Origin of the sequence: Micromonospora sp. NPDC003816 (genome assembly GCF_042874705.1) — a bacterium.
Classification (GTDB): Bacteria; Actinomycetota; Actinomycetes; order Mycobacteriales; family Micromonosporaceae; genus Micromonospora.
Window position 1 is genome coordinate 338,429 of record NZ_JBIANP010000004.1, and the last position, 57,324, is coordinate 395,752.

Below are 57,324 nucleotides of genomic sequence, written 5' to 3' on the forward strand. Positions count from 1 at the left end.
CGCGACCTGGTGTACTTCTGGCCCATCTGGGTGGCCGGGCCGTGGGGCGCGGTGCAGGTGGTGCGTACCGTCACCGGGCTGAGTACCGGCGAGCCGCAGCGCTGGGCGGCGCAGCAGGAACGCCGTCGGCAGCGGAAGGCGGAGAAGAAGGCCCGCAAGCGGGAGCGTGCCGCGCTCGCCGCCGAGCAGCCCGACGCGATCACCGCCACGGCGGCCGACGCGCCGTCGTCGCCGGGGCAGCCCTCGGCGTCGGCTGGCGGGCCCGTCACGCCGGCGGGGGCGGACCGGGCGGAGCGTGACGCGGCGGGCTGAACGCCGGCTTTGTCCACCCCGTCGGCGTACTCGGGCCGGTCGGTTTGGCGACGGCGTGCAGGCGGGCGTACACTTTCTGATCGGCGCACAGCGTCCACTCCGCCATGCCCACCAGCGCTTCGGTGGGACGCGGAGCCGCGGCTGGCGCGGGAAATCTGATCTTGATCAGTCACCCGTGTAAGACGTTGTGGGCCGTCCGGAGTAGTCGACGTCAGGACAGCGGAGGACATGCCGAAAAAAGACGGAGCCATCGAGATCGAAGGTCGGGTCATCGAGCCCCTGCCGAACGCCATGTTCCGGGTGGAGCTCGCCAACGGCCACAAGGTCCTGGCTCACATCAGCGGCAAGATGCGGCAGCACTACATCCGCATCCTGCCGGAGGACCGGGTCGTCGTCGAACTCTCGCCGTACGACCTGACTCGCGGGCGCATCGTCTACCGCTACAAGTAAGCCTGACGGCGGCCCGGAATCGTCCCGTGTCCGTCTTCGACGTCCGGTGTCGCGCCTCGTGGCGCCGGGCCAGATGGGAAGTAAGGCAACCGTGAAGGTCAAGCCGAGCGTCAAGAGGATCTGCAACAAGTGCCGGGTTATCCGCCGGCACGGCCGGGTCATGGTGATCTGCACCGACCCGCGCCACAAGCAGCGCCAGGGCTGAACCCAGCCCACACATCACACATGCTCGTCCCAGCCGCGAGCGGTGCGCAGCGCGTACTTTCTCGTGGTTGACCCCCGGTCGGAGGCCGGGGCCCGCTCGGGCAGCGACCATCCCGGTCGCCGGCGCACGTCGCGCCGGAAGGACGGGACGGCCGCGTAGCGGGGTGGGACGGGACCACACCTCCGGCAGAAGACCACAAGGAGTACGCCCGCAGATGGCACGTCTAGTCGGCGTGGATCTCCCCCGCGAGAAGCGGCTGGAGATTGCGCTCACCTACATCTTCGGCGTGGGTCGTACCCGCGCTCTGGAGACGCTCGCCGCCACCGGCATCTCGCCGGACAAGCGCGCCCGGGACCTCACGGACGAGGAGCTGGTCCAGCTCCGTGACCACATCGAGGCCAACTACAAGGTAGAAGGCGACCTGCGCCGCGAGGTCGCCGCTGACATCCGTCGCAAGGTCGAGATCGGCTGCTACGCGGGTATCCGGCACCGCCGGGGACTGCCCGTCCGTGGCCAGCGGACGCGTACGAACGCGCGTACCCGCAAGGGCCCGAAGCGGACGGTCGCCGGCAAGAAGAAGCCCGGCAAGAAGTAGTAGTTCTTCAACCGGAATTCTGGTCCTTCTCCGCCGAGGTCGGCCGGACTCCCACCGGAGCCGGTGTCTACGGAAGTAGCGGGGCGAGAGACCGGAACCCGATCGAGAACCAAAAACAGGAGCGCACAGACTTATGCCACCGAAGGCTCGTGCCGGAGCCGCTGTCAAGAAGGTCCGGCGCAAGGAACGCAAGAACGTCGCCCACGGGCAGGCGCATATCAAGAGCACCTTCAACAACACCATCGTGTCCATCACGGACCCGACCGGTGCCGTCATCTCGTGGGCCTCCGCCGGCCAGGTCGGCTTCAAGGGCTCGCGCAAGTCGACTCCGTTCGCCGCGCAGCTGGCCGCCGAGGCCGCCGCGCGTCGGGCCATGGAGCACGGCATGCGCAAGGTCGACGTGTTCGTCAAGGGTCCCGGCTCCGGCCGGGAGACCGCCATCCGTTCGCTGCAGGCGGTGGGTCTGGAGGTCGGGCAGATCTCCGACGTCACCCCGCAGCCGCACAACGGGTGCCGTCCGCCGAAGCGTCGTCGGGTCTGAGAGGTTAGAGAGAGATGGCTCGTTACACCGGTGCTGACTGCCGCCGTTGCCGGCGGGAGAAGATGAAGCTGTTCCTCAAGGGCAGCAAGTGCGATGGTCCGAAGTGCCCGTTCGAGTCCCGGCCGTTCCCGCCCGGGCAGCACGGCCGCGGTCGGACCAAGGAGACGGAGTACCTGCTCCAGCTCCGTGAGAAGCAGAAGGCCCGCCGGGTCTACGGCGTGCTGGAGAAGCAGTTCCGCGGTTACTACGAGGAGGCCGTGGCCAAGCAGGCCAAGACCGGTGAGGTCCTCCTGCAGATCCTCGAGTCGCGGCTGGACAACGTGGTCTACCGGGCCGGCTACGCCAAGTCCCGGGACATGGCCCGCCAGCTGGTCAAGCACGGCCACTTCATGGTGAACGGCAAGAAGGTCGACATCCCGTCGTACCGCGTCAAGGAGCACGACATCATCGAGGTTCGGGTGAAGAGCAAGGAGCTCACCCCGTTCATCGTGGCGCAGGCCGAGGCCGGCTCCAAGACGGTTCCGGCGTGGCTTGAGGCCATTCCGAGCCAGATGAAGGTGCTCGTGCACTCGCTCCCGGCCCGCCAGGTGATCGACACCCAGGTCCAGGAGCAGCTGATCGTCGAGCTCTACTCCAAGTAAGGGCTCGTTGCGGTGGCCCGCCCGGCGACGGGCGGGCCACCGGAACACGTTGTGTCGTGGGCGTCATATAGCGGGCGTCCCGGAAGAGAAGAGAAAACATGCTCATCAGCCAGCGACCGTCTCTCTCCGAAGAGTCGATCAACGAGACCCGGTCCCGGTTCACCATCGAGCCGCTGGAGCCGGGCTTCGGCTACACCCTGGGCAACTCGCTGCGGCGTACGCTGCTCTCCTCCATCCCCGGTGCGGCGGTCACCTCGATCAAGATCGACGGTGTCCTGCACGAGTTCACCACGATCCCCGGGGTCAAGGAGGACGTGGTCGAGCTCGTCATGAACATCAAGGAGCTCTGCGTCAGCTCCGAGCACGACGAGCCGGTCAGCATGTACCTGCGCAAGCAGGGCCCGGGCGACGTGACCGCCGGTGACATCCAGCCGCCGGCCGGTGTCTCGGTGCACAACCCGGACCTGAAGCTCGCCACCCTCAACGGCAAGGGCCGGCTCGACATGGAGCTGACCGTCGAGCGGGGTCGGGGCTACGTCACGGCGGCGCAGAACAAGCAGGCGGGTGCGGAGATCGGCCGGATCCCGGTCGACTCGATCTACTCGCCGGTGCTCAAGGTGACGTACCGCGTCGAGGCGACCCGTGTCGAGCAGCGGACCGACTTCGACCGGCTGATCATCGACGTCGAGACCAAGCCGTCGATGGGCCCGCGTACCGCGCTGGCCTCGGCCGGTTCGACGCTGGTGGAGCTCTTCGGGCTGGCCCGGGAGCTGGACGAGACGGCGGAGGGCATCGACATCGGCCCGTCGCCGCAGGACGCGCAGCTGGCGGCGGACCTGGCCCTGCCGATCGAGGAGCTGGACCTGACCGTCCGCTCCTACAACTGCCTCAAGCGCGAGGGCATCAACTCCGTTGGTGAGCTCATCGGGCGTACCGAGGCCGACCTCCTCGACATCCGCAACTTCGGCCAGAAGTCGATCGACGAGGTCAAGATGAAGCTCGCCGGAATGGGTCTGGGGCTGAAGGACTCGGCTCCGAACTTCGACCCGGCGCATGTCGTGGACACCTTCGGCGAGGCCGACTACGACACCGACGACTACCGCGAGACCGAGCAGCTCTAGTCCGCGCTGCCGCCACACCTGAGGAGCACCAAGCATGCCCACGCCCACCAAGGGCCCCCGCCTCGGCGGCAGCCCCGCGCACGAGCGGCTGATGCTGGCCAACCTGGCCACCTCGCTGTTCCAGCACGGCAAGATCAAGACCACCGAGACCAAGGCCCGGCGGCTGCGTCCGCTCGCCGAGCAGCTGATCACCAAGGCCAAGCGGGGCGACCTCGCGTCGCGTCGGCGGGTGCTGACCGTGGTCAAGGACAAGGACGTGGTCTACGCCCTGTTCGACCAGATCGCGCCGCGGTACGCCAACCGCAACGGTGGCTACACCCGGATCGTGAAGACCGGTCCGCGCAAGGGCGACGCCGCGCCGATGGCGATCATCGAGCTGGTCGAGGAGCTTCAGGTCGCCGAGCCGAAGGTGAACCAGAAGACCGCCGCCCGCAAGGCCGCGCAGCAGGACAAGGTCGAGGCGCTGGCCCCGGCCGACGAGGCCCCGGAGAACCGGTCGGCCGACCAGGACGCCGAGCCGCCGGTGTCGGCGTCCGGTGACACCGCCGCTGCCCGCGAGGACAGCGACCTGGCCACCGAGGAAGGCAAGGCCTGATTCAGGCCGTCGTCGGGCCCGGCATCCCCTCGGGGGTGCCGGGCCCGACCCGTCGAGGAGGTACGACGTGGAGGAGCGCACCCGGCTGCGGCTGGAGGTCGCGTACGACGGGACCGGCTTCTCGGGGTGGGCCGCCCAGCCGGAGCGGCGCACGGTCGCCGGTGTGCTGGTCGAGGCATTGGACCTGGTGCTCGGGGCCGGTGTCGCGGCCGGGCTGACGGTTGCCGGGCGCACCGACGCCGGGGTGCACGCCACCGGGCAGGTCTGCCACGTCGACCTGCCCGACGAGGTGTGGCGGGTGCAGGAGAGCCGGCTGCTGCGTCGGCTGGCCCGGCTGCTGCCGGGTGACGTCCGGGTACGGGCGATGAGTGTGGTGCCGGACAGCTTCGACGCCCGCTTCTCGGCGACCTTCCGGCGCTACGAGTACCGGGTCACCGACGCGCCCTGGGGCGCCGAGCCGCTGCGCCGGCACGAGATCCTGGGCTGGCCGCGTGCGCTCGACGTCGACCGGCTCGCCGCCACGGCGGCCGGGCTGGTGGGGGAGCACGACTTCGCCGCGTACTGCCGGCGGAAGGAGAACGCCACCACGCTGCGGGAGGTGACCCGGCTGGACTGGCGGCGCGAGGCCGACGGCGTCCTGGTCGCCACCGTGCAGGCCGACGCGTTCTGCCAGGCGATGGTGCGCAGCCTGGTCGGCGCGATGCTGGTCGCCGGGGACGGGCGCCGGCCGGTCGAGTGGCCGGCCGGCCTGTTGACCCGGCGGGAGCGGTCCAGCGAGGTCACGGTGGCGCCGGCGCACGGACTGACCCTGGTGGCGGTCGGCTATCCCGACGATCCAGCCGAGTACGCCCGCCGGGCCGAGGCCACCCGTCGGCTGCGGGTGCCGGCGGAGACCTGAGACTGACCTGAGCCGTGGCGCTGGCGGTGGCCTGCGCCGCCTGCTCAGTTCCCGGTGTCGGGGTCCTGGTCGCCGGTGTCGTCGGTGGGTGTCGGGTCGGGCTGGGTGGCCGTGCCGCCGGCCGCCCGCCGTTCCAGCACGTCGCGGTTGAGGTGCATCTCCAGCATGTCGAAGAGGATCTCGCGGACCGTGGTGTCGGCGGAACGGACCACCGCCCCGTCCGTGCGGTTCACCACCGCGTAGGCGAGGTAGTGGCCGCGTACCTGCCAGCCGACGCGGGCGGGCGCGGAGGTGACGACGTCGGTCCCGTCGCCGGCCGACATGCCCCGGAACCGGCCCTGCCGCGCGTCGAGCGCCTGCCGGATGCGGTCCCGGGCCCGTTCGGCGCTGTTCCGGTCGGTCAGGTTGAACAGTCCGGTGGTGACCAGGTGCTCGCCGTCGGGCGTGCGCAGCGTGGCCCGGACCACCTGGTTGCAGCCGAGCAGGGTCAGCGACTCGGCGACCTCGCCGGTGGCCGCGACCGCGCAGCTCGCGCTGGACTGGGTCCGCAGCACCTCGTATCCGGCGGTGTTGCCGTCGATCGTCAGGGTGCTGGCCGGGAAGACCTCGCGGGCGGTCAGCGGCGCGGAGTCGGTGTCCCGGGAGTCCAGGTCGCTGGCGGCGTCCTCGGTGTCCTGGGTGTCCTGCGGCTCGGAGGTGGGTGCCGCCTGCTGGCCGATGAGCTGCCCACCGTCCATCAGGGCGCCGGCGGTGAGGCCGCAGAGCCCGAGCAGGACGAGTGCGGCGGCACCGCCGATCAGCACCTGCCAGGTGCGGTTGCCGCCGGTGCGGGGCGACGGCGCACTCACCGGTGTGGACGGTGGGGCGGCGGCCGAGGTCGGCTCGTACCCGGTGAGGGAGGTCTGCGCCGGTGCGGCGGTGCTCGACGCGTACACACCGGAAGGCAGGACCAGGTCGGTCTCCGGCGGGTAGGGCGCCGGTGGGTCGATCGGCTCCGGTGGCGTGACCATCTCGGGCGGGGGCGGCGGATCCGTGGCGGAGCCCGCTGTCGCCGAGGGCAGCAGGATCTGGTTGGGGCGCGTCAGCGACGGTGTGGGAAAGCGCGACGGGGAGGGGCCGCCCGGGCGGCGGTCGTCGCCGGCCGGGACCACCTCCGCGTCGTCGTCGCCGTACTGGAGGTATGCGTCCTCATCAGAGTCGTACCGGTACATGGTGACCAGAGTAAGGATTTTTACCCCATTAGTGGGCATTTTGCCGGATGTGCTGGAGGCACTGCCCACTCCCGTCGGTCCGGCCCGTTCCGGCTCGGTGCGAGAATGGCCGGCGTGACCGGGGACCACTACTTCACCGCCGAACCGAGCACGCCCGGCCAGGCGCGCGAGGTGCAGTTCAGCGTCGCCGGCCGCGACTACGCCCTGGCGTCGGCGGGCGGGGTGTTCTCCGCCACCCGGCTGGACCCCGGCACCGCCGTGCTGCTGCGCAAGGCCCCACTGCCGACCCCGGCGGCCGTCGGACCGCTGCTGGACCTCGGCTCCGGGTTCGGGCCGATCGCCTGCGTCCTGGCCAGCGTCGCACCACAGGCGACCGTCTGGGCGGTGGACGTCAACGAGCGGGCCCGGGAGCTGACCGCCGGGAACGCGCAACGGCTCGGTGTCGCGGATCGGCTGCGGGTGGCCACCCCCGAGGAGGTGCCGGCAGACCTCCACTTCGCGGAGATCTGGTCCAACCCGCCGATCCGGATCGGCAAGGAGGATCTGCACCAGTTGCTCGGCCGTTGGTTGCCGCGACTGGCCCCGGACGGGGTGGCCTGGCTCGTGGTGGCCCGCCACCTCGGCGGCGACTCGCTGCAACGCTGGCTGGTCGAGCAGGGCTGGCGGGTCGAGCGGCACGCCAGTCAGAAGGGCTTTCGGGTGCTTCGCGTCACCCGCTGACCGCCGGGACACGACTAATCGGTTGGCCGCCCGGCCCGGCTCCGGCAGGATGCCGGCGTGGGATACGTCGACGTGGCAGCGGCCGGACACGTACTACCGGACGGTCGTGAACTCTTCACCGACGTGTCGTTCCGGGTCGGTGAGGGTGCCAAGGTGGCGCTGGTCGGGCCGAACGGCGCCGGCAAGACCACTCTGCTGCGGATGGTCGCCGGTGACCTGCCGGTCCGCACCGGCACCATCGCGCGGGCCGGTGGACTGGGAGTGATGCGCCAGTTCATCGGCATGATCGGCGACGACTCGACGCTTGCCGACCTGGCCCTGTCCCTGGCCCCGCCACCCCTGCGCGACGCGGGACACCGGCTGACCGAGACCGAGGCCGCCATGCGCGCGGCCGAGCTGCGCGGCAAGTACAGCACCGCCGCCGGCAAGGCCCAGCTCGCGTACGCGGACGCGCTGGCCGCCTGGGGCGAGACCGGTGGGTACGACGCCGAGGTGCTCTTCGACACCGTCGCCACCATCGTGCTCGACCTGCCCTGGGAGACCGCCCGGCAGCGTCCGGTCCGCACCCTCTCTGGTGGACAGCAGAAGCGTTTCGCGCTCGAACTGCTGCTGCGAGGCCCGGAGGAGGTGCTGCTGCTCGACGAGCCGGACAACTTCCTCGACGTGCCCGGCAAGCGCTGGCTGGAGGCGCGGCTGCGGGAGTCCACCAAGTCGGTGCTCTACGTCTCGCACGACCGCGAACTGTTGGCGCACACCGCCGACCGGGTGGTCGCGGTGGAGGGCGGCAGCGCCTGGGTGCACCCGGGCGGTTTCGCCAGTTGGCACGAGGCCCGGGTGGCCCGTCACGCCCGCCTCGACGAACTGCGCAAACGGTGGGACGAGGAGCACCACAAGCTGCGCGAGCAGATGCTGATGTACAAGCAGAAGGCGGCGTACAACTCGGACATGGCCTCCCGGTACCAGTCGGCGCAGACCCGGTTGCGCAAGTTCGAGGAGGCCGGGCCGCCGCCCGTACCGCCGAAGGACCAGGACATCCGGATGCGGCTGGCCGGTGGCCGGACCGGCAAGCGGGCACTGATCTGCGAACAGCTCGAGATCGACGGCCTGACCTACCCGTTCGACCTGGAGGTCTGGTATGGCGACCGGGTGGCGGTGCTGGGCGCCAACGGCACCGGCAAGTCCCACTTCCTTCGGCTGCTCGCCCGAGGGGGCACCGACCCGGACCCGGCCAACGGCCCGGTCGACGGTGCGGCGGCGCTCGCGCCGGTGGCGCACGACGGGACGGCCCGGCTCGGCGCGCGGGTGCGTCCCGGGCACTTCTCGCAGACCCACGACCGGCCGGAGCTGATGGCGAAGACGCTGGCCGAGATCCTGTGGCGGGGCGACGAGCACCGCGCCGGCATGGACCGGCACGCCGCCATGGCCGCGCTCAGCCGGTACGAGCTCGCCGGGCAGGGCGACCAGCGCTTCGGCACGCTCTCCGGCGGCCAGCAGGCCCGTTTCCTGGTGCTGCTGCTGGAGTTGTCCGGGGCGACCCTGCTGCTGCTCGACGAGCCGACGGACAACCTCGACCTGGCCTCGGCCGAGGCGTTGGAGGCCGGGCTGGCCGCGTTCTCCGGCACGGTGCTGGCGGTCACCCACGACCGCTGGTTCACCCGGACCTTCGACCGCTTCCTGCTCTTCCGTGGTGACGGTGAGGTGGTGGAGACGCCGGAGCCGGTGTGGGAGGTCGGACGATCGACATAGGGTTGATCTCGTGACTGAGATGACCTATCGCCGGTTGGGCGACTCCGGGCTCGTGGTGTCCGTCGTGGGGATCGGCTGCAACAACTTCGGCCGCAAACTCGACCTGGACGGCACCCGCGCGGTGGTCGACGCCGCCCTCGACGTCGGGATCAACTTCTTCGACACCGCCGACATCTACGGCGAGCCGCACGGCGCGTCGGAGGCTCAGCTCGGCGCGGCCCTCAAGGGCCGTCGCGACGACGTGGTGATCGGGACCAAGTTCGGCATGTCGATGGGGGGTGGCAACGGGCGGGACTTCGGCGTGCGCGGCTCGCGGCGGTACGTCATCCGGGCGGTGGAGGCGTCGCTGCGCCGCCTGGACACCGACTACATCGACCTGTACCAGTTCCACGAGCCCGACCCGGGCACCCCGATCGAGGAGACGCTCACCGCCCTGGACGATCTCGTCCGTGCCGGCAAGGTGCGCTACCTGGGCAACTCGAACTTCGCGGGCTGGCAGATCGCGGACGCCGACTGGACGGCGAAGACCCGGGGGACCGCCCGCTTCGTCAGCGCCCAGAACCACTACAGCCTGCTCAACCGGGACGCCGAGATCGAGGTGCTGCCCGCCTGCGAGCGGTTCGGCCTCGGCATGCTGCCGTTCTTCCCGCTGGCCAACGGGCTGCTCACCGGCAAGTACAAGCGTGGTGAGGCCCCGCCGGCCGGTAGCCGCCTCGCCGGTGGCGGCCGGTACGCCCAGCGGCTCGCCGCCGCCGACTGGGACACCATCGAGGGCATCGAGGCGTACGCCGCCGAGCGGGGCGTGTCGATGCTGCACGTGGCGATCGGCGGGCTGGCCGCCCAGCCGGCGGTGACCTCCGTCATCGCCGGAGCCACCACGCCCGACCAGGTACGCGCCAACGCCGAGGCGGGCAACTGGCAGCCGGGTGAGGCGGACCTCACGGCGCTGCGCGCGGTGCTCGACCGGTAGGGGGCAGCGCACGCGAAGGGGCCCCGCCCGGCTGGTCGCCGGACGGGGCCCCGATCACCTGCGGAGAGTGACCGTCAGCAGCACTGGCGGTCGCTCCTACAACCGGCGTCCGGGAGCGAGCCGGGTGGGATCGCCACCCAGTCGTCCCGTGCCGGCGACGGAATCACCGTCGTTGGCGCGTACGCCCGCCTTGCTGGCCGTGCCGCCGAGCCGGACGATCATGGCGTCGGTGTCCCGGACCAGCACGTCCCGGATCTCCGCCTCACCGACCAGGGTGGCGTCGCCGGCCAGCCCCCGGAACGCGGTGAGCTGGTTGATCGCCCGCTGGTCGTTACCGGCGGCCTCCGCCGTGCGGGCGTTGGAGAGCCGGTTCGACAGTTGGGTGTGTGCCCGAGCGGTGAGCCGACCCGTCGCCTTGAACCGGTCCAGCAGGTTCTGCATGTCCCGGAACGAGGTGGTGACGAAGAACCGGACCGTCGTGGTGGTGGCGTTACCCGCCTTGTCGGTCGCGGTCACCGTCAGCTCGTGCAGCCCCAGCGGCAGCTCGTACATCGCCTGGAGGGTGCCGCTGACGTACGGGCGGTCGTCGAGCCGGCCGACCACGGTGGCGATCCCCGAGGTGGGGTCGACCGCCTGCCAGGACACCCGTACGTCCTGGCTGTCGCCGTAGAGCTGGCCGTCGGCGATGCCGGAGACCAACAGCGTCGGCTTGGTGCCGTCGATGCGAACCACCGCCGACTTGAGCGTCTCGGCGTTGCCCGCGTTGTCGGTGGCCCGGTAGAGCAGCTCGTGGGTCCCGTCGCCGCTGATCTCGACCGGCTCGGTGTACGGCGTCCAGTCGCCGCCGTCCAACGACCACTCCAGCGACCCGACCCCGGAACCGGCGTCGGTCGAGGAGAGCACCACCGGGATCGTGCCGTCGTGCCAGCCCGCGTCGTTCGCCGGGGCGAACGCCGCGGTGCTGACCGGCGCGGTGGTGTCGATCCGGACGTCGACCGTCCGGGACTCCTCCACGTTGCCGGCCTCGTCGACCGAGCGGAACCGCAGCTCGTGCTCACCGTCCCCGGAGACCGCCACCGGCGCGGTGTAGGCGGTCCAGGTGTCGGCGTCGTCGAGCTGGTACTCGGTGCGGGCCACCCCGCTGCCGCCCTCGTCGGTGGCGGTCAGCGTCACCGTCGTCGGGCCGGTGTACCAGCCCTCCACCGGCGTACCGGCCACCTCGGCGGTGGTCACCGGCGCGGTGTCGTCCACCGTGCCGGTGCTCAGCCGGAAGTAGTCGAACGACACCTGCTTCGAGGCGGTCTGGTTGCCCCCGAGGGCGAACAGTCCCACCTTCGGGGTCGCCCCGACCGCCGCGTTGGTCAGCTCGGTCAGCGTCGTCCAGGTGGTGCCGTCCGCCGAGTACGACCCGGTGAAGGTGTCACCGGTGCGGGCCAGCCGCAGGTGCCACACCGACTCGGTCAGGCCCTCCGGGCCGGGCTGCGGGTTCTGGATCACCCCGTCGATCTCGCTGCGCAACTCGATCCGTCGCGACACCGGCGAGCCGGCCTGGTTGTCGACGACGAAGTCGAACTTGACGTAGTTGTCGTCGTCGCCGTACACGATCAACCCGCCCTGCTGGTACTGCTCGTCCAGCAGGCTGCCGTCGACCTTCGTCTCCAGCGTCCAGTCGCCGTCCGGCGCGTTCTGCAGGATGAAGTTCGTCGGCCCGGTGTTGTCGGTGCCGTAGATGTCACCGTTGGGTACGTCGATGCTCAACGCCCCGTCGGCCACCAGGTAGGCGGTGGCGTCCTCCCGGAGGATCGCGTTCCACCGGCACTTGTCCAGCGCGGTCCCGCCGAACTCGTCGGACGGGTCGACCGGTCCGGCCGGCTCGTCCGGCGTCACCTGGAACCAGTCGAACGCGGCGTCCACCACCGGCGCGGTCGTGCCGCCGTTGAGGGCGAACAGGCCGATCCGGGGGTTCTCGATGCCCTCCAGCGCTGCCGCCCGACCGACCGGGGTGAAGGTCAGACCGTCGGACGAGAGCGACGCCGTCAGGCTGGTGCCGTCGCTGCTGATCCGCAGGTGGACGGTGTCACCGGCCGGTGCCGCGGTGCTGTCGGCACCCTCGTTGCGAGGCGTACCCGCGGTCTCCCGGATGAACTCCACCCGCCGGCTGCCGTTGTAGAGCAGGTCCACCTTGGCGTAGTTGTCGTCGTCGCCGTAGACCAGCAGGCCGGCCTGCTGGTAGTCGGCCGTCACCGGCAGGGTCACCTTGGTGGTGGCCTGCCAGGCGCCCGACGGTGCCGGTTGGAGCACCAGGTTGGTGGCGTCGTTGCGGCTGCCGTACAGGTCGCCGGCCGAGGTGGGCAGGCGCAGTGTGCCGTCGGAGACGGACAGGAGCTGGTTCTCCCGCACCACACTGGTCCAACGCTCCCGGTCCAGGGTAGTGCCGCCGAAGTCGTCCGAACGCGTGCCGACGCAGGAGGTGTTCGGCGCGTCGACCCGGACCGGCACGGTGGCGTACGAGAAGGCGCCCCGACTGTCGGTCACCGTCAGGGTCGCGGTGAAGTTGCCGGGCCGCTCGTACGTGTGCTCGGCCTGGAGCGTGTCGGCGGTGCCACCGTCACCGAAGTCCCACTCGTACGTCAGCGGGGTGTCGCCCTCCGGGTCGACGGCGGTGCCGCCGAACGCGACGGTGACCGGCGCGGTGCCGGTGCCCGGCGTGGCGGTGGCGGTGACCGTCGGCGGGGCGTTGTCGGTGACGCCCTTGCCGACGAAGTCCGCCCAGTTGACGTTGAACAGCGAACCGGAGCCGCCGCTCGGGTGCCGGGCCACGAAGAACAGAGATCCACTCGCCGGCCCGGTGACCGGGGCGGTGACGTCGGTGTACGTCTGCCAGTCACCGGTGCCCGGGACGGTGGCCGTGGCGACCACCGGTCCGTCGACCGCGCCGGCCCGGACCTCGATCACACCGCCCTCCACGCCGGAGGAGGCGCGGAACCGGATCTCGGAGATCTCGGTCAGGTCGGCCGGGTCCACCGACCACCAGTCACCGTCCTCGATGAAGCCGATGTTCTCACCACCGCCTGCGGTGTCGCCGGTGGCCTCGCGCTGCACGCCGGGCTCACCGCCGCCGGTGCCGTCGGCCGTGCGTCCGGTGTCGCTGAAGTACTCGGCCTGCTTGCGCTTCGGCTGGAGGATCTCGATGATCCGCCCGGTCAGCGGGCTGGCGCCGCCGGAGCCGCCCTTGTCGGTGTAGGTCGCCTCCAGCACGGTGAAGACGTCCGCCTCGGCGCCGTGACCGGCGGCGAGCTGGGTCTGCACCGTGCCGCTGCACCCGGTGTGCTGCTCCAGCGGGTGCGCGTGCTCGTCGTGCCCGAGCAGCACCTGGAGCTGGACGTCGGCGCAGTCGATCTCGCCGTCCTCCGGGTCGGTCACCTTGATCGAGTACTTGACCTGGTCGCCCCAGTTGAAGAAGCCACCGTTGGGCGGGAACTCGATCTCCACCGTCGGTGCGGTGTTGCCCACGGTCACCGGGACGTTCGCCACCGCCGTACGGCCGTTGGGGTTGGTCACGGTGAGCTGGGCGGTGTAGTTGCCGGCCTCGGCGTACGTGTGGGTGGGGTTCGCCTCGGTGGAGGTGCCGCCGTCGCCGAACGCCCAGGAGTACGTCAGCACGCCGCCGTCCGGGTCACGTGACCCGGCGCTGGAGAACTCGACCGTCAGCGGCGCCGGACCGGAGGTCGGCTCGGCGGAGGCCACCGCGATCGGGGCCCGGTCACCGGCGATGTAGTCGATCCGGTAGACGCCGGAGTTGTCGTTGTTGCCGCCGAAGCCGCTGCCCCACTCGATCAGGTACATCGCGCCGTCGGGGCCGAACTCGAAGTCCATCGGACGGATGAAGGTCATCCCGGTGAGCAACTGGTTGATGTCGACCAGTTCCCGCCCGTCGGCGCTGACCTGCATCGTGTACATCTTGGACTGGTTCCACTCGCCGAGCAGCGCCTTGCCGTCGTAGTACGCCGGCCACTTGCGGTCCGAGTCGAGGTCGGCGTCGTACCGGTAGACCGGGCCGCCCATCGGCGCGCCACCGCCACCGATCTCCGGGAACCGGGGGTCACCGCTGTAGCCGTAGTCGACGGTGGCCGCGATGGCCGGTGGCAGGTTGGTCAGGCCGGTGTTGTTGGGCGAGTTGTTCACCACGGCGGCGCAGTCGAACTTCGCTCCGCTCGGGCCGGACGGGAACTGGTAGTCGTTGTACGCCTGGTTCCCGCCGTGGCAGTACGGCCAGCCGTAGTTGCCGGCCTCGGCCACGATGTTCCACTCGACCAGGCCCGCCGGGCCACGGTTCGGGTTCGCCGAGGCGGCGTCCGGACCGTAGTCGGCGACGTAGAGGGTGTCGGTGGCCAGGTCGATGCCGATCCGGAACGGGTTGCGGAAGCCCATGCCGTAGATCTCCGGCCGGGTCTTCTCGGTGCCCGGCGGGAACAGGTTGCCCTCCGGGATGGTGTACGTCCCGTCGTCCTCCGGGTGGATCCGCAGGACCTTGCCGCGTAGGTCGTTGGTGTTGCCGGAGGTGCGCTGCGCGTCGTAGTCGGCACGGCCCGGACGCTCGTCGATCGGGGTGTACGCGTCCGACTGGAACGGGTTGGTGTTGTCGCCCGTGGCCAGGTAGAGGTTGCCGGCCGAGTCGAACGTCATGGTGCCGCCCGCGTGGCAGCAGGTGTTGCGCTGGGTGTCGACCTGGAGGACGACCTTCTCGGAGGCCGCGTCGATCGCGTCACCGCTCACCGTGAACCGGGACAGCACGTTGCGCGCCACCCCGTCGTTCGGCGCGTAGTAGAGGTACACCCAGTTGTTGGTGGCGAAGTCCGGGTCGAGGCGGATGCCGATCAACCCGTCCTCGTTGCCGGTGAAGACGTCGAGGTCGATGGCGGTGACCGTGTTGCCGGTGTCCGGCTTGACGATCTGCACCCGGCCGTCGCGCTCGATGTAGAAGACCCGGCCGTCCGCGGCCACGTCCAGCTCCATCGGGTTGCTGGTGTTGCTGTCCAGCGTCACCTTCTCGAAGCTGGCGGTCAGCGAGGCGCCGCAGTCGGCGTCCTGCACCCCGGCCGCGGTCCGGATGCCGCCGAGCAGATGACCGAGGAACTGCGGCTCGGCGTACGACTCGTTGGTGTGGCCGCCACCGGTGTACCAGGCCCGGCCGCCGTCGTAGTCCTGGCACCAGGCGATCGGGTGGTCGTGACCCATCGCGCCGGAGCCGGGGGAGTAGCTGGTCTCGTCCAGCGTGGCCAGCACGTGCACCTTGCCGCGCGGGTTGGTGCGGTAGTTGTACCACTCGTCGAACCGGGACCAACGGTCCGGCAGATCCGCGGTGGACGGGTGCGCCGGGTCCTCCACCTTGACCGTGGCCTGCTGGTTGGCCGGGTGGCTGTTGAAGTACGCCCCGACCAGGCCGCCGTACCACTCCCAGTCGTACTCGGTGTCGGAGGCGGCGTGGACGCCGGCGTACCCGCCACCGGCCCGGATGTAGCGCTCGAACGCCGCCTGCTGGTCGGCGTTGAGCACGTCACCGGTGGTGGAGAGCCAGATCACCGCCTGGTATCCGGCGAGGTTCTGGTCGGTGAAGGCGGTGCTGTCCTCGGTGGCGTCCACGGTGAACCCGTGTTCCGCGCCGAGCTGCTGGATGGCGGCGATGCCGCTCGGGATCGAACCGTGCCGGAAGCCGGCGGTCTTGGAGAAGACCAGCACCGAGAACGGGTCGGCCTCGGCCTGCGGGGCCGGCGCCTGGGCTACCGGAACGGGGGCGGCCTGGGCGGCGGGTGCGCCGGCGAGCGTGGTCGCGGCCAGTCCGAGGGTGAGAAGGGTGGCGGTCATGGGCACGCGCATACGGCGTGGTCGGAACACTCCGGTCTCCTTGATCCTTGCCGGACAGGGGTCGCGGGGGCCGGCTCGCCGAAGACCGTCCCTGATGGAGCCGCAGCCGGAGTGCCGTGCCAGGGCTTCCGTTGCGGCATTATGTCGAATCGCTGAACAAATTAATTCCGCTGAATCGATCCATGGCAAGGTTTCGATGGGTAACGTTTCGGTATCGGTGGGCTGTAATTACCGTTTTTATGTGTGAAGCACGCATTCCCCCTGTGCAAGGCGGGGTCCCCTGCTAACGCCTGCGGTAGAGGAAGGGACCCCTCCTAACGCCGGCGGCGGAGCAGGCTCCCCTGGCGGGACGCACCTTGGCAGGTCAGCGGATCTGTCGTACGGTGGCCACGCAAGTGACCCACGGGAGCCCGGTCGACCGGGCTGAGAGGGGGGCTGTGAGCCCCCGACCGTCGAACCTGATCCGGGTAATGCCGGCGCAGGGAGGAGAGTTGCCGTGCCGTCCCTGGGACGACTGCATCTGATCACCGACACCCGGCCCGGGCGGGATCCGCTCGCCGTGCTCCGGGCCGTACTGCCGGTGGCCCGTACCGAACTCCTGGTGCAGGTCCGGGTCGAGGACTCCGCGACCGACCGCGAGGCGTACGACCTGACCCGACGGGTCCTCGCCCTCTGCGCGCCGTACGCGGTCGACTGCCTGGTCAACGACCGGCTGCATGTGGCGTTGGCCACCGGCGCGGCCGGTGGTCACGTCGGCGCGGACGACCTGCCGGTCGCGGCGGCGCGGCAGGTGCTCGGCCCGGCCGCCGTGCTGGGGGCCACCGCCCGCGAACCGGCCTCGGCCACCGAGGCGGTCGGTGCCGGCGCGAGCTATCTGGGCGTCGGTCCGTGCCGGGCCACCACCACCAAGGACGGTTTGCCGCCGGCGATCGGCGTCTCCGGTCTGAGGGCGGTGGCCGAGGCGGTCACCGTGCCGGTGTACGCCATCGGCGGGGTGACGGTGGCGGACTTGCCCGCGCTGCGCGCCGCCGGGGCGTACGGGGTGGCGGTGGTCGGTGTGCTCTCGGCCGCCGCCGATCCGGCTCGCGTCGCGGCGGAGCTGATCGGAGCGTTGACGTGTTAGCAGGGGACCCTTCCTCTACCGCAGGCGTTAGCAGGGGGCCCTTCCTTACACCCGACGTAGCTGTCGTGGGTGGGGGGCCGATCGGGCTGGCGATCGCCTGGCGCTGTGCGGCGCGCGGGTTGCGGGTGGTGGTGCACGATCCCGCGCCCGGCTCGGGTGCCTCGCACGCCGCCGCCGGGATGCTCGCGCCGGTGGCTGAGGCGTACTTCGGCGAGCAGGAACTGACCGCCCTGCTCACCGAGTCGGCCGCCCGCTGGCCGGCGTTCGCCGCCGAGCTGACCGAGGCGACCGGCGCCGACATCGGCTACCGCACCGAGGGCACGCTGATGGTCGGGCTCACCGCCGACGACCTCGCCGAGGCGCGTCGCCTCTGGGCGTACCAGCAGGGACTGGGGTTGCCGGTGACGCCGCTGCGCCCCTCGCAGCTGCGCGACCGCGAGCCGGCGCTGGCGGTCCGGGTCCGTGGTGGGGCGCTCGCCGCCACCGACCACCAGGTCGACCCGCGCCGACTGGTGCCGGCACTGCGACTCGCCGCCGAGCGGGCCGGTGCGACGGTGGTCCCGGAGCCGGTGCGGACACCGGCCGACGTCCGCGCCCGGGTGACCGTGATCGCCGCCGGCTGCGGCGCGGCCGCCCTCACCGGGTTGCCGGTCCGCCCGGTGAAGGGCCAGGTGCTGCGGCTGCGCGCGCCCGACGGCGGTCCGCCGGGCTTCCGGCACGTCATCCGGGGGTACGCCGACGGCGAGCACGTCTATCTGGTGCCCCGCGACGACGGTGAGGTGGTCGTCGGGGCGACCGTCGAGGAGCGCTCCGATCTGGCGGTCGGTGCCGGCGCGGTGCTGCGACTGCTGCGTGCCGCGACCGATCTGTTGCCGGAACTGGCCGAGTACGACCTGGTGGAGGCGATCGCCGGGCTGCGCCCCGGCACCCCGGACAACGCCCCGATCCTGGGTCCGTTGCCGGGCCGGCCGGACGTGCTGGTCGCCACCGGTCACCACCGGCACGGCATCGTGCTCACCCCGGTGACCGCCGACCTGATCACCGACCTGGTGACCGGGGCGACCGTCGACACCATCGGCCGCCCGTTCCGCCCCGAGCGCTTCGCCGCCGACGTCGGACCGGGTGACCGGTTCGGCGCGTTCGTCGCCGACGCCGGACCGGGCGAGGGCTTCGGCACGTCCGCTGCCCACGTCGGACCGGGGGACGGCCTCGGCGCGTCCGGCGACGCCACCCGACCTGCGCAGTGAACGGAGGATGCATGATGGAGTTGACGGTGAACGGTGTCGGACGCCATGTGTCGGACGAGGTCACGGTCGCCGAACTGGTCCGCGACGTGACCCCGCAACCGCGCGGCGTCGCGGTGGCGGTCAACGGCGAGGTGGTGCCGCGGACCGACTGGCCGGCGACGGTGCTGCGGGGCGGCGACCGGGTCGAGGTGCTCAGCGCCGCCCAGGGCGGGTGAGCAGGATGGACCGCACACCGTCGACGGACGGGCCCGAGGTGGACGCCGGCACGAAGGGCTTCGAGCTGGGCGGGGCCCGGTTCGGCTCCCGGCTGGTCCTGGGCACCGGCGGGGCCGCCAACCTGCACGTGCTGGAGCAGGCGATCCGCGCCTCCGGCACCGAGCTGGTCACGCTGGCCCTGCGCCGGGTGGACACCGTCGCGGTCGGCTCGGGCGGCCTGCTCGACCTGCTGGACCGCTGTGGCGTACGTCTGCTGCCGAACACGGCCGGCTGCTACACCGCAGGTGAGGCGGTGAAGGTGGCCCGGCTGGCGCGGGACGCGTTCGACACCGACTGGGTCAAACTTGAGGTGATCGGCGACGAGCGCACGCTGCTGCCCGACGGGGTGGAGCTGCTGCGCGCCGCCGAGGAACTGGTCGACGACGGGTTCACCGTGCTGCCGTACACGTCGGACGATCCGGTGCTGGCCCGGCGGCTGGCCGACGTGGGTTGCGCTGCGGTGATGCCGGCCGGCGCGCCGATCGGCTCCGGGCTGGGCGTCAACAACCCGCACCACATCCGGCTGATCCGTCAGGACGTGACGGTCCCGGTGATCCTCGACGCGGGCATCGGCACTGCCTCGGACGCGGCCCTGGCCATGGAGCTGGGCTGTGACGCGGTCCTGCTGGCCAGCGCCGTCACCCGGGCCGAGGACCCGGTCGCGATGGCCACCGCGATGCGGTACGCGATCGAGGCGGGCCGCCTCGCGTACGGCGCGGGACGTATACCGCGTCGCTTCCACGCGCTCGCCTCCACGCCCGACGACGGTCGACCAGACCTGTGACCCGCCACGTCGCCGATCCTGGTGTTGACCCGCCCCTCCAGGAGACTCTTCGTACCAAGCTCCAGCTGGTCTCGGGTGTGGTGCTGTTGACGGATCGCCGGGCGGCGCGGGGGGACCTGCGCGATGTGGTGGCGCAGGCGGTCGCCGGGGGAGTGCGGTGCGTGGTGCTGCGCGAGAAGGACCTGCCGCGTGTCGAGCGCCTGGTGCTCGCCGCCGAGCTGCGACCGATCCTGGCCGAGGCGGGCGGCACCCTGATCGTCGCCGGCCCCGACCCGCTCCTGCCCGAGACCGAGCCCGCCCCGCGGATCCCCAGCACCTTCGGCGGGGCATTCGTCGCGCTCCACCTGCCGGCCGCCGGCCCGTACCCGCCACCCGTCGCCGACCTGGTCGGCCGCTCCTGCCACGACGAGGCGGAGCTGGACCGACTCACCACCGAGGACTACGTGACCCTGTCACCGGTCTTTCCCACCCGCAGCAAGCCCGGTTACGGCCCACCGCTGGGCCCCGACGGCCTGGCCGCCCTGGTGGGTCGCAGCCCCGTGCCCGTTCTCGCTCTGGGCGGCATCGAGACTCCCGCACAGGTCCGGGCCTGCGTGGAGGCCGGCGCCATCGGTGTGGCCGTGCAAGGCGCCATCATGCGCGCCCGAGACCCCCACCAGGTCGCCACCACCCTCACCACCGCCCACCACGAGCTTCTCCAGACGACTTCGCCCCGGACCCCCCACCGCAGCGACCGCGCCCCCACCACCCCGGCCCAGCGATGACCCCCACCCCGCCAGCCTCTCCCAAGGCAGGACACCCGAAGCGGCCACCTATCCGTCCCGACGGGCGACGCCCACCACGGGGCTGCGGCCGACCGTGCCCACGCAGGGATCAAGCCTGACCGCCCGGAGTGGGCACGGTCGGCCGCAGCCCTGAACCGCAACCCAGAACAAGCAAGAACAAGCAAAGAACCAAGCCAAGAGGAGACACGTGACAACCCCGACCACCGTGCTCACCGTCGCCGGCTCGGACTCCGGTGCCGGTGCCGGCATCCAGGCCGACCTCAAGGTCTTCGCCGCGCTCGGTGCGTACGGCACGAGTGTGCTCACCGCAGTGACCGCGCAGAACACCCGGGGGGTGGACGCGGTCCTGCCGTTGCCGCCGCAGATGGTCAGCGACCAGTTGGACAGTGTGTTGTCCGACTTCGAGGTGCGCGCGGTCAAGACCGGGATGCTCGGTACGCCGGCGGTGGCGCAGGCGATCGCCGAGGCGGCGGCGGCCGGTCGGCTGCCGCAACTCGTGGTCGACCCGGTGCTGGTCGCCACCAGTGGACATCGTCTCGGCGTGGTGGAGGCGGTGGAGCGGCTGTTGCCGTACGCCCGGGTGGCGACGCCGAACAGCGCGGAGGCCGCCGCCCTCACCGGGGCGCCGGTGACCGGCGTGGCGGAGATGACGGCGGCGGCGCGGGCGCTGGCGGCGGGCGGAGCCGAGTGGGTGATCGTGACCGGCGGTGACGTGGACACCGGCGATGAGGCGGTGGACGTGCTGCACGGTCCGGACGGCACGACGGTGCTGCGGGCCCCACGGGTGCCGACCCGGCACACGCACGGCACCGGTTGTTCGTTCTCGGCGGCGACCGCCGTGCGGCTGGCACTGGGCGACCCGGTGCCGGCGGCGGTCGCCGCCGCCAAGGAGTACGTCACCCGCGCGCTGGCCGGTGCGCGGGACTGGGAGTTGGGCGCGGGACGCGGCCCGATGGACCACTTCGGCTGGTCCGCTTAGGCGAGGGAGGCTGTCATGCAGGCACGTCGCAAGGTCTATGTCGAGGGTTCGCGACCGGACGTCCGGGTGCCGTTCGCGGAGGTCGAGCTGACCGGGGACAACCCGCCGGTCCGGCTCTACGACACCGCCGGGCCGGGCTCGGACCCGGAGGTCGGTCTGCCGCCGTTGCGGGGATCGTGGATCGCCGAGCGGGGGGACGTCGCCCCGGTACGCGGTGCCGGAACCCCGTTGGGCGGGGCGGACGGCAACCGTCCCACGCAGCTCGCGTACGCGCGGGCCGGGGTCGTCACGCCCGAGATGGAGTTCGTGGCGATCCGGGAGGGGATGGCACCGGAGTTCGTCCGGGACGAGATCGCTGCCGGTCGGGCGGTGCTGCCGCTGAACATCAACCACCCGGAGTGCGAGCCGGCGATCATCGGCAAGGCGTTCCTGGTCAAGGTCAACGCCAACATCGGCACCTCGGCGGTGACCTCCTCGGTGGCCGAGGAGGTCGAGAAGTTGACCTGGGCCACCCGGTGGGGCGCGGACACCGTGATGGACCTGTCCACCGGCAAGCGCATCCACGAGACCCGCGAGTCGATCGTGCGCAACTCGCCGGTGCCGATCGGTACGGTGCCGATCTATCAGGCGCTGGAGAAGGTCGGCGGCGACCCGGTGAAGCTGACCTGGGAGGTGTTCCGGGAGACCGTGATCGAGCAGGCCGAGCAGGGCGTGGACTACATGACGGTGCACGCCGGGGTGCTGCTGCCGTACGTGCCGCTGGCGGTCAACCGGGTGACCGGCATCGTGTCGCGGGGCGGATCGATCATGGCGGCCTGGTGCCTGGCGCACCACGAGGAGAACTTCCTCTACACGAACTTCCGGGAGCTGTGCGAGATCCTGGCGCGCTACGACGTGACGTTCTCGCTCGGCGACGGGTTGCGGCCGGGCTCGATCGCGGACGCCAACGACGAGGCCCAGTTCGCCGAGCTGCGGACGCTGGGCGAGCTGACCCGGATCGCCTGGGAGTACGACGTGCAGGTGATGATCGAGGGGCCGGGCCACGTGCCGATGCACAAGATCAAGGAGAACGTGGACCTCCAGCAGGAGTGGTGCCACGAGGCGCCGTTCTACACGCTCGGTCCACTGACCACCGACGTCGCGCCCGCGTACGACCACATCACCTCGGCCATCGGCGCGGCGATGATCGGCATGTTCGGCACCGCGATGCTCTGCTACGTCACGCCCAAGGAGCACCTGGGGCTGCCGGATCGTGACGACGTCAAGGCGGGGGTCATCGCGTACAAGATCGCGGCGCACGCGGCGGACCTGGCCAAGGGGCACCCGGGCGCGCAGGCCTGGGACGACGCGCTCTCCAAGGCGCGGTTCGAGTTCCGGTGGGAGGACCAGTTCAACCTCTCGCTCGACCCGGAGACGGCACGGTCGTACCACGACGCCACGCTGCCCGCCGAGCCGGCGAAGACCGCGCACTTCTGCTCGATGTGCGGGCCGAAGTTCTGCTCCATGAAGATCAGTCAGGACCTCAAGGAGTACGCCGCCCGGGGCATGCAGGACAAGTCCGAGGAGTTCCTCGCCTCCGGCGGGCGGGTGTACCTGCCGCTGGCCTGACGATCGTCCCGGCTACTCCCGGTGGTGCCGGCCGGTCGGCCGCAGTCGGCGGCGGGTCTCCTTCGGCAGCGGCTCGTCCTCGATCGACGGGCGACCGAGTCCGGCCACCCAGTCGACGTACTCCTCGTCCTGCGCGGCGAGCGGTTCCTCCTGCTCCGCGGGCTCGGTCTCCGCGGGGCGGGGCCGGCTGCGCCGGAACAGTCCCCGGCGGCCCTTCTCCCGCTCGTGCTCCGGCGCGGCAGGCTCGGCACGGGGGACGGGCGGTTTGGTGAACGCGGCCGTCAGGTCGCGGGCGGCTGCCGCCGGGTCGGTGGAGACCGCCGGAGCGGCACTGGCGAAGGCCGCCGAGACGTCCCGGGCGGCTGCCGCCGGGTCGGGCCCGGTGGTGGAGTCGACCCGGTCGGCGGCGTCGTCCGACGGTCCGTCGGTGCCCGATCCGGTCGGCGGCGCGGTCTCGTCGGCCGGGTCGGGGCGGCGGGCCGGTGCGAAGGCGTTCCAGGACTCCGTCGTGTTCAGGTCGGGCAACGGGAGGCGGTGTCGGGGCCAGGGTGCGGTCTCCGGCCCTTCCGCCGGACGGGCCGCCGGTGTCACCGCCGTGTCCGGCAGACCGCCGTCGGTCGGTACCCCGTCGTCGTGCGCCGACGCGGGATCGGCGCCCGGCGGCACGGGCACGGTGTCGGCGGAATCCGTACCGCCGCTCTGGTTCGGCCCGGCCCAGGGCGGCGGCGTGTACGCGCTCGGGCTCGGATCGTCGAACGGGCTCGACGACCGGGCCTGGTCGCCGGACCGGGTTGCCGGCACGGCCCGGTTCGGCGGTTCGGCGAGGGGACGTGGCGTGCGGGTACGCCCGGGTGCCCGGCCCGCCGTCGGGGTGAGGTCACCGCCGTCGCCGACCGGGTCGGGCCCACCTGACGACGGCCCGTTGATCGCGCCGGTCATCGGCTGGTCCGGACGTTCGGGACCGTTCGGCAGCGGGTCCGTCGCCTGGACGGCGAGGGCCGGTGTGCCGAGAGTGTCCAGGTCGACGGCGGTGGGCCGGGTGGCGCCGGGGCCGGCGTCGGTGACCGCGCCGTGGTCGGAGGTCGTGGTCGCGTCGCGGTCGGCCGTGGTCGCGTCGTGGTCGGTCTCGGGCGTCTCGTGGTCGGCACCGATGGCGGAATCGGGGGCCGCGTCGGAGACGTCGCCGCGAGCGGCGCCGACGGAGAGGGGACCAGCAGCGGTGGAGCCGGTGTCCGCGTCCGACTCGTCCGGTCGTCCGCTGCCCGACGGGGTGCCGCTGGTCGACGGGGTGCCGGTGGTCGACGGGGTGCCGGTGGTCGAGTCCGCCACTGCGGCGGAGGAAGTCCCGTCGGCGGCCGATGCGAGGTCGCCGTCGATGGTCGGGCCGGCGGCGATCGGGACGCCGGGCCTCGGCGAGGTGCCGGTCGGCGGTCCGTCCGGCGTGGCGGGTACCGGGGGAGCGGGCTCGCCGGGCCAGTGCCAGTGCGGTGGCGACACGTCGCCCGTGGCCGACAGGCCGGGGCTGGTGTGCGTACCGCCGGGTGGGTCGGCCACCACGACGGCCCCGGCGGCGGCCCCGGTGCCGGCCGGACGGTCGGCGGGACGCGCGGCCGACGTCGGCAGGGTGGGGGCGGCCGGCAGAGGTTGCAGGATCGCGGTCGGTTCGATGGCGGTCCCGGCGCTGTCGGCGGTGTCGCGGTCGAGGACGGCGAGGGGGAGCAGCGCGGCGGCGGCCGACCCGAGGGCACCGACCGCGACCGTGATCAGGGCGCCGTAGTAGGGCGCGAGCTGGTATCGATCGCTCGCGTCGCCAGGACCGGCGGCCAGGTAGGCGAACGCCACCAGGATCGGCCCGGCCACCCCGCTCGGGCCGCTGATCAGCGGCGGCTGCCCGCGCCACCGCGCCAGGGCGCCGGTCGCGGCACCGGCCAGCAGTCCGATCAGCGGCAGGAGCAGCAGGGCCAACCGCTGCGCCGCGTCGGCGGAGAGCCAACTCGGTTCCAGCACGCCGAGGCGTACCGGGGTCAGTGGCCCGGTCGCGGCCAGCGACGGTGCGACGGACAGCAGCGCCAGCAGCCACACCGCGCCGGCGATGCCGGCCATGTTCCAGGCGAAGGCCGGCCGGAGCAGGGCGGCCAGCGCGGCGCCCGCGCCGACCACCGCACCGAGGACGGCGCAGATGGCGACGGCCCAGACCGGGTCGACCGAGACGAGTTCGACGGCGCGGGCCGGTCGCATGCACAGCGGCGCCACCACGACGGCTCCCAGCGCGGCGCTGCACGCCACGGCCAGTTGACGATGCGTACCGGTGAGCCCACCGTGGCGCTCGGCGAGACGTTCGGTGAGTACGGCGCCGACGACGGCGGCGTTCGCCGCGAACCACCCGGCCCAGACGAGTTGGGCCGGCCACTGGTTGACTGTGGTGCCGGTGAAGGCGCCGGTGAGGCGGAGAATGCCGAAGCCGAAGGCGACGCCCAGCTGACCGGCGGCGGCCAGCAGGCTGACGCCGAACGCCGTGAGCAGTAGCCGGCTCAAGGTCCGATGGGCCATGGTCGGCACGTTACGGTCCGTGGCGGCCGATCGCCACCGGCGCGCCGTGGGACGGCTGCTACCTGCGTCCGGCGGGTCTACTTGAGCTCGACCAGGCGAGCCAGGTATGTCGTGTCCCCGACGTTGGTCAGCATGTGCACCGCGCCCGGGTCGCGGTAGACCACGCCGCCGGTCGGCTCGTCCGCGTCGATCGTGGTGCCGTCGATGGTCTGCACCACGTTCTTCGCACCCTGCACCGCCACCACCAGATAGGGGTGGTCGTGCCGGTGCAGCGGCTGCCGCTCGCCCGGCTCCAGCCGGATGTGCCAGACCCGGACCCGGTCGTTCTCGAAGACGACCTCCTGGCCCACCGGGCCGAGCGTGGGCAGGTCGAGGGGGGTCTCGGTCATCGGGTTCCCTCCAGTCGGGGCAGCACCTCGGCCGCGATCAGCTCCAGGTGGTCCAGGTCGTCGAGGTCGACCAACCGCAGGTGTACGCGGGCGGTGCCGACGGCCGCGAACTCGCCGATCCGGTCGACCAGTTGTTCCGGAGAGCCGACCACCGCCTCCTCGGGTGGGAGGGCGCTGGTCACGTGCAGTGGTGCCGCCCGTCGTCGGGCCTGGGCGTCGGTGCGTCCGATCGCCACCACGATGCCGGCGGAGAGCACCAGCGGTGCCCGGCCGGTGCCGGCGCGGTCGACCCGGTCGCACGCCTCGCGTACCCGCTCGTAGGACTCCGCGGTCCGGGCGACGTCGGTGAAGGGCACGTTGAACTCGTCGGCGAAGCGGGCCGCCAGGTCCGGGGTGCGCTTGGGACCGCGTCCGCCGATGATGATCGGCGGCCCCGGGGTCTGCACCGGCTTGGGCAGCGCCGGGGCGTCCACCAACTGGTAGTGGTCGCCGCTGTAGCTGTACGTGCTGCCCGACGGGGTCCGCCACAGTCCGGTGAGTACGTCGAGCTGCTCGGTGAGCCGGTCGAAGCGTTCGCTGGTGCCGGGGAACGGGATGCCGTACGAGGTGTGCTCGCGGGCGTACCATCCGGCGCCGATGCCCAGCTCGACCCGGCCGCCGCTCATCTGGTCCACCTGGGCCACCATCACCGCGAGCGGACCGGGCAGCCGGAAGGTCGCGGAGGTGACCAGGGTGCCGAGCCGGATCCGGCTGGTCTCCCGGGCGAGCGCGGCGAGCGTCAGCCAGGCGTCGGTCGGGCCGGGCAGCGCCGGCGCGTCACTCATCGACTGGTAGTGGTCGGCGCGGAGGAATGCCTCGAAACCGCCGTCCTCGGCGAGTCGGGCGAAGCGGAGCTGGTCGTCGTAGCTGGCACCCCGGTGCGGTTCGGTGAAGACGGTGACCCGCATGGTCACCGCCGCGTACCGGCGGTCGCGGGGTGGTCCCGCTCCATGAGCAGCTCGTGCAGGTCGGCGCTGACCTGGGCGACCTCCGCCAGGTGCGCGTGGCGGCCGAGGGTGCGGGGGCGGGGGATGGCCACGTCGACGATCTTGCGGACCCGGCCGGGGCGCGGACTGAGCACGATCACCCGGTCGGCCAGGAGTACCGCCTCGTCGATGGAGTGGGTGACGAAGACGACCGTGGCCCGGCTGCGCATGTGCACCCGCTGCAACTCCCCGGACAGTTCCTCCCGGGTGAGCGCGTCCAGCGCGGAGAAGGGCTCGTCCATCAGCATCACGCGGGGGTCGCCGATCAGGGACCGGCAGAGCGACACCCGCTGCTGCATGCCGCCGGACAGCTCGTGCGGCAGCCGCTTCTCGAAACCGGCCAGCCCGGCCACGTCGAGTAGTTGCCGGGCACGGTCCCGGTAGTCGGCGCGCTTCCAGCCGAAGATCTCCACCGGCAGCAGGACGTTGTCCAGCACGGTGCGCCACGGCAGCAGAGCCGGCCGCTGGAACAGCATGGCGATGTCGCGGCGCGGCTTGGTGACCGTCTCGCCACCCACGGTGATCTCGCCGGAGGTGACCGGGATCAGACCGGCGATCAGCCGGAGCAGGGTCGACTTGCCGCAGCCGGAGCGACCGAGGATGGCGACGAACTCGCCGTCGGCCACGTCGAGGTTGATGCCGCGCAGCGCCTCCACGCGGCCACTACGGCCGTCGAAGGTGCGCGAAACCTCGGACAGGCGGATCATCCGACGGCCTCCCTGAGTGAGTAGTCAGGATTCCGCCCAAAGGTTAGCGGTCTCCACCGTTATCTCACCGTCCGGGGTGGAGATGAGTTGTTTCCGTTCCGCAACCCGGTATGCCTGGCGTCGCAAAGGTGAGGTTCTCGTACGCTGTGCCCGCGAAGAGTCCCCTCGATACGCGGTGTCGGCTTCCGTCCCGGCTGCCGGTACCGCCCCAACATCCCCTCCCGGAGGCCCGCGACGCCTCCGGTGGGAAAGGACAAGGTGTACTGATGAGAAGGCTGACCCGTACGGTCGCCGCGGCCACGATGGCCACCGCGCTCGCCCTGGTCTCCGCGTGCGGCAGCGGCTCGGACGACGCTGACGACAACGTCGGCTCCTCGATGGAGCAGGTGACCTACCTCACCTCGTTCGGCAACTTCGGGCGTGACGCCTACGCCTGGGTGGCGAAGGAGAAGGGCTTCTTCAAGGACGCCGGCTTCGACGTGGACATCAAGCCCGGCCAGGGCACCAACGCCGTGATCCAGACGATCGTCGGCGGTCAGGCGCAGTTCGGCCCGATCGACCTGACCGGTGGTCTGCTCCAGCTCGGCAACGGCCAGGCCAAGGACTTCGTCGCGGTGGCGGCGATCCAGCAGCGCACGATGGCCGCCATCGCGACCGTCGAGGGCACCGGCATCAGCACGCCGAAGGACCTGGAGGGCAAGAAGCTCGCCGACACCCCCGGCTCGGTCGTCCGGAACCTCTTCCCGACGTACGCGCGGATGGCCGGCATCGACTACGACAAGGTGACCTGGGTCAACGGTGACGCCCAGACCCTGATGGGCACGCTGGCCTCCGGCTCGGTGGACGGCATCGGCCAGTTCGTCGTCGGTCAGCCCACCATCGAGGCGGTGACCAAGAAGAAGGCCGTCCTGCTGCCGTACAGCAACGTGATGCAGGACCTCTACGGCAACGTGCTGATCACTTCGAAGCAGGTCGCCACCGAGAAGCCGGAGATGGTCAAGCGGTTCACCGCGGCCCTGCTCAAGGGCCTGGAGTACGCCCTGGAGAACCCGCAGGAGGCCGCCGAGATCCTGGCCAAGAACGTCGAGGCCGTGGTGCCCGCCGCTGCCGCCGCCGAGCTGCAGCTGATGGCCGGGTACGTCCGGTCGAGCAACTCCGGTACCGCTCTGGGCACGCTGGACAGTGGCCGGGTGGCCAAGAGCATCGCGATCCTGCGCGGTGCCGGTGCGCTGAAGTCCGACCTCAGCCCGGACCAGATCATCGACTTCAACCTGGCCCCCAAGGCCTGAGGTCGACCAGTCCGTTCCAGTTCCACCGCGGGGTACGCCGTGCCGGACAGCCGGTACGGCGTACCCCGATCCCGCGTCTGACCACCCGAACCGCAGGAGGATCCGATGACCGACGTCCGCTCACGGCAGCCGGAGGCGACGCCCGCCCCGGAGCCGGCCCCGGCCGCACCGCGTGGCCGGCGGTGGCGGCCGGGAGACCTGCGGGACGGCGCGACGTCCGCGCTGCTGCCAGCCGCCGGCCTGCTGATCGCCTTCAGTGTGTGGTGGCTGGTCGCCCGGCTGGAGCTGGTCCACCCGGCGGCCCTGCCGCCTCCCGGCGACGTGCTGACCGCGTTCCGCATGGGGCAGGACCGACTGCTCGAACACACCGTCACCACCACCGGCGAGATCCTGCTCGGCTTCCTGCTCTCGGCGGTGGCGGGTGTGCTGATCGGACTGTCGTTGGCCGCCTCGCGGACGGTCGAGCGGATGTTCACCCCGCTGCTGGTCGCCGTCAACGCGGTCCCGAAGATCACCCTGGGCCCGCTGCTGGTGGTGGCGCTCGGTTGGGGTCAGAAGCCCATCCTGACGATGGTCTTCCTGCTCTGCTTCTTCCCGATCGTGCTCTCCACCGCGACCGGCCTGACCACCACCTCGGCCGAGCTGGCCGAGCTGGTCCGGTCCTGGAACGCCTCCCGCTGGCAGGCGTTCCGCAAGGTCCGCTTCCCGGCCGCGCTGCCGCAGATCTTCGTCGGGCTCAAGGTCGCCATGCCGCTGGCCGCGATCGGCGCGGTGATCGGCGAGTTCCAGGCCGGTGAGGGTGGTCTCGGCTTCGTCATCCAGCAGTACGCGGGCATCGGTGACACCGCTACGGCGTGGGCGGCGATCATCCTCGTCGCCCTGGTCAGCATCCTGCTGTACACCGTGCTGGTGCTCGTCGAGCGTCGCAGCCTGCCCTGGGTGCGCGAGACCACCTCCAGCCGCTGACCCGGCTCAGCCGGCCAGACGCCACCGGCCGTTCCGGGCGACCAGCGTGGTGAGCGCCTGCGGCATCAGCCCGGAGTGGTTGTCCGGCGTCATCCGGATCGGTCCGGACAGGCCGTCCAACTGGGACGTCTCCAGCACGTCGCGGAGGCCGTCACGGTCGACCTGTCCGGCCGGGCCGCCGGAGCGCAGCTCGGCGTCGGCGATGAGCTGGACGGCGTCCGCCGCGAAGGAGGACGAGCCGTGGTAGCCGCCGAAGCGGGCGGTGTAGTCCTGGAACCACTGGCGGCGGGCGGCCTTCGCCGGGGTGGTCGCGATGACGTCGTCGATCACCATGGTCTGGGTGAACACCAGGGTCGCCCGCTCCACCGCCCGCGAGGCCGACCCGAGGAAGAGGTCACCGGCCGCGGCGGCGTCGAGATAGAGCGCCCCGGAGAAGTTGGCCCGCTTCACTGCTGCGGCGGCGAGCATGGCCTGCTCCGGCGAGGTCCAGATGATGATCCCCTCCGGGTTGGCGGCGGCCAGCGTGCTGGCCTGCCCGTCCACCTCGGTGTCCGTGGCCCGGACCGAGGCCTGGGCCACCACCTGGATGCCGGCGTTGTCGAACTCGCGCTGCAGCGCGGTGACACCCTCCCGGCCGTACGTGTCCTCGGTGTGCAGAATGCCGATCGTGTCGATGCTGCGGCGGCGCAGTTCGACGGTGAGCGCGTCGGCACTGTCGGCTGCGTTCGGTGCCAATTTGAACACGTACCGTCGTTCTGCGACCGGACTCGTGATGGCGCCCGCCGCGGCGAGCGCGATGGTCGGGATCTGCTTTTCGTTGATGGTGCGCACCGCGCCGACCGCGCATTCGTTGCAGCCGCCCATGATGATGGCGCTGACCGCCGAATCGTTGCTGAAGTCCGCGATGTTTCGCAGCGACTCACTGGCGTCGGAACGATTGTCCTTCACCCGCAGATCGATCGACCGGCCGTTCAGCGCACCCGAGGCGTTCAACTGTTCGACCTTGAGTTCCAGTGCCTGCCGGTACGCCTTGCCGACCCCGGCCGCTGCTCCGGAGAGCTCCAGGTCGGCGGCGATGACGATCGGGCTCGTGTCCCTCGCCTCTCCGCCGAACTGGCAGCCGGCGAGCATGGAGGCCAGCAGGGTGGATGCGAGCGCCGTGGCGGTCGCGGAGCGGAAGGGGGTCAACTCAGTCCTCCTGGTGTGGCGCGGGCGGGGCCCGGTCACTGGTGTCGGCGACCGTCCACTGTGGATAATTGGGAAGGGTCTGCCGTACCGTGTGCGCGAAGCCTGCAAAACCTTGCCAATGCCGGGCGCTGCGGTCAAGCGGGACCACTGGAGGCGTTTCGGGACGCCGATCCCACATGTTGGGGTAACCAGATGTTTTCCGTTGCTCACTGTGGCGACATGCTTCGCCACTCTGGAGTTACATGCCCTGATCAGGGCGCTGTGGAAATGTAGGTATTAGTTGACCGGATCACGGGATGCGCGACGTCCGACCGATTCCTGCCCGCCTGCGGCTTCCCAAACACGATCTCGTCTGATGAAATCGCGGCCGTGCCGCGCGTGGCGCTGGCCGTCGCTCCATGCACGGATCGACGGGCCAGGCGTGGAGAAAACGACGGAGGCGATGTCGTGAGCACCGGACCGACGACCCTGCCCGCCAGCGGTGACGCCGTGCCGAAGGCGCCTCGCCGCCTGTTCCGGCTGCGTGACGCCCGGATCCGGTCCAAGCTGGCGCTGATTCTGGTCGTGCCGGTCGCCGCGGTCATCGCGCTGGCCACCGTCCGTCTCGTCTCTGTCGGCGAGGGCGCCTACGACGCCACCCAGGCCCGATCGCTGACCGCACTGTCCATCAACATCTCCGCGCTCACCAACGACCTGCACGCCGAACGGATGGCGGCAGCGGCCTACCTGGCCCAGCCGCAGCCGCAGGCCGACGCGTACAACCTGCGGGTCCGGCAGACCCAGCAGCGGATCGAGGCGTACCGCGCGGAGCGGTCCAAGGTCGGTGAGGTGCCCAGCGCGGTCGGCGACCGCCTACGGACCATCGACACGCACCTGGACACGCTGGACGGCACCCGGCAGGAGGTGCTCGACCGTTCGCAGATGGAGGTCGCCGAGGCGGCCCTGCGGTACGGCGTGGTCCTGTCCGACCTGGTCGCCTACGGCGACGGCCTGGCCCAGTTGCCGGGTGAGGAGCGGTTGGCCGACACCCGCCGCGCGGTGGCCGCCTTCGCCCGCGCGAAGGCCGCCGTCGCCGAGGAGGAGTCGATCGCCTTCACGGCGCTGACCCGTGGCCGGCTGGACAACGAACAGTTCTCCGCGTTCGTGGCCACCCTGACCGGCCAGCAGGAGGCGCTGCTGGCCTTCTCGCTGGCCGCCGACCCGGCCCAGCGGGCCCTGGTCGAGAGCACCGTCTCCGGTGACGCGGTGGTGCTGGCCGACCGGATCGCCACCGACATCAGCCGCTCGGTGGGCAACCGTTCGCCGGTCAGCGCGCAGGACGCCACCGCGGCGATCGGCGCGGTCAACGAGCTGATGCGCTGGGCCGAGATCGAGCTTCAGAACCAGTTGCTCGCCCAGGCCGAGCAGGCACGGACGGACGTCATCCGGCAGGCCATCGTCGAGTCGACGCTGGTGCTGCTCACCCTGATCATCGCGGTGACGCTGGCCGTGGTGCTGGCCCGTTCGCTGAACCACTCGCTGCGCCGGCTGCGTGAGGGTGCGCTCTCGGTGGCCAACCACGACCTGCCCGAGGCGGTGCGCCGCCTCCAGGGCATGGGCAACGTCAGCGACGGCAGCGTCGACGAGATCGTCCGCGAGGTACGCGACCCGATCCAGCTCAACAACCGCGACGAGGTGGGACAGGTCGCCCTGGCCTTCAACGTCGTACACCGTGAGGCGGTCCGGGTCGCGGCCGAACAGGCGGCCCTGCGGACCAGCGTCTCGGCGATGTTCCTCAACCTGGCCCGGCGCAGTCAGACCCTGGTCGACCGGATGATCGGTGAACTCGACGCGATCGAACGTGGCGAGGAGGACCCGAAGCGGCTCGCCCAGCTCTTCGAGCTCGACCACCTCGCCACCCGGATGCGCCGCAACGACGAGAACCTGCTGGTGCTGGCCGGCGCGGACTCGGCCGTGCCGCGTCGCGACGACGCGTTGCTGGTGGACGTGCTGCGCGCCGCGCAGTCCGAGGTGGAGCTCTACAACCGGATCGAGTTCGGCACCGTCGACACCGACGTCTCGGTGGCCGCGCACGCGGTCAACGACGTCGTGCGGCTGGTGGCCGAGCTGCTCGACAACGCCACCCGCTTCTCGCCGCCGAACACCACCGTGGTCGCCGACGGCCGCCGCATCCGCGACTACGTGCTCATCCAGATCGAGGACCGGGGCCTCGGGCTGAGCGACGAGCAGCTCGACTCGCTCAACCGCCGGCTCGCCGCGCCGTCCACCGTCGACGTGGCCGCCTTCCGGCTGATGGGTCTCGCGGTGGTCAGCCGCCTCGCGGCCCGCTACAGCATCCGGGTCGAGCTGCGCCGCAACGTCGAGGGCGGCACCGTGGCGCAGATCACCCTGCCGGCCTCGACGGTGATCCTGCCGAGCCTGCGGGGCCGCGACCAGATCACCCGGCCGCGTCAGCCGCTCGCCGTCGAGCAGACCCCGACGCCGCCGGCCCCCAGTGAGCCGCTCACCGGCACCGGTCGTACCAACCTCGCCACGTTGACCGAGCGGTGGCGCGACACCACCCCCTCGTCGGCGCCGTGGCCGACCGCGAACCCGGCCCCGACCCCGGAGCCGCCGGCCCCGCCGGCCCGTACCGCACCGCCCGCCTTCGCGGGGGGGTTCAACGCCGGCACGCCGACGGTCGCCCAGCCGTCACTCGATCCGCTGCCGCAGCGGAGCGCACCGCCCGCCGCCCGGCCCGACCCGGCGCTGCCGGCCGGTCCGGTCGCCGGGGCACCGATGAGCGCACCGACCGCGTTCGGTGTGGGTGCGACCCCGCAGACCGACACCCCCTTCCGTGGCTTGGGCGCCAGCCTGGCCGCCACGGCACCACAGGCCACCGCGCCGATCACCGCCCCGCCGGAACCCCAGGCCGAGGCGCCGATCTTCCGCGAGATGGAAGCGGTCTGGTTCCGTTCGCACGGCAACGACGCCACCGCCATCTTCAGCCGACCGCAGTTCGACGAGCCGCCGCAGCCGGCTGCCGGCCCACCCGCGCCGGCCGTCGAGCCGACTCGGGGACGGAGCCCGTTGCCCACACGTACACCCGGGGCGGCTGCCGCCGCGCAGCCCGCGCCGCCACCCGCGTACCAGTCGTCACCGGCCGCGTCGACCGCGACGACCGCCGCGACCACGCCACTGCCCACGGTGACTCCGCCCGCCGCGCCACCGCCGGCGGCACCGCCACCGGCCACCTCGGCCACGCCGCCCCCGGCGCCGTCGCCGGCGGCCCCGCAGGCCTCGGAGTCCGACGCCTGGCGGACCGCGGCCGACGACGGCTGGACGCGGGCCAGCAAGGCGGCCGAGCCGACCCCGGCCGGCACCACCCGGTCCGGACTGCCCAAGCGGGTGCCGCAGCAGCAGCTCGTCCCCGGTGGGATCGAGCCCCGCAGCGGACGTGAGCGCAGCCGCCGTACGCCGGACGAAGTACGCGGTCTGCTCTCGGCCTACCACCGTGGCGTGCAGCGCGGACGGACGGCCGGAGCGAGCCAGGACAGCACCTCGACCAAGGAGACGAGCCGATGAACAGGCCAGCGGCCATGCAGGACATGGGTTGGCTGCTCACCAACTTCGCCGACAGCGTGGCGGGTATCGCCCACGTGGTGGCGGTGTCCGCCGACGGACTGCTACTCGCTTCCTCCCGTGACCTGCCGGGGGACCGGGCGGACCAGCTCGCCGCGATCACCTCCGGCGTGGTGAGCCTGACCGAGGGCGCCGCGCGGATGTTCAGTGCCGGCGGGGTGCTGCAGACGGTCATCGAGATGGACAGCGGCTACCTGTTCCTGATGTCGATCAGCGACGGGTCGTCGATGGCCGTGCTCGCGGCGCGAAGCTGCGACGTCGGGCAGGTGGGCTACGAGATGGCACTGCTGGTCGAGCGGGTCGGCGCGGCGCTGGTGCCGCTGCCCCGGGACGCGGTGCGGTCATAACAGGGACAGGACCGGCGCAACCCCGCGCCGGTACGGAGGAGATCCGGTGGCGACATGCCGGCGGAGGGGAGAGGAGGTGATCGCGGATGGAGCAACACCGACGTGACCCGCGTGGTGCACTGGTGCGGCCGTACGCGGTCACCCGGGGACGGACCGAGCCGCGGCAGGACATCGCCTTGGAAGCGGTGCTGGTCGCCAGCCCCACCCAGATCGCCGAGTCGCGGTTTGCCGGGCATGACAAGCATCGCATCGCCATGGTCTGCGAGAGCCGGCCCGAATCGCTGGCGGAAATCGCCGCGTACACCCGGCTACCGCTGGGTGTCGCCCGGGTGTTGGTCGCCGACATGGTGGCCGAGGGCCTGTTGACGCTACAGACGGCCGCTCCCGCCACAGGTTTCGAGGAGCGGATGGAAATGCTGGGAAGGGTGCTGAGTGGACTTCGCGAGCTATGACCCCGCCGGGGCCCGCCAGAGCCGGGGAATCATCTCCGCGAAGATCGTCGTCGCGGGTGGCTTCGGTGTCGGCAAGACCACGTTGGTCGGGGCGATCTCGGAGATCACACCGCTGACCACCGAGGCGGTGATGACCGCGGCGGGCGTCGGTATCGACGACCCGTCCAAGGTGCCGGGCAAGGAGACCACCACGGTCGCCATGGACTTCGGCCGTATCACCATGGCACAGGACCTGATCCTGTACCTCTTCGGCACACCTGGGCAGACCCGGTTCTGGTTCATGTGGGACGAGATCATTCGGGGCGCGGTGGGTGCCACGGTGCTGGTGGACACCCGCCGGATCACCGACGCGTTCGCTCCGCTCGACTACTTCGAGAGCCGCAAGCTGCCGTACGTGGTCGCGCTGAACCGGTTCGACGGCGCGCAGCAGTACGAACTGGAGGAGGTCCGCGAGGCGCTGGCCATCTCGCCGGACGTACCGCTGGTGCTGACCGACGCCCGGCAGCGGGACTCGGTCAAGCGGGTGCTGATGACCGTCGTCGAGCACGCCATGGCGCGGTTGCAGGCCGAACACGACCGGGGCTTTCCGACCCCGGTGGGCTGAGTGTCGGCGGGAGCCCGTCGGTGGACCTCCACCGGCGGGCTCCCGCGTACGGTCAGTCGACCCGGAGTCGGTACCCGCGTTTGACGACCGTCTGCACCACCCGGGGGGCCTTCAGCCCGGCCCGGAGCCGGGCCACCGCCATCTCCACCGCGTGCTCGTCGGCGCCACGCGGCAGGGTCCGCAGCAGGGCGGTACGCGACAGCACCCGACCCGGTGTCTGGGCCAGTGCCCGCAGCACCGCCATCGGTGCCGGGGCCAGCGGTCTCAGGTCACCGTCCATCACCGCCGCGTGGCCCCGCAACGTGAGCAGGTGTCCGGCGGCCTTGATGGTGACCGTCCGGCGGGGCAACTCGTCGACGATGGTGCGGACCAGCGCACCCAACCTCGCCCGGCTCGGCGCGCTCACCGGCACGCCCCGGCGTACCAGCGGCTCGGCGGTGACCGGGCCGACGCAACTGGCCAGCACGTCACCGCGCAGGGCCTCCAGCACCGTCTCCGTCCGGTCACCGGCGGCCCGCAGCAACGCCTCCGCGGCCGGTGCCGAGGTGAACGTGACCGCGTCCACCAACCGGCTGGCCACCAGGTCGACCAGCCGGTGCAGCGGGGCCGGGTCGGTCGGCGGGGCCCACCGGTAGACCGGGATCTCGATGACCGTGGCACCGGCGTCCTCCAGAGCGCGGGTGCACTCCGGTTGCCGCTCGCCGTGCAACTGCATGGCGATCACCTGCCCGGCGACTCCCCGCCGACGCAGGTGGTCCACCACCTCGTCGCAGCTCTCCGACTCCGGGGACCACTGGTCGTGCAGCCCGGCGGCGCGGATCGCCCCCCGGGCCTTCGGCCCCCGGGCCACCACGTACGCGCCGCCGAGCACGGAGCGCAGCGGCTCGGCCAGGCCCCAGCCCTCGGCCGCCTCCAGCCACCCGCGCATGCCGATCCCGGTGTTGGCCATCAACACGTCCGGTGGCCGGTCGAGGCAGGTACGGGTCGCCTCGCGCAACTCGGTGTCGTCGGCGAGCGGCACGATCCGCAGGGCGGGAGCGAGCACCACCCGGGCACCGCGCCGTTGCAGTAGCGCGGCGAGTTCGTCCCGCCGTCGGTCGGCGGTCACCCCGATGGTGAAGCCGGCCAGTTCCTCGCCCATTCACCCCTCCTGTCGCAGCCGCACCTCGACCATGCCGTTCCGGCAACGGATCTCGTGCCGGGCCACGGCGACGCCGGGCAGGTCGAGACAAACCCCCGTGCGCAGGTCGTACACCTGCTTGTGCAGCGGCGAGGCGACCGTCGGCACGCCCTGCCGGCTGCCCACGATGCCCCGGGACAGCACGTACGCCTCGGCGACCGGGTCGCGGTTGTCGATCGCGTACAACCCGTCTCCGGTGCGGAAGACCGCCACCTGCACCCCGTCGACGAGGGCGGCGACGCCCCGGTCCGGGTCCAGCCGGTCCAGCGGGCAGACCACGTGCCAGCGCAGCGTCGTCGCGATGCTCATCGCCGTACCTCCGGCAGGCCGAGGGTGACCGGCTGGCGGCCGTCGGGTGCGGGTGGTCGGCCGCCGACCGGGACGGGTTGTCCGCGTTCGGTGGCGAAGGTGATCGACGGATCGGGTACGTCCGGCGCGTTCACGAAGGAGGTGAAGCGGCGCAGCCGGTCCGGGTCGTCGAGCACGTCCCGCCACTCGTCGGAGTAGGACGTGACGTGTCGGGCCATCGCGGCGTCCAGGTCCGCGCAGAGGCCGAGCGAGTCGTCGACGATCACCGAGCGGAGGTGGTCGAGCCCGCCCTCCATCGCCTCGATCCAGACGGCGGTGCGTTGCAGCCGGTCGGCGGTGCGGACGTAGTACATCAGGAACCTGTCGATCGTCCTGATCAGCGCCTCGGTGGAGAGGTCGGTGGCGAACAGGTCGGCGTGCCGGGGCCGGAAGCCTCCGTTGCCGCCGACGTAGAGGTTCCAGCCGGTCTCGGTGGCGATGATGCCGAAGTCCTTGCTGCGGGCCTCGGCGCATTCCCGGGCGCAGCCGGAGACCGCCGACTTGAGCTTGTGTGGCGCGCGGAGTCCCCGGTACCGCAGCTCCAGGGCGACGGCCAGTCCGACGGCGTCCTGCACCCCGTACCGGCACCAGGTGGAGCCGACGCAGGACTTCACCGTCCGCAGCGCCTTGCCGTACGCGTGCCCGGACTCGAAACCGGCGTCGACCAGCCGACGCCAGATCTGCGGCAACTGGTCGACCCGGGCGCCGAACAGGTCGATCCGCTGCCCGCCGGTGATCTTGGTGTAGAGCCGGAAGTCGCGGGCCACCTCACCGATCACGATCAGCTTCTCCGGGGTGATCTCCCCGCCCGGGATCCGCGGCACCACCGAGTAGCTGCCGTCCCGTTGCAGGTTCGCCAGGAAGTGGTCGTTGGTGTCCTGCAACGACGCCTGCTCGCCGTCGAGGATGTGCCCGTTGCCGAGCGAGGCGAGGATCGAGGCGACGACCGGCTTGCAGATGTCGCAGCCCCGCCCCCGGCCGTGCTCGGCGATCAGCCGGGAGAACGTCCGGATGCCGCGTACCCGGACGATGTCGAACAGCTCCTGCCGGCTGACGTCGAAGTGCTCGCACAACGCCCGGGACTGGACCACACCGGCCGCGTCGAGCAACTGTTTGAGCATCGGGACGCACGAACCGCAACTGGTGCCGGCCCGGGTGCACGCCTTCAGCGCCGGCACGTCCGGGCAGCCGCCCGCGATCGCCGCGTCGACGTCGCCCCGGGTGACCGCGTTGCAGGAACAGACCTGGGCGGACGCCGGCAGCGCGCCCGCCGTCGCGCCCGCCGCCTGCTCCGGGGCGAGCAACGCCAGCGGCGCGGCCGGCAACGGCCCGCCGACGCTGGCCCGCAACGTCGGGTACGCCGACGCGTCACCCACCAGCACGCCGCCGAGAAGCGTCGTCGCGTCGTCGGAGAGCACCAGTTTGGCGTAGACCCGGGTGGCCGGATCGGTCCAGGTCACGTCCAGGCAACCCGGCGTGGTGCCGTGCGCGTCACCGAAGGAGGCCACGTCGACGCCGAGCAGCTTCAGCTTGGTGGCGGTGTCCGCGCCCGGGAAGGTGGCCTCCCCGCCGACCAGCCGATCCGCCACCACCTTGGCCATCGCGTACCCGGGGGCGACCAGGCCGTAGCAGGTGCCCTGCACCGCCGCGCACTCGCCGACCGCGTAGATCCGCTCGTCGGAGGTGCGGCAGGCGTCGTCGACCAGCACCCCACCGCGCGGGCCGACCTCCAGTCCGGCCGCACGGGCCACCTCGTCGCGGGGACGGATGCCGGCGGCCACCACCACCACGTCGGCGTCGAGCAGCGTGCCGTCGGCCAGCTCCAGGCCGCCGACCGCACCGTCCGGGCCGGGTCGCAACGCGGTGGTCGCCACCCCCAGGTGACAGGCCACCCCCAACTCCTCGACGTAGCGGCGCAGCATCGCGCCACCGGCGGTGTCGACCTGCACCGGCATCAGCCGGGGCGCGAACTCCACCACGCGGGTGGCCAGACCGAGCAGGCGCAGCGCGTTCGCCGCCTCCAGGCCGAGCAGACCGCCGCCGATCACCGCGCCGGTGCGTCGGCCCCGGGCGTGCTCGCGGATCGCCGCGAGGTCGTCCAGCGTCCGGTAGACGAACACCCCCGGCAGGTCCGTACCCGCCACCGGCGGCACGAACGCCGACGACCCGGTGGCCAGGACCAGCACGTCGTACGGGTGCTCGCCGGTCGCCGTGGACACCACCCGACGGGCCCGGTCCACCCCGGTGGCCGCCTCGCCGAGGCGCAACTCGACGCCGTCGTGCGGGGTGTGCAGGTTCAACTCGTCCGCGTCGGCCCCGTCGAAGAACGCGGAGAGCCGCACCCGGTCGTACGCGGGTCGGGTCTCCTCGGCGAGGACGGTGACCCGCCACCGTCCCCCCGGGTCGCGTGACCGCACCGCGTCGACGAACCGTTGCCCGACCATGCCGTTGCCGATCACGACCACGTTGCCACCGGTCATCGTCCCACCTCCACCGGATCCGATCTGGACAACCAGTCGACGATGCCGGCGACCGCGTCGCGGCAACCGCCGCAGCCGGTCCCGGCCCTGGTCCGGGCGACGACCTCGTCGACGGTCCGGGCTCCGCCGCGCCAGCAGGCCACCAGCGCGCCCTTGCTGACCGTGTTGCACTGACACACCGTGGCCGCGTCCGGCATCAACGCCGGGGAGGCGGCCGGAGCCGCGACCGCACCACCGAGCGACCGGCCCAGCAGCAGCGCCCGTCGGTCGGCGGGGACCGGTTGACCCCGGTCGAACAACTGGACGACGGTGCCCACCGACGGGTTGTCGCCGAGCAGGATCGCGCCGGCCAGCCGCTCGTCGTGGATCCGCAACCGGGCGTACGTGCCACGGGCCGGGTCGGCGAAGGTCAGCTCCTCGCCCGGGCCGCCGGTCGGGTCGCCCATCGAGGCCAGGTCGATGCCGGCCGCCTTGAGCCGGGTCACCACCGGCCGGGGCCGGTACCGGGCCGACGGATCCTCGCCGGTCAGCAGGTGTGCGACCACCCGGGCCTGCGCCCAGGCCGGTGCCACCAGCCCCGTCGGCGCGGAGCCGTGCTGCGCGCAGTCGCCGATCGCCGAGACCCGTGGATCGCCGGTCCGCAGTCGGTCGTCGACCCGCACACCCCGGTCCACCGCCAGTCCGGCCGCCTCGGCCAGGGCGGTCTCCGGGCGTACCCCGCAGGCGAGCACCAGCAGGTCGGCGTCGAGGCACCGGCCGTCGGACAGCTCCAGGCGTACCCCGGAGGCGTCGGCCGCGAGCGCCGTCGGCGTGACGGCCAGATGGGTGGTCACCCCCAGGTCGGCGAGCGTACCGGCCAGCATCGTGGCGGCCACGGCGTCGAGCTGCCGCTCCATCAGGTACGGCACCCGGTGCACCACCGCGACGCCGAGCCCCCGGGCGGCGAGCCCCCGGGCCGCCTCCAGGCCGAGTAGCCCGCCCCCGAGCACCAGCGCCCGCCGGGCACCCCGGGCCGTCGCGATGATGCGCCGGCAGTCGTCCAGCGTGCGGAACGCGACCACCCGGTCCGGCAGGTGGGCCGCATCGAGACCGGGCAACGGCGGCACGACCGCCCGCGCACCCGTGGCGAGCACCAGATGGTCGTAACGGATCCGGTCGCCGTCGTCGGTGCGTACCTCCCGGGCGGCCCGGTCGACGGCCCGGACGGTGACCCCGGTGCGGACGTCGACCCCCCGCCCGGCCGCCTCCGCCAACTCCACGTCCAGCTCGCTGATCTTGCCGGTGAGCAGCGTGGACAACATGATCCGGTTGTACGCCCGATGCGGCTCCGCGCCGAGCACGGTGACCTTGAGGTCCCCGCCCCGCCCGCGCAGCTCGCTCGCCAACCGGGCACCGGCCATCCCGTTGCCGACCACGACCACCCGATCGCCGCTCATGGCAACACTCCGCTGCGCTCCGTGTCGCCATGAGGCTTGTCCGCGCTGTGCTGCTGATTCGCTCGCTGGTGCTCGCTCATGCCGTCACTCCGCTGCGCTGCGTGTCGCCATGAGGCTTGTCCGCGCTGTGCTGCTGATTCGCTCGCTGGTGCTCGCTCATGCCGTCACTCCGCTGCGCTGCGTGTCGCCTGGGGCGACCTTCTCCAGGCGGACGGCGCAGATCTTGAACTCGGGCATGCCGGAGATCGGGTCGACCGCGTCGTTGGTGACGGAGTTGGCCCGTGCCGCGCCGGCCCAGTGGAACGGCGCGAAGACGGTGTCCGGCCGGATCGCCGGACTCAGCCGGGCAGGCGCCCGGAACTCGCCTCGCCGGGAGACCACCCGGATCGGTTCGCCGTCGGCCACCCCGAGCCGATCGGCCAGATCCGGGTGCAGCTCCACGAACGCGTCGGGGGCGGCCCGGCGCAGCGCCGCCACCCGCCGGGTCTGTGTGCCGGACTGGTATTGGGCGAGTACCCGGCCGGTGGTGAAGTGCAGCGGGTACTCCGGACAGACCTCCTCGGCCGCCGGCCGGTGCTCCACCGGGTGGAACCGGGCCAGCCCGTCCGGGGTGGCGAAGCGGTCCGCGAAGAGTCGGGGCGAGTCCGGCCCGTCGCTGCGTGGGCAGGGCCAGAACACCCCGTCCGCCTCGTCGATGCGGTCCCAACTGATGCCGGCGTAGTCGGCGAGCCCGCCCGCCGAGGCCCGCCGCAGTTCCTCGAACACCGCCTGCGGATCGGCCTCCGGCGCACCCGCTCCCGCGTCGTCGCTCGCGTCCGCGCCGGGTGTTAGGAGGGGACCCTTGCTATGCACGAGGCGATAGGAAGGGGCCCTTCCTTTCAGAAGGTCCTCGATGGCGGCGAGGATGGCGAGGTCGGTGCGGACACCGGTCGGCGGGGGGCGGAGCGCGCGTCGGCGCAGCACCCGTCCCTCCAGGTTGGTCATGGTGCCGTCCTCCTCGGCCCACTGCGCCGTGGGCAGCACCACGTCGGCCAGCGCGGCGGTCTCGGAGAGCAGGAAGTCGGCGACGACGAGCAGGTCCAGGTCGCGCAGCCGGCTCTCGATCCGGGCCGCGCGCGGTGCGGAGACCACCGGGTTGGAGCCGAAGACCAGCAACGCCCGGGGTCCGTCCGCGGTGCCCAGTGAGTCCAGCAACCGGTACGCCGGCACGCCCGGACCGGGCAGCTCGTCCGCGGGTACGCCCCAGACCTCCGCGACGTGTGCCCGGGCCGCCGGATCGTCGATCCTGCGGTACCCGGGTAGCTGGTCGGCCTTCTGCCCGTGTTCCCGGCCGCCCTGGCCGTTGCCCTGCCCGGTCAGGCAGCCGTACCCGGAGCCGGGCCGGCCGGGCAGGCCGAGGGCGAGCGCCAGGTTGACGAAGGCGGTGACCGTGTCGACGCCCTTGGCGTGCTGTTCGGCGCCTCGGGCGGTGAGGATGATCGCCCGTTCGGCGGTGCCGAGGGCGCGGGCGGTCGCCTCCAGGTCGGCCACGGGTACGCCGGATAGCGCCTCGGCCCGAGCCGGCCACCAGCCCGCCACGGTACGGCGTACGTCGGTGAAACCGTTGGTGCGGGTGGCGACGTACGACCCGTCGACGTAGCCCTCGGTCAGCACGGTGTGCAGCAGTGCGTTGGCCACCGCCAGGTCGGTGCCGGGCAGGGGTTGCAGGTGCAGGTCGGCCTGCCGGGCGGTGGCGGTGGCGCGCGGGTCGATCACGATCAGCGTGCCGCCGCGTTCCCGCTGTTCGGTGAGCCAGCGCACCAGCGGTGGCATCGTCTCGGCCGGGTTCGCGCCGACCAGCAGCAGGGTGTCCGCCCGGCCCAGGTCGGCGAGCGGGAACGGCAGTCCCCGGTCGACGCCGAAGGCCCGCATCCCGGCTGCGGCGGCCGAGGACATGCAGAACCGTCCGTTGTAGTCGATGTGTCGGGTACGCAGCGCCACGCGGGCGAACCTGCCCAGTGCGTACGCCTTCTCGTTGGTGAGCCCGCCGCCGCCGAAGACGGCGACGGCGTCGCGGCCGTGCCGCTGCTGCACCTCGCCGAGCCCGGTGACGATGCGGTCCAGCGCCGCCTCCCAGCTCGCCGGTACGAGTCGACCGGTGGCCGGGTCGCGCAGCAGCGGGGTGGTCAGCCGGTCGGGGTGGTCGAGCAGCTCGGCGGAGGTCCAGCCCTTCTGGCAGAGGCCGCCCCGGTTGGTCGGGAAGTCCCGGGGGTGTACGGAGATCCGGTCCTCGTCCTGGCGCAGGGTCATGCCGCACTGGAGGGCGCAGTACGGGCAGTGCGTCGCCACCTCCCGGGGTGTTTCCCCCGATCGAGTCGCCGACCGTGCACCGTCTGTCATGTCGGCAAAGCGTGCCGTTGGGCGGTTTCCGGTCGGCGTCCCGTTTGTTTCGGCCCTGTCAAGAGCACCTCACACCGCACGTCGGCTGCGCGCGGGGTCGAGAGGTCTACAATATGGAACGAAAATCCTGTCATGTGGGAAGTGTGCGCGACGGCGACGGATCGGGGGATCGACATGGATGTGGCTCAGGCGTTCGACGCGGTGGCCGGCAGCTACGACGCCGCGCGGCGGCGACTGGTGCCCTGTTTCGACGGGTTCTACGGCACGGCCGTCGAGGTCGTCGAGCCGGCGTTGCGTGCCGCCCGCGCCGCCGGGCGTACCCCCGAGGTGTTGGATCTGGGCGCCGGCACCGGTCTGCTGTCGTCGCTGGTCGCCGCCGCCGTGCCCGGAGTCCGACTGACCCTCGTCGACGCCGCGCCGAAGATGCTGGCCGTCGCCGCCGACCAGCTCACCAGCCGTGGCGTGCCGCACCGGGTGGTGGTGGCCGACCTGACCGACCCGCTGCCCGACGGGCGCTACGACGCGGTGGTCAGCGCGCTCGCCGTCCACCACCTCGACGACGCCGGAAAGCGGGACCTCTACCGGCGGGCCGCCGAGGCGCTGGTGCCCGGAGGCGTCTTCGTCAACGCCGAACAGGTCGCCGGCCCCACCGCCGAGCTGGACCGGCGTTACCACGAGGTCTGGCTGGCCCAGATCACCGCGCGCGGCTCCGACGCCGACGAGATCGCCGCCGCCGCGCAGCGGATGGCGTACGACCGGCCGGCGTCCGTGGGGGAGCAGTGTCGTTGGCTGTCCGACGCGGGGCTGACCGACGTGGACTGCTTCTTCAAGGCGTGGCGGTTCGCGGTCTTCGGCGGCCGTGCCCCGGGTGCCAACGGCCCGTCCGGCGACAGCTCGCGGTACTCGACGGATGACTGATGGTCATACCAGCGGGTAGTCTGACCGGCATGACAGCCAAGGTGACTCTGTCGTTCTCCGACGAGACGATCGCGGAGGCCAGGCGGTTCGCCAAGCGCGAAGGGCTCTCCCTGTCGGCCTGGATGGATCAGGCTGCCCGGGAGAAGGCCCTGCGTGAGGTCTTCGCGGCGCACGCCGCGGCAGTCGGGCGGGCCGGACTGGACCTGGAGTCGGCCTCGCTGGCCGACGCGCAGGAGGTGGGCATGGTCGACGACCTGCTCTTCGGTGGTCGCCCGCGTGCTGCGTAGGGGCGAGGTCTGGCGGATCGCCGGGGCTCGCGAGCGGCTCGGGCTCGTGATCAGCTCGGATGTCTACAACTCCACCGCGGTGCCCATCGTGATCGTCGCCGAGGTGGTCGAGGCGGCGCTGCTGCGCGACTCGCCCCTGGCGGTGCCGATGGGCGGCTGGGTGGTCATGCCGGACCGGATCTCGTCTCCGATGAAGAAGTGGTTCGCCGAGTGCGTGGACGTCGCCGACATCGAGACCATGCGCCGGATCGACCGGGCGCTGCGCATCCTCCAGCAGCTCTGACCGTTCCTCACCACCGGCGCGCGGCGCCGGTGCGTTCCCCGTTGCGCCGTCGACCCCGAGGGCGAACGCCACGGTAACGCTCGATTCCTAGCTTCGGCGCCATGACCACCACGAGCACGCGCCCCGAGGTTATCGAGGCCACGCAGGACCTGGACCGCAGGCCCGGTCGCTGGATCGGGCACTGGACGCCGGAGGATCCGGGATTCTGGCGTACCACCGGCAGTCGGATCGCCCGACGCAACCTCATCTGGTCGATCTTCGCGGAACACATCGGTTTCTCGGTGTGGCTGCTGTGGAGCATCGTCGTCGTCCGGCTCGGCGACGCCGGGTGGCAGTTGACCACCAGCCAGGCGCTCTGGCTGACCGCCGTACCGAGCGGGGTGGGGGCGCTGCTGCGGTTGCCGTACACCTTCGCCGTGCCGGTCTTCGGCGGACGGAACTGGACGGTCGTCTCCGCGCTGCTGCTGATCGTGCCCTGCGCCGGCCTGGCCTGGGCGGTCGAGCATCCGGAGATCGGGTTCCTGCCGTTGCTGCTGATCGCCGCCAGCGCCGGTCTCGGCGGCGGCAACTTCGCCTCCAGCATGGCGAACATATCCTTCTTCTACCCCGAACGTGAGAAGGGCTGGGCGCTGGGCCTCAACGCGGCCGGTGGCAACATCGGGGTCGCGGTGGTGCAGTTCGTGGTGCCGCAGGTGATCGTGCTCGGCGGCGGGCTCGTGCTGGCCCGCGCCGGACTGATGTACGTCCCGCTCGCGGTGATCGCCGCCGTCTGCGCGTACCTCTTCATGGACAACCTGGTCGAGGCCAAGGCCGACGTGGGGCCGGTCTGGTCGTCGCTGCGGCACCGGGACACCTGGATCATGTCCCTGCTCTACATCGGCACCTTCGGCTCGTTCATCGGCTACTCGGCGGCCTTCCCGACGCTGCTCACCTCGGTGTTCGGCCGGCCGGACACCGCGCTGGCCTGGGCGTTCCTCGGCGCTGCGGTCGGCTCGTTCTGCCGGCCCTTCGGCGGTCGCCTGGCCGACGTCGTCGGCGGTGCCCGGGTCACGGTGGTCAGCTTCGTGCTGATGGCCGCCGGTGCGCTGGCCGCCCTCTGGTCGGTGGAGCGGCGCAGCATGGGTGTCTTCTTCGCGGCCTTCCTGCTGCTCTTCGTCGCCACCGGGGTGGGCAACGGCTCGACCTACCGGATGATCAGCAAGATCTTCCGGGTCAAGGGCGAGGACCTGGGCGGTACGCCGGAGGTGATGCTGGCGATGCGTCGGCAGGCCGCCGGTGCGCTGGGCATCATCTCCGCGGTCGGCGCCTTCGGCGGTTTCCTGGTGCCGATCTGTTACGCCTGGGCCCGGTCGACCTACGGCGGGATCCAGCCGGCCCTGCGCTTCTATGTCGGTTTCTTCCTGGTGTTGCTGGCGGTCACCTGGGTGGCGTACCTCCGGCCGGGGTCCCGGATGGCGCGGGCACGGGTCTGAGGGGGTATTGTCCCTCCATCCGGCGCGCCCGCCGGACCCCCGTTTTGACCGGCCGACGGGGCTACGGGTATCGTTGCCTGCTGTTGTACGACATCTGTGGGCGTGCCGCCTGAGGTACGCTTGGTCGTTCGTGCGCGCTGATCCGACCGGGAAGCCCTGGTCACCTCGGCGCGCTACCCCAGACCGACGACGAGACAAGGTAGACCTGTGCGTACGTACAGCCCGAAGCCGGGTGAGATCGAGCGTCAGTGGCACGTCATCGACGCCTCTGATGTCGTGCTGGGCCGCTTGGCCACCCACGCCGCCACGCTGCTGCGGGGCAAGCACAAGCCGACTTTCGCGCCGCACGTCGACACGGGCGACTTCGTCGTCATCGTGAACGCGGGCAAGGTCGCGCTGACCGGCAACAAGCGGCAGCAGAAGATCGCCTACCGCCACTCCGGCTACCCGGGCGGCCTGAAGCAGGTCGGTTACGAGGAGCTGCTCGCCAAGCGCCCCGACCGGGCCATCGAGCTGGCTGTCAAGGGGATGCTCCCGCACAACAAGCTGGGCCGTCAGCTGATCAAGAAGCTGAAGGTCTACGCCGGTGCCGAGCACCCGCACGGCGCGCAGCAGCCGGCGCCGTTCGAGATCAAGCAGATCGCGCAGTGAGCGCGGGCGAAGGAAGCAGCATGACCGACATCACCGCCACCGAGGTCGCCCCCGAGGCCACCGAGGCGCCGGCGCCCGTCGCCCGCGCGCCTCGTGGTGACCGCCCGATCCAGACCGTGGGTCGGCGCAAGGAGGCCATCGTCCGAGTCCGGATCGTGCCGGGCACCGGCAAGATCACGTGCAACGGACGCGACCTGGAAGCCTACTTCCCGAGCAAGGTGCACCAGCAGCTGATCAAGGACCCGCTGGTCACCGCCGAGAAGCCCGAGGCCTTCGACGTGATCGCCAACCTGCGGGGCGGCGGCACCACCGGCCAGGCCGGCGCGCTGCGGCTGGCCATCGCGCGGGCGCTGATCGTCAACGAGCCCGACGACCGCCCGGCCCTCAAGAAGGCCGGCTTCCTGACCCGTGACGCGCGGGTCAAGGAGAGCAAGAAGTACGGCCTCAAGAAGGCCCGTAAGGCTCCCCAGTACTCGAAGCGCTGATCTCCAGCCGCACCTTGTACTTCTGACGGACGGCCGGTCCGCCTCCCCTCGACCCGGGGAGGTGGACCGGCCGTCCGCTTTTCACCTGTAACGGCAGTTTCATCGGAGGTTGGTGGGTATGGGCCGGTTGTTCGGCACGGACGGCGTACGCGGGCGGGCGAACGTCGACCTCACCCCGGAGTTGGCGCTCTCGGTGGCCGTCGCGGCCGCCCACACCCTCGCCGAGTCGGATCGCAGTCACGCTCCGATCGCCGTGGTCGGCCGGGACACCCGCGCCAGCGGCGAGATGCTGGAGGCGGCCGTGGTGGCCGGACTGACCAGCGCCGGAGCGACCGTGGTCCGGGTCGGCGTGCTGCCCACCCCGGCGGTGGCGTTCCTCACCGCCGAGGCCAAGGCGGATCTCGGGGTGATGCTCTCCGCCTCGCACAACCCGATGCCGGACAACGGGATCAAGCTCTTCGCGGCTGGTGGGCACAAGCTGCCCGACGAGATCGAGATGCGGATCGAGGCGGCCATCGAGGCCAACGCCACCACCGCCTGGACGCGGCCGGTCGGTGCGGGAGTGGGCCGCGTACACGACCTGCTCGACGGCGCCGACCACTACGTGCAGCACCTGGCGGGCACCGTGCCGCACCGGCTCGACGGGATCAAGGTCGTGGTGGACTGCGCCAACGGCGCCGCCGCCGAGGTCGCCCCGGCCGTGTACCGCGAGGCGGGCGCAGAGGTCGTCGCGATCTACGCCGAGCCGGACGGGCTCAACATCAACGACGGGTGCGGCTCGAACCACATCGCCGCCCTGCAACAGGCCGTGGTCGAGCACGGCGCACACCTCGGTATCGCGCACGACGGCGACGCCGACCGCTGCGTGGCGGTCACCGCCGACGGCGACGAGGTCGACGGCGACCAGGTGATGGCGATCCTGGCGCTGGCCATGCGGGAGGCCGGCACGCTGACCGGGGACACCCTGGTCGCCACCGTGATGAGCAACCTCGGCCTGCGCCTGGCCATGTCCGCCGAGGGCATCCGGCTGATCGAGACCAAGGTGGGCGACCGGTACGTGCTGGAGGAACTGCGCGCCTCCGGGCTGGCGCTCGGCGGTGAGCAGAGTGGACACATCGTCATGCCCGCGTACGCCACCACCGGCGACGGGGTGCTGACCGGGCTGCACCTGATGGCCCGGATGGCCGCCACCGGCCGGACCCTGGCGGACCTCGCGGCGGTGGTGACCAAGCTGCCGCAGGTGCTGATCAACGTGCCGGTGGGTGACCGCACCGTCGGTGCCGCCGCGCCCGCCGTCCGCGCCGAGGTGGAACGCGCCGAGGCCGAGCTGGGCGAGACGGGACGGGTGCTGCTGCGCCCCTCGGGCACCGAGCCGCTGGTGCGGGTGATGGTCGAGGCGGCCACCGAGGCGACCGCACGGAAGGTCGCCGAGCGGATCGCCGAACAGGTCCGCACGGCCAGCCCGGCCTGACCGACGCGACGGCCGGTACACACGGCAGGGCGGCCGTGGTGCCCCCTGCTCACCTGGTCGGCGGCGCGCCGTCGGGCCCGGACGCGGTGACCGCCGGGTCAGGCGTGCGCGCCTGCCCGGCGTAGCCGGGCCACCGCCTCGGTCAGCACCTCCGGGCGTTTGCAGAACGCGAACCGCACCAGCCGCCGGCCGGCCTCCGGGTCGTCGTAGAAGACCTGGGTGGGTACGGCCACCACGCCGCAGCGCTCCGGCAGCGTCCGGCAGAAGTCGACGCCGTCGGTGCCGCCGAGGGCGGTGATGTCGGCGGTGACGAAGTACGTCCCCTCCGGCGTGAGCACGTCGAAGCCGGCGTCGCCGAGCCCGCTGATCAACTGGTCGCGGCGGGCCTGCATGCCGTCTCGGAAGTCGGTGAAGTAGGCGTCGGGCAGGGCGAGGGCCACCGCGACCGCAGGTTGCAGTGGCGCCGCGTTGACGAAGGTGAGGAACTGCTTGACCCGCAGCACCGCCGAGACGAGTGCCGCCGGACCGCTGACCCAGCCCACCTTCCAGCCGGTGCAGGAGAACGTCTTGCCGGCCGACGAGACGCGGAGCGTGCGCTCGCGCATGCCGGGCAGCGTGGCCAGCGGGACGTGCCCGGTCGACGCGTCGGTGAAGACCAGGTGCTCGTACACCTCGTCGGTGACCGCGTACGCGCCGTGCTCCTGGCACAGCTCGGCGATCAGCGACAACTCGGCCGGGGTGAAGACCTTGCCGGTCGGGTTGTGCGGGGAGTTCAGCAGCACCAGTCGGGTCCGCGGCCCGAACGCGGCCCGCAGGTCCGCCGGGTCGAAGGCGTACCGCCCGTCGTCGCCGGGCCGCAGCGTGACCGGTCGCCGGACGGCTCCGGCCAGCGTGACCGAGGCGGCGTACGAGTCGTAGTAGGGCTCGAAGCAGACCACCTCGTCGCCCGGCTCGCAGAGACCGAGGATCGCGGCGGCGATCGCCTCGGTGGCGCCCGCCGTGATCACGATCTCGCCGTCCGGGTCGTACTCCAGGCCCCAGAACCGGCGCTGGTGTGCCGCCACGGCGGCGCGCAGCTCCGGTACGCCGGGGCCGGGTGGGTACTGGTTGCGGCCGGCCCGCAGCGCCTCGGCGGCGGCGGCGAGCATCTCGGGCGGGCCGTCGGTGTCCGGGAAACCCTGTCCGAGGTTGACCGCGCCGGTACGCACGGCCAGAGCGGACATCTCGGCGAAAACCGTCGTCCCGAACGGGCGCATCCGGCTCACCAGGGGGTCGACATCGGTGCTCGTCACACGGTCAGGGTACGGCTGGGCCCGGTCGTCCTGCCCGCCCCCGCTTGCGTGCGAGGTGACACCGATCACCGTGTAGCGCTAATCGCTCAAATTCAGTGATTGTTTACCCGGCTTTCGCGCAGACATCGTGAGCGGATCTGGTTAGGCTGCCTCCCATGTGTGGAATCGTGGGGTACGCCGGCAGTCGGCCGGCGCTCGGTATCGTGCTCGACGGACTGCGGCGGCTGGAGTACCGCGGCTACGACTCGGCGGGTGTCGCCGTGGTCTGCGACGGGCAGCTGCTGACCGAGAAGAAGGCCGGCAAGCTGGCCAACCTGGAGAAGGTGCTCTCCGAGCGTGCCGCCGAGGACCCGGCCGGCTGCGGAGCCAGCCCGATCGGCATCGGCGACGGCACCACCGGCATCGGGCACACCCGGTGGGCCACCCACGGCGGCCCCACGGACCGCAACGCGCACCCGCACCTGTCACCCGACGGCGGGGTCGCGGTGATCCACAACGGCATCATCGAGAACTTCGCCAAGCTCCGCACCGAGCTGGAGGACGACGGCGTCCAGTTCGTCAGTGACACCGACACCGAGTGCGCCGCGCACCTGCTCGCCAAGGCCCTGGCCGAGCTGCGGGCCGCCGGCCACCCGGACGGGCCGCAGTTGCTCGCCGCCGCCATGCGGGTGGTCTGCCAGCGGCTGGAGGGTGCCTTCACGCTGCTCGCGGTGGACGCCGGGGTGCCCGGAGCCGTCGTCGGCGCGCGTCGCAACTCGCCCCTGGTGGTGGGGCGCGGCAACGGGGAGAACTACCTCGCCAGCGACGTCGCCGCGTTCATCGAGTACACCCGCGAGGCGGTCGAGCTGGGCCAGGACCAGATCGTCCTGATCACCGCCGACACCATCGAGATCACCGACTTCGCCGGTCAGCCCGCCAGCGGCAAGGACTTCCACATCGACTGGGACTCCTCGGCCGCCGAGAAGGGCGGCTACGACTGGTTCATGCTCAAGGAGATCGAGGAGCAGCCCCAGGCCGTCGCCGACACGCTGCTGGGCCGGCTGACCGAGAGCGGCGAGATCATGCTCGACGAGGTCCGCCTCAGCGACCAGGACCTGCGCGACGTCGACAAGATCTTCATCGTCGCCTGCGGCACCGCGTACCACTCCGGCATGGTCGCCAAGTACGCCATCGAGCACTGGACCCGGATCCCCTGCGAGGTGGAACTGGCCAGCGAGTTCCGGTACCGCGACCCGGTGCTGGACCGCTCCACCCTGATCGTGGTGATCTCGCAGTCCGGCGAGACCATGGACACCCTGATGGCGCTGCGGCACGCCAAGGAGCAGAAGGCCCGGGTGCTGGCCATCTGCAACACCAACGGCTCCACCATCCCCCGGGAGTCCGACGCGGTGCTCTACACCCACGGCGGTCCGGAGATCGCCGTCGCCTCGACCAAGGCGTTCCTCACCCAGTTGGTCGCCTGCTATCTGATCGGGCTGCACCTGGCCCAGGTGCGGGGGATCAAGTTCGCCGACGAGGTGGCGGCCGTGGTCGATCAGCTCCACCAGGTGCCGGACAAGCTGCGGGAACTGCTCGGCCGGATCGAGCCGGTCCGGGAGCTGGCCCGGGAGCTGAAGTCCGCGCCGACGGTGCTGTTCATCGGCCGGCACGTCGGCTACCCGGTGGCGCTGGAGGGTGCGCTCAAGCTCAAGGAGCTGGCGTACATGCACGCCGAGGGCTTCGCGGCGGGTGAACTCAAGCACGGCCCGATCGCGCTGATCGACCAGGGCACCCCGGTGATCTGCGTGGTGCCGTCCCCGGTCGGTCGCGGACTGCTGCACGACAAGATCGTCTCCAACATCCAGGAGGTACGCGCCCGGGGCGCCCGCACCATCGTGATCGCCGAGGAGGGCGACGAGGCGGTCGTCCGCTACGCCGACCATCTGATCTACGTGCCGCGTACCCCGACGCTGCTCGCCCCACTGGTGACCACCGTGCCGTTGCAGGTGCTCGCGGCCGAGATCGCCGCCGCCCGGGGGCACGACGTCGACCAGCCGCGCAACCTGGCCAAGTCCGTCACCGTGGAGTAGCACGGGGCGCTCACCGGCCGAGCACCACTCGCGCCATACCGTCCAACGCGGGGTTGGCCGGATCCCAGTAGCCGGTGTGACCGTACCGGCCACTGGGGAACGTCCGACCTCCGAAACCCGGCTCGGCCGGGTCGCGCCCGAACCAGCGTTCGTCGTCCGACCCGGCCAGCCAGTCCAGGACCGTGCCGACCGGCGAGGCGCCGAGTACCGCCTGCCGGGCCAGCTCGTCCGGTGGGCGGGTCAGCCGGATCACGTCGTCCGGCGCGGTGCTGGCCCACACCTGCTCGGGCGGGACGCCCAGCTCGGAGGCGTGTCCCACACCGACGCCGGGCGAGCCGACGAAGACCAGCGCGTCCGCGGCGAGCCCATGGTCCCGGGCAGCGGTCCCGACCACCAGCGACCCGTAGCTGTGCCCGAGCACCGTCTGCCGGGCCGGTGGCCCGTCGTGGGTGGCCCGCAGTCCCTCCTGGAACCGGTGCAGCGCCTCGCCCGCGTCCCGGGCCTGCCCGTCCCGGGCCGCCTCGTGCAGGAAGTCCGGGGCGTCGTAGTCCAGCCAGAGCACCGCCGAGGTCTCCTGGCCCGGTGCCAGGTCGGCGCAGCGGGACAGCACCCGGGCCGCCCGGCCCAGCTCGCCGGTGGCGTCGTCCAGCCCGGCGGTCATCCCCGGCACGTACGTCACCACGCCGGTGGCGCGGTCCGGGTCGCCCAGCGCCACCACCGTGCGTCCTTCGCCGCCCACGTCCAACCCGAGCAGGTACGCCCGGGGTGACCCCGTCGCGTCGAGCCGGGTGGCGAGCGCGTCCAGCCCGGTCAGTGCGGCGTCCACCGCGCGCAGCCCGGCCACCTCCGCCGGACCGCGCGGCACCCGGGCCAGCAGCCGTTCCCACCGTGCCCGGAGTTCCTCCCGCCGGATGCCCAGCAGCGAGCGGTTGGCCTGGTCCCGGTCGGCGGCCGGCACCCCGTCGAGGCGACCGACCAGCTCCGGCTCGTGCAGCACCAACCAGCGACGCTGTGCCGTGCTGAGCCCGGTCCACCACTGGCGTACCCGGGCGGGGTCGGTGTGCGGGGCGGGTCGGCCCGGCGGAGGCGGGACCACCCAACCGGCGGCGGCGTCCCGCGACAACTGCCCGAGGCGTCCGGCGGCCTCTCGGTCGGCCGCCCCGGCCAGGTCGAGTGCGTCCCGCAGGCCGGTGGCCACCGGGGTCACCGTGGCGGCGGCCCGCTCCGGCGGCACCCGCGCCGGGTCGGGGCGCACCCGACCCGACCGGTCGATCAGCACACCGGTGGCGGCGGCCAGCGCCACGGCCGAGGAGAGCCGGGCGCGGGCCGCCGCGAGGCGGGCGGAGAACCCGGCGAGCACCTGGTCGACCTCGACGGCGGCCGGGACGAGCGCGGTCAGCTCGGTCCGCAGCCCGGTCAGGCGGGCCCCGGCCGAGCCGGCGGCCCGCCCGGACCAGCCGGTGCGCAGTGCCGCCGCACCGTCGGCGAGTTCGTCGGCCCGCCGACCGGCGAGCCCGGCCAGGCCGGCCCACGCGGTGCCGGTGCTCCGCCAGCCGGCCGGGTCGGCCGTGGAGAGCTGGACGTACCCGACGGCGCTCGGCCGGGTCGGCGTCGCGCCGGTCACCGGGTCACCGCGGAGAAGCGGGTGGCGGCCCGACCGTCCACCGACTCGTACGCCCCGGCGGCGGCGCGGACCGCGTCCCCGGTCTCCGCCACCTCCGCGCCGAGCCGCCCGCACCAGGTGCGTACCGACGTCTCCAGTGCGGCCAGCGCTCCCGCCGCCGACCACTGGCGGTCCGGTGCCGCCAACCCCGGCACGCCCGCCGGCCCGAGGGCCAGCCGGTAGGCGGTGTCGCCCAGCGTCCGCCCCACCCGGTGCAGCGTCTCCGGCCGCACGGTCAACTCCTCCTGCGCCATCGGCCCCTCCCGTCCTCGACTCCCGCCCGGCGCAGACGCTAGGCGGGGCCGGGCCCCGGAGGCGGCCCCTGTGGACGACGGCCGGGTACGCCCGCCGCCGTCGTCCACAGGGGCCGTCGGGTATGTGGACAAGGGCTATCCTGCGGCCCGCCCGCCGGTAGGGTGGCCGCGTGATCGTCGGCACCGATCGCGTGCGGGACGCGGGAGACGGGGTGTGACATGCGGCCGGTCTGGCGGGTGGCGGAGGTCCGGGCGGCCGAGAGCGCACTGATGGCCGAGCTGCCTCCCGGCACGCTGATGCAGCGCGCCGCCGCCGGGCTGGCCCGCCGCTGCGCGTTGCTGCTCGCCGACCGGGGCGGGGTGTACGCGGCACCGGTGCTGCTGCTCGTCGGCTCCGGCGACAACGGCGGCGACGCCCTGTACGCGGGCGCCCGGCTGGCCCGGCGGGGTGCGGCCGTGTCGGCGCTGCTGCTCGCCCCGGACCGGGTGCACGCGGCGGGGCTGGCGGCGTTGCGGGCCGCCGGTGGTCGGGTCGTGGCGCGCCCGCCGGCAACGGTCGACCTGGTGCTCGACGGGATCGTGGGCATCGGCGGGCGCGGCGGGCTGCGGGAGACCGCCGAGCAGTTGGCGGCGAGCCTGTCGCGGCAGCACGGGCGCGACGGTGGTCGCGCGACGGTGGTGGCGGTGGACGTGCCCAGCGGTGTCGAGGTGGACACCGGCGCGGTGCCGTTGACCTCGTCCGGTCGCCCCGAGGCGGTGCGGGCCGACGTGACGGTGACCTTCGGCGCCTGGAAGCCGGCTCTGGCGGTCGGCCCCGCCGCCGCGCTCGCCGGGCAGGTGGAGCTGGTCGACATCGGGCTGGGGCCGTGGTTGCGGGGCAGCCCGGCGCTGCACGTCGTGGAGGAGCCCGACGTGGTCGACTGGTGGCCCCGGCTCGGCGCGGCCTCGGAGAAGTACACCCGGGGCGTGGTCGGGGTGGCCACCGGGTCGGCGACGTACCCGGGTGCGGGGGTGCTCTCGGTCGGCGGCGCGCTCGCCGGGCCGACCGGCCTGGTCCGCTACGCGGGGGGTGCCCGCGAGGAGGTGGTGCGCCGCTACCCGTCGGTGATCGCCACCGATCGGGTCGTCGACGCGGGTCGGGTGCAGGCGTGGGTGTGCGGATCGGGCCTGGGCACGGACGACCGGGCCGCCGCCGAGCTGCGGACGGTGCTCGCCGCGCCGGTGCCGGTGGTGCTGGACGCCGACGCGCTGACGCTGCTGGTCGACGGTCGGCTCGCCGACCGGCTCCGGCAGCGCGACGCGCCCATCGTGATCACTCCGCACGATCGGGAGTTCACCCGGCTCTGCGGCGAGGAGCCCGGCGCGGACCGGGTCGCCGCGACGCTGCGGCTGGCCGCCTGGACGAACGCCGTGGTGCTGCTCAAGGGGAACCGCACGGTGATCGGCACGCCGGACGGCCGGGCGTACGTCAATCCGACCGGCACCCCGGCCCTGGCCACCGGCGGCACCGGGGACGTCCTGGCCGGGCTGCTCGGTGCGCTGCTCGCGTCCGGCCTGCCGGCGGAGCGGGCCGCCGCGGCGGCGGCGTACCTGCACGGGCTGGCCGGTCGGGAGGCGGCGCGGGGCGGTCCGGTGGCCGCCGCCGACGTGGCCGACGCGCTGCGGCCGGTGCTGGCCCGGATCACCTGACCCGTCGTCGCGGGACTCGCCCGACACCCCGTCCTCGGCCGGGGGCGACCCCGGGTGATCAGCGCGGAAGTAGGGTGGGGGGCATGTGGCAGGCCGAGGTACGCGTCGACCTCGACGCGATCCGGGAGAACGTGGACCGGTTGCGCACCGGCACCGGCGCCGAGTTGATGGCGGTGGTGAAGGGTGACGGCTACGGCCACGGCATGGTCCCGGCCGCCCGCGCCGCGTTGGAGGCGGGCGCGGACTGGCTCGGGGTCTGCACCCTGGACGAGGCGTTGGCCCTGCGGGCGGCGGGCATCGACGCCCCCGTGCTGGCCTGGCTGCTGGCGCCCGGGCTGCCGCTGCACACCGGCGTCGCGGCCGGCGTCGACCTGGGGGTGGCGAGCCTTCCGCAGCTCGACGAGATGGTCGGGGCGAGCCGACGCGCGGAACGTCCGGCCCGGCTGCACCTCAAGATCGACACTGGGTTGGCCCGGGGCGGCGCGACCGTCGCCGACTGGCCGGCGCTGCTCGACGCCGCCGCCAAGGCCCAGGCCGACGGGCTGGTCGAGGTGGTCGGGGTGTGGAGCCACTTCGTCTACGCCGACCTGCCCGGACACCCCACCACGGACCGGCAGTTGGCGGTCTTCCACGAGGGGCTGGCCATGGTCGAGCGGGCCGGACTGCGCCCGCGCTACCGGCACCTGGCCAACTCGGCGGCCACGCTGACCCGGCCCGACACCCACTTCGACCTGGTCCGCCCCGGGCTGGCCGTGTACGGCCTCTCACCGGTGGCCGGACAGACGTACGGGCTGCGGCCGGCGATGACCGCGCGGGCCCGGGTGATGCTGACCAAACGGGTACCGGCCGGCGCCGGTGTCTCCTACGGGCACACCTATCTCACCGAGCGCGACGCGACGCTGGCCGTGGTGCCCCTGGGCTACGCCGACGGGGTGCCCCGGCACGCCTCCGGCACCGGCCCGGTGCAACTCGGCGGCCGGCGGCGGACCGTCGCCGGTCGGGTCTGCATGGACCAGTTCGTGCTGGACTGCGGCGACGATCCGGTGGTCGCCGGTGACGTGGTCACCCTCTTCGGCGACGGCGCGGACGGTGCGCCCACCGCCGACGACTGGGCCGAGGCGGTCGGCACCATCAACTACGAGATCGTCACCCGGTTCGGCAGCACCCGGGTGCCCCGT

48 protein-coding genes, 3 pseudogenes and 1 riboswitch (2 of these 52 only partly in view) are annotated in these 57,324 nt (G+C 72.3%); of the genes and pseudogenes, 35 read left to right on the forward strand and 16 right to left on the reverse strand.

Going from position 1 to position 57,324, the window contains the following annotated elements:
* The 9 genes and pseudogenes from ACFYTT_RS17295 to truA form a co-directional block, all read left to right on the forward strand.
* Positions 1-237: pseudogene (locus ACFYTT_RS17295) on the forward strand (DUF1707 domain-containing protein); its annotated part reaches 330 nt to the left of the window's first position; the annotation flags it as partial.
* 303 nt (positions 238-540) lie between these two features.
* Positions 541-762 carry a translation initiation factor IF-1 gene (gene infA / locus ACFYTT_RS17300; protein ID WP_007073013.1) on the forward strand — a complete coding sequence of 74 codons (222 nt, stop codon included), beginning with the start codon at positions 541-543 and terminating at the stop codon, positions 760-762.
* Between the two features lie 91 nt (positions 763-853).
* Positions 854-967, forward strand: a complete 114-nt coding sequence (rpmJ, locus tag ACFYTT_RS17305; protein ID WP_012184307.1) for a 50S ribosomal protein L36 — start codon at positions 854-856, stop codon at positions 965-967.
* A 214-nt stretch (positions 968-1,181) separates the two neighbouring features.
* The gene (gene rpsM / locus ACFYTT_RS17310) at positions 1,182-1,562 is read left to right on the forward strand and encodes a 30S ribosomal protein S13 (protein ID WP_117226239.1); all 381 of its coding nucleotides are present in this window, start codon (positions 1,182-1,184) and stop codon (positions 1,560-1,562) included.
* Between the two features lie 133 nt (positions 1,563-1,695).
* Positions 1,696-2,103 (forward strand): 30S ribosomal protein S11, encoded by a 408-nt coding sequence (gene rpsK, locus ACFYTT_RS17315; protein ID WP_007073011.1) that lies wholly within the window; start codon positions 1,696-1,698, stop codon positions 2,101-2,103.
* A 14-nt stretch (positions 2,104-2,117) separates the two neighbouring features.
* The gene (gene rpsD / locus ACFYTT_RS17320) at positions 2,118-2,744 is read left to right on the forward strand and encodes a 30S ribosomal protein S4 (RefSeq protein ID WP_131053088.1); all 627 of its coding nucleotides are present in this window, start codon (positions 2,118-2,120) and stop codon (positions 2,742-2,744) included.
* 98 nt (positions 2,745-2,842) lie between these two features.
* A complete protein-coding gene (locus ACFYTT_RS17325) occupies positions 2,843-3,865 on the forward strand; it encodes a DNA-directed RNA polymerase subunit alpha (RefSeq protein ID WP_074472529.1) in 1,023 nt (340 codons plus the stop codon).
* A 34-nt stretch (positions 3,866-3,899) separates the two neighbouring features.
* The gene (gene rplQ / locus ACFYTT_RS17330; RefSeq protein WP_131053089.1) at positions 3,900-4,460 is read left to right on the forward strand and encodes a 50S ribosomal protein L17; all 561 of its coding nucleotides are present in this window, start codon (positions 3,900-3,902) and stop codon (positions 4,458-4,460) included.
* A gap of 67 nt (positions 4,461-4,527) precedes the next feature.
* Complete coding sequence (gene truA, locus ACFYTT_RS17335) at positions 4,528-5,358, forward strand: tRNA pseudouridine(38-40) synthase TruA (RefSeq protein ID WP_131053090.1); 831 nt, start codon at positions 4,528-4,530, stop codon at positions 5,356-5,358.
* A 44-nt stretch (positions 5,359-5,402) separates the two neighbouring features.
* On the opposite strand, the gene ACFYTT_RS17340 is transcribed toward truA, so the two are convergent.
* Entirely contained in the window at positions 5,403-6,569 is a 1,167-nt protein-coding gene (locus ACFYTT_RS17340) for a hypothetical protein (protein ID WP_387260276.1), read from the reverse strand.
* Between the two features lie 114 nt (positions 6,570-6,683).
* Between ACFYTT_RS17340 and ACFYTT_RS17345 the strand changes: the two genes are divergently transcribed.
* The 3 genes from ACFYTT_RS17345 to ACFYTT_RS17355 are packed head-to-tail and all read left to right on the forward strand — an operon-like array spanning position 6,684 to position 10,005.
* On the forward strand, positions 6,684-7,289 hold the full coding sequence (locus tag ACFYTT_RS17345; protein ID WP_387260279.1) for a class I SAM-dependent methyltransferase: 606 nt from the start codon (positions 6,684-6,686) through the stop codon (positions 7,287-7,289).
* Between the two features lie 57 nt (positions 7,290-7,346).
* Entirely contained in the window at positions 7,347-9,035 is a 1,689-nt protein-coding gene (locus ACFYTT_RS17350; RefSeq protein WP_387260282.1) for an ABC-F family ATP-binding cassette domain-containing protein, read from the forward strand.
* 19 nt (positions 9,036-9,054) lie between these two features.
* Entirely contained in the window at positions 9,055-10,005 is a 951-nt protein-coding gene (locus ACFYTT_RS17355) for an aldo/keto reductase (protein WP_387260466.1), read from the forward strand.
* Positions 10,006-10,101: 96 nt separating this feature from the next.
* On the opposite strand, the gene ACFYTT_RS17360 is transcribed toward ACFYTT_RS17355, so the two are convergent.
* Positions 10,102-15,870, reverse strand: coding sequence for a ThuA domain-containing protein (locus ACFYTT_RS17360; protein WP_387260285.1), 5,769 nt, complete (start codon positions 15,868-15,870; stop codon positions 10,102-10,104).
* Positions 15,871-16,263: 393 nt separating this feature from the next.
* Positions 16,264-16,372, forward strand: a riboswitch (TPP riboswitch).
* Here ACFYTT_RS17360 and ACFYTT_RS17365 point away from each other — a divergent pair.
* The 7 genes from ACFYTT_RS17365 (at position 16,367) to thiC (ending at position 22,651) form a co-directional block, all read left to right on the forward strand.
* Positions 16,367-16,993, forward strand: a complete 627-nt coding sequence (locus tag ACFYTT_RS17365; protein WP_387260288.1) for a thiamine phosphate synthase — start codon at positions 16,367-16,369, stop codon at positions 16,991-16,993. (Overlaps the previous riboswitch by 6 nt.)
* On the forward strand, positions 16,987-18,240 hold the full coding sequence (gene thiO / locus ACFYTT_RS17370; RefSeq protein ID WP_387260291.1) for a glycine oxidase ThiO: 1,254 nt from the start codon (positions 16,987-16,989) through the stop codon (positions 18,238-18,240). Before ACFYTT_RS17365 ends, thiO begins: the two co-directional genes overlap by 7 nt.
* Before the next feature lie 14 nt (positions 18,241-18,254).
* Complete coding sequence (thiS, locus tag ACFYTT_RS17375) at positions 18,255-18,455, forward strand: sulfur carrier protein ThiS (RefSeq protein WP_131055157.1); 201 nt, start codon at positions 18,255-18,257, stop codon at positions 18,453-18,455.
* Between the two features lie 5 nt (positions 18,456-18,460).
* Positions 18,461-19,279: a thiazole synthase gene (locus ACFYTT_RS17380; RefSeq protein ID WP_387260295.1), complete on the forward strand. Its 819-nt coding sequence runs from the start codon at positions 18,461-18,463 to the stop codon at positions 19,277-19,279.
* Between the two features lie 65 nt (positions 19,280-19,344).
* A complete protein-coding gene (locus ACFYTT_RS17385) occupies positions 19,345-20,043 on the forward strand; it encodes a thiamine phosphate synthase (RefSeq protein WP_387260469.1) in 699 nt (232 codons plus the stop codon).
* Positions 20,044-20,251: 208 nt separating this feature from the next.
* Positions 20,252-21,043 (forward strand): bifunctional hydroxymethylpyrimidine kinase/phosphomethylpyrimidine kinase, encoded by a 792-nt coding sequence (thiD, locus tag ACFYTT_RS17390; protein ID WP_131055161.1) that lies wholly within the window; start codon positions 20,252-20,254, stop codon positions 21,041-21,043.
* Between the two features lie 15 nt (positions 21,044-21,058).
* Positions 21,059-22,651, forward strand: a complete 1,593-nt coding sequence (gene thiC / locus ACFYTT_RS17395) for a phosphomethylpyrimidine synthase ThiC (RefSeq protein WP_387260299.1) — start codon at positions 21,059-21,061, stop codon at positions 22,649-22,651.
* A 12-nt stretch (positions 22,652-22,663) separates the two neighbouring features.
* Here thiC and ACFYTT_RS17400 read toward each other — a convergent pair whose 3' ends face one another.
* The 4 genes from ACFYTT_RS17400 to ACFYTT_RS17415 form a co-directional block, all read right to left on the reverse strand.
* On the reverse strand, positions 22,664-25,201 hold the full coding sequence (locus ACFYTT_RS17400) for a hypothetical protein (protein ID WP_387260302.1): 2,538 nt from the start codon (positions 25,199-25,201) through the stop codon (positions 22,664-22,666).
* Between the two features lie 77 nt (positions 25,202-25,278).
* The gene (locus ACFYTT_RS17405; RefSeq protein ID WP_131056599.1) at positions 25,279-25,590 is read right to left on the reverse strand and encodes a cupin; all 312 of its coding nucleotides are present in this window, start codon (positions 25,588-25,590) and stop codon (positions 25,279-25,281) included.
* Entirely contained in the window at positions 25,587-26,537 is a 951-nt protein-coding gene (locus tag ACFYTT_RS17410) for an LLM class F420-dependent oxidoreductase (protein WP_176095232.1), read from the reverse strand. The genes ACFYTT_RS17405 and ACFYTT_RS17410 overlap by 4 nt, the downstream gene beginning before the upstream one ends.
* Positions 26,538-26,539: 2 nt before the next feature.
* Complete coding sequence (locus ACFYTT_RS17415; RefSeq protein ID WP_131056597.1) at positions 26,540-27,322, reverse strand: ABC transporter ATP-binding protein; 783 nt, start codon at positions 27,320-27,322, stop codon at positions 26,540-26,542.
* 266 nt (positions 27,323-27,588) lie between these two features.
* Between ACFYTT_RS17415 and ACFYTT_RS17420 the strand changes: the two genes are divergently transcribed.
* Positions 27,589-28,611, forward strand: a complete 1,023-nt coding sequence (locus tag ACFYTT_RS17420) for an ABC transporter substrate-binding protein (protein ID WP_131056595.1) — start codon at positions 27,589-27,591, stop codon at positions 28,609-28,611.
* A gap of 105 nt (positions 28,612-28,716) precedes the next feature.
* The gene (locus ACFYTT_RS17425; protein WP_176095231.1) at positions 28,717-29,577 is read left to right on the forward strand and encodes an ABC transporter permease; all 861 of its coding nucleotides are present in this window, start codon (positions 28,717-28,719) and stop codon (positions 29,575-29,577) included.
* 6 nt (positions 29,578-29,583) lie between these two features.
* Here the strand turns inward: ACFYTT_RS17425 and ACFYTT_RS17430 are convergent, their stop codons facing one another.
* Positions 29,584-30,765 carry an ABC transporter substrate-binding protein gene (locus tag ACFYTT_RS17430; protein ID WP_131056511.1) on the reverse strand — a complete coding sequence of 394 codons (1,182 nt, stop codon included), beginning with the start codon at positions 30,763-30,765 and terminating at the stop codon, positions 29,584-29,586.
* Between the two features lie 447 nt (positions 30,766-31,212).
* On the opposite strand from ACFYTT_RS17430, the gene ACFYTT_RS17435 reads away from it, so the two are divergent.
* From ACFYTT_RS17435 to ACFYTT_RS17450, 4 genes are all read left to right on the forward strand, one after another.
* Complete coding sequence (locus tag ACFYTT_RS17435) at positions 31,213-34,329, forward strand: nitrate- and nitrite sensing domain-containing protein (protein ID WP_387260307.1); 3,117 nt, start codon at positions 31,213-31,215, stop codon at positions 34,327-34,329.
* Positions 34,326-34,733 carry a roadblock/LC7 domain-containing protein gene (locus ACFYTT_RS17440; protein WP_007465177.1) on the forward strand — a complete coding sequence of 136 codons (408 nt, stop codon included), beginning with the start codon at positions 34,326-34,328 and terminating at the stop codon, positions 34,731-34,733. Before ACFYTT_RS17435 ends, ACFYTT_RS17440 begins: the two co-directional genes overlap by 4 nt.
* An 86-nt stretch (positions 34,734-34,819) precedes the next feature.
* Entirely contained in the window at positions 34,820-35,185 is a 366-nt protein-coding gene (locus ACFYTT_RS17445) for a DUF742 domain-containing protein (protein WP_117226208.1), read from the forward strand.
* The gene (locus tag ACFYTT_RS17450; protein ID WP_131055216.1) at positions 35,166-35,789 is read left to right on the forward strand and encodes an ATP/GTP-binding protein; all 624 of its coding nucleotides are present in this window, start codon (positions 35,166-35,168) and stop codon (positions 35,787-35,789) included. The genes ACFYTT_RS17445 and ACFYTT_RS17450 overlap by 20 nt, the downstream gene beginning before the upstream one ends.
* Positions 35,790-35,841: 52 nt before the next feature.
* On the opposite strand, the gene ACFYTT_RS17455 is transcribed toward ACFYTT_RS17450, so the two are convergent.
* The 6 genes and pseudogenes from ACFYTT_RS17455 to ACFYTT_RS17480 all read right to left on the reverse strand — a co-directional run.
* A complete protein-coding gene (locus tag ACFYTT_RS17455) occupies positions 35,842-36,930 on the reverse strand; it encodes a uroporphyrinogen-III synthase (protein WP_131055218.1) in 1,089 nt (362 codons plus the stop codon).
* Positions 36,931-37,278, reverse strand: coding sequence for a nitrite reductase small subunit NirD (nirD, locus tag ACFYTT_RS17460; protein WP_131055220.1), 348 nt, complete (start codon positions 37,276-37,278; stop codon positions 36,931-36,933). It lies immediately after the preceding gene.
* A complete protein-coding gene (nirB, locus tag ACFYTT_RS17465; RefSeq protein ID WP_387260312.1) occupies positions 37,275-39,797 on the reverse strand; it encodes a nitrite reductase large subunit NirB in 2,523 nt (840 codons plus the stop codon). The genes nirD and nirB overlap by 4 nt, the downstream gene beginning before the upstream one ends.
* Positions 39,794-41,233, reverse strand: coding sequence for an FAD-dependent oxidoreductase (locus ACFYTT_RS17470; protein WP_176095228.1), 1,440 nt, complete (start codon positions 41,231-41,233; stop codon positions 39,794-39,796). The genes nirB and ACFYTT_RS17470 overlap by 4 nt, the downstream gene beginning before the upstream one ends.
* A 156-nt stretch (positions 41,234-41,389) precedes the next feature.
* Positions 41,390-42,022, reverse strand: a pseudogene (locus ACFYTT_RS17475) (molybdopterin oxidoreductase family protein); the annotation flags it as partial.
* A 98-nt stretch (positions 42,023-42,120) separates the two neighbouring features.
* Positions 42,121-43,612, reverse strand: a pseudogene (locus ACFYTT_RS17480) (molybdopterin oxidoreductase family protein); the annotation flags it as partial.
* A gap of 174 nt (positions 43,613-43,786) precedes the next feature.
* Between ACFYTT_RS17480 and ACFYTT_RS17485 the strand changes: the two are divergent.
* The 7 genes from ACFYTT_RS17485 (at position 43,787) to glmM (ending at position 49,179) form a co-directional block, all read left to right on the forward strand.
* The gene (locus ACFYTT_RS17485) at positions 43,787-44,530 is read left to right on the forward strand and encodes a class I SAM-dependent methyltransferase (RefSeq protein WP_131053667.1); all 744 of its coding nucleotides are present in this window, start codon (positions 43,787-43,789) and stop codon (positions 44,528-44,530) included.
* Positions 44,530-44,817: a hypothetical protein gene (locus ACFYTT_RS17490; RefSeq protein ID WP_387260316.1), complete on the forward strand. Its 288-nt coding sequence runs from the start codon at positions 44,530-44,532 to the stop codon at positions 44,815-44,817. Before ACFYTT_RS17485 ends, ACFYTT_RS17490 begins: the two co-directional genes overlap by 1 nt.
* A complete protein-coding gene (locus tag ACFYTT_RS17495) occupies positions 44,795-45,100 on the forward strand; it encodes a hypothetical protein (protein ID WP_387260319.1) in 306 nt (101 codons plus the stop codon). Before ACFYTT_RS17490 ends, ACFYTT_RS17495 begins: the two co-directional genes overlap by 23 nt.
* Before the next feature lie 101 nt (positions 45,101-45,201).
* On the forward strand, positions 45,202-46,572 hold the full coding sequence (locus ACFYTT_RS17500) for a NarK family nitrate/nitrite MFS transporter (RefSeq protein ID WP_387260322.1): 1,371 nt from the start codon (positions 45,202-45,204) through the stop codon (positions 46,570-46,572).
* A gap of 207 nt (positions 46,573-46,779) precedes the next feature.
* Entirely contained in the window at positions 46,780-47,223 is a 444-nt protein-coding gene (rplM, locus tag ACFYTT_RS17505) for a 50S ribosomal protein L13 (RefSeq protein WP_131053671.1), read from the forward strand.
* A 20-nt stretch (positions 47,224-47,243) separates the two neighbouring features.
* Complete coding sequence (gene rpsI / locus ACFYTT_RS17510; RefSeq protein ID WP_102658823.1) at positions 47,244-47,708, forward strand: 30S ribosomal protein S9; 465 nt, start codon at positions 47,244-47,246, stop codon at positions 47,706-47,708.
* Between the two features lie 118 nt (positions 47,709-47,826).
* Positions 47,827-49,179 (forward strand): phosphoglucosamine mutase, encoded by a 1,353-nt coding sequence (gene glmM, locus ACFYTT_RS17515; RefSeq protein WP_131053672.1) that lies wholly within the window; start codon positions 47,827-47,829, stop codon positions 49,177-49,179.
* Between the two features lie 98 nt (positions 49,180-49,277).
* On the opposite strand, the gene ACFYTT_RS17520 is transcribed toward glmM, so the two are convergent.
* Complete coding sequence (locus tag ACFYTT_RS17520; RefSeq protein WP_131053673.1) at positions 49,278-50,471, reverse strand: pyridoxal phosphate-dependent aminotransferase; 1,194 nt, start codon at positions 50,469-50,471, stop codon at positions 49,278-49,280.
* A gap of 155 nt (positions 50,472-50,626) precedes the next feature.
* On the opposite strand from ACFYTT_RS17520, the gene glmS reads away from it, so the two are divergent.
* Positions 50,627-52,540, forward strand: a complete 1,914-nt coding sequence (glmS, locus tag ACFYTT_RS17525; protein WP_131053674.1) for a glutamine--fructose-6-phosphate transaminase (isomerizing) — start codon at positions 50,627-50,629, stop codon at positions 52,538-52,540.
* 10 nt (positions 52,541-52,550) lie between these two features.
* Here the strand turns inward: glmS and ACFYTT_RS17530 are convergent, their stop codons facing one another.
* Together ACFYTT_RS17530 and ACFYTT_RS17535 are read right to left on the reverse strand one after the other, a co-directional pair.
* Entirely contained in the window at positions 52,551-54,164 is a 1,614-nt protein-coding gene (locus ACFYTT_RS17530; protein ID WP_176095224.1) for an alpha/beta hydrolase, read from the reverse strand.
* Entirely contained in the window at positions 54,161-54,457 is a 297-nt protein-coding gene (locus ACFYTT_RS17535) for a hypothetical protein (protein ID WP_387260328.1), read from the reverse strand. Before ACFYTT_RS17535 ends, ACFYTT_RS17530 begins: the two co-directional genes overlap by 4 nt.
* Before the next feature lie 219 nt (positions 54,458-54,676).
* Here ACFYTT_RS17535 and ACFYTT_RS17540 point away from each other — a divergent pair, with 219 nt between their 5' ends.
* Together ACFYTT_RS17540 and alr are read left to right on the forward strand one after the other, a co-directional pair.
* Entirely contained in the window at positions 54,677-56,146 is a 1,470-nt protein-coding gene (locus tag ACFYTT_RS17540) for an NAD(P)H-hydrate dehydratase (RefSeq protein WP_176095222.1), read from the forward strand.
* 83 nt (positions 56,147-56,229) lie between these two features.
* On the forward strand, positions 56,230-57,324 hold the 5' portion of the coding sequence (alr, locus tag ACFYTT_RS17545; RefSeq protein WP_176095221.1) for an alanine racemase. It continues 24 nt past the right edge of the window; the window shows 1,095 of its 1,119 coding nt (coding positions 1-1,095); its start codon is at positions 56,230-56,232; its stop codon lies beyond the right edge, outside the window.

Coding starts and splice junctions, on each gene's coding strand:
- ACFYTT_RS17380 (WP_387260295.1), top strand. CDS start 18,461: ATGGACCGCACACCGTCGACGGACGGGCCCGAGGTGGACGCCGGCACG.
- ACFYTT_RS17500 (WP_387260322.1), top strand. CDS start 45,202: ATGACCACCACGAGCACGCGCCCCGAGGTTATCGAGGCCACGCAGGAC.
- ACFYTT_RS17455 (WP_131055218.1), bottom strand. CDS start 36,930: ATGGGCGAGGAACTGGCCGGCTTCACCATCGGGGTGACCGCCGACCGA.
- nirD (WP_131055220.1), bottom strand. CDS start 37,278: ATGAGCATCGCGACGACGCTGCGCTGGCACGTGGTCTGCCCGCTGGAC.
- ACFYTT_RS17415 (WP_131056597.1), bottom strand. CDS start 27,322: ATGATCCGCCTGTCCGAGGTTTCGCGCACCTTCGACGGCCGTAGTGGC.
- ACFYTT_RS17485 (WP_131053667.1), top strand. CDS start 43,787: ATGGATGTGGCTCAGGCGTTCGACGCGGTGGCCGGCAGCTACGACGCC.
- infA (WP_007073013.1), top strand. CDS start 541: ATGCCGAAAAAAGACGGAGCCATCGAGATCGAAGGTCGGGTCATCGAG.
- rpsD (WP_131053088.1), top strand. CDS start 2,118: ATGGCTCGTTACACCGGTGCTGACTGCCGCCGTTGCCGGCGGGAGAAG.
- ACFYTT_RS17440 (WP_007465177.1), top strand. CDS start 34,326: ATGAACAGGCCAGCGGCCATGCAGGACATGGGTTGGCTGCTCACCAAC.
- rplQ (WP_131053089.1), top strand. CDS start 3,900: ATGCCCACGCCCACCAAGGGCCCCCGCCTCGGCGGCAGCCCCGCGCAC.
- ACFYTT_RS17405 (WP_131056599.1), bottom strand. CDS start 25,590: ATGACCGAGACCCCCCTCGACCTGCCCACGCTCGGCCCGGTGGGCCAG.
- glmM (WP_131053672.1), top strand. CDS start 47,827: ATGGGCCGGTTGTTCGGCACGGACGGCGTACGCGGGCGGGCGAACGTC.
- ACFYTT_RS17325 (WP_074472529.1), top strand. CDS start 2,843: ATGCTCATCAGCCAGCGACCGTCTCTCTCCGAAGAGTCGATCAACGAG.
- nirB (WP_387260312.1), bottom strand. CDS start 39,797: ATGACCGGTGGCAACGTGGTCGTGATCGGCAACGGCATGGTCGGGCAA.
- ACFYTT_RS17355 (WP_387260466.1), top strand. CDS start 9,055: ATGACCTATCGCCGGTTGGGCGACTCCGGGCTCGTGGTGTCCGTCGTG.
- rpsM (WP_117226239.1), top strand. CDS start 1,182: ATGGCACGTCTAGTCGGCGTGGATCTCCCCCGCGAGAAGCGGCTGGAG.
- ACFYTT_RS17470 (WP_176095228.1), bottom strand. CDS start 41,233: ATGAGCGGCGATCGGGTGGTCGTGGTCGGCAACGGGATGGCCGGTGCC.
- glmS (WP_131053674.1), top strand. CDS start 50,627: ATGTGTGGAATCGTGGGGTACGCCGGCAGTCGGCCGGCGCTCGGTATC.
- ACFYTT_RS17340 (WP_387260276.1), bottom strand. CDS start 6,569: ATGTACCGGTACGACTCTGATGAGGACGCATACCTCCAGTACGGCGAC.
- ACFYTT_RS17535 (WP_387260328.1), bottom strand. CDS start 54,457: ATGGCGCAGGAGGAGTTGACCGTGCGGCCGGAGACGCTGCACCGGGTG.
- rpsI (WP_102658823.1), top strand. CDS start 47,244: ATGACCGACATCACCGCCACCGAGGTCGCCCCCGAGGCCACCGAGGCG.
- ACFYTT_RS17410 (WP_176095232.1), bottom strand. CDS start 26,537: ATGCGGGTCACCGTCTTCACCGAACCGCACCGGGGTGCCAGCTACGAC.
- ACFYTT_RS17425 (WP_176095231.1), top strand. CDS start 28,717: ATGACCGACGTCCGCTCACGGCAGCCGGAGGCGACGCCCGCCCCGGAG.
- rpsK (WP_007073011.1), top strand. CDS start 1,696: ATGCCACCGAAGGCTCGTGCCGGAGCCGCTGTCAAGAAGGTCCGGCGC.
- ACFYTT_RS17540 (WP_176095222.1), top strand. CDS start 54,677: ATGCGGCCGGTCTGGCGGGTGGCGGAGGTCCGGGCGGCCGAGAGCGCA.
- ACFYTT_RS17445 (WP_117226208.1), top strand. CDS start 34,820: ATGGAGCAACACCGACGTGACCCGCGTGGTGCACTGGTGCGGCCGTAC.
- thiS (WP_131055157.1), top strand. CDS start 18,255: ATGGAGTTGACGGTGAACGGTGTCGGACGCCATGTGTCGGACGAGGTC.
- ACFYTT_RS17400 (WP_387260302.1), bottom strand. CDS start 25,201: ATGGCCCATCGGACCTTGAGCCGGCTACTGCTCACGGCGTTCGGCGTC.
- ACFYTT_RS17420 (WP_131056595.1), top strand. CDS start 27,589: ATGAGAAGGCTGACCCGTACGGTCGCCGCGGCCACGATGGCCACCGCG.
- ACFYTT_RS17490 (WP_387260316.1), top strand. CDS start 44,530: ATGGTCATACCAGCGGGTAGTCTGACCGGCATGACAGCCAAGGTGACT.
- thiC (WP_387260299.1), top strand. CDS start 21,059: ATGCAGGCACGTCGCAAGGTCTATGTCGAGGGTTCGCGACCGGACGTC.
- ACFYTT_RS17360 (WP_387260285.1), bottom strand. CDS start 15,870: ATGACCGCCACCCTTCTCACCCTCGGACTGGCCGCGACCACGCTCGCC.